The sequence below is a fragment of the Caballeronia eucalypticola genome (genome assembly GCF_047608185.1).
Lineage (GTDB): Bacteria > Pseudomonadota > Gammaproteobacteria > Burkholderiales > Burkholderiaceae > Caballeronia.
This window is the reverse complement of record NZ_JBLKRU010000008.1, coordinates 1-57,671: the sequence shown is the minus strand read 5'-3', so window position 1 is coordinate 57,671 and position 57,671 is coordinate 1. Positions and strand designations below refer to the sequence as shown.

Here is a 57,671-nt window from a genome sequence, read left to right as displayed (position 1 = left end):
TGCGCGCGCTCAATGATCTTGCGCACCAGCGAATACCCGTTCGAATGAATTCCCGAAGAAGCAAGTCCCAACACGACATCGCCCGGCTGAATGGTCGAGCCATCGATAATCTTGCTTTTCTCAACCGCGCCCACCGCAAACCCGGCCAGATCGTACTCACCGTCCGGATACATGCCCGGCATTTCGGCGGTTTCACCGCCAATCAACGCACATCCGGCCAGCTCGCAACCCTGCGCAATGCCCTGCACCACGGTCGCAGCCGTATCCACGTCCAGCTTGCCGCACGCGAAATAATCGAGGAAAAACAACGGCTCGGCACCCTGCACCAGGATGTCGTTGACGCTCATGGCGACCAGATCCTGGCCGACCGTGTCATGCTTGTTCAGTTGAAAAGCCAGCCGCAGCTTCGTACCCACGCCGTCGGTGCCGGAGACCAGCACCGGCTCTTTGTATCGTTTAGGTACTTCAAACAGCGCGCCGAACCCGCCAATTCCCCCCAACACGCCATCGCGCATGGTTTTCTTGGCAAATGGCTTGATCCGGTCGACAAGCGCGTCGCCGGCATCGATGTCCACGCCCGCGTCGCGATAGGACAAACCTTGGGCGTCTGGGGCGGATTTCGGTTGATTCATGGGGGATCGGCGAGAAGGTCGGTAAAATGAGATTTTAACCGATGCCAGCCGCCCGGCCGCATTTCTCGCAGTTCGCGGCCCTGCCTCCGAAAGACCGCACCAAACCCTTTTCGAGACACGCGCCCATCCGGCTGGAAACTCGACCCCGCGCTCAACGCCTTTCGCCACGGTTTAAACCCGGCATTGGCCCGCTGAGCGCGCCGCTTTTCAAGATACGCCCTGACGGAACCGATTGCCCGTGCAACGCCAACTGACGCTCGATCTCGGCACGCCGCCGCTCGCCACCTTCGATAATTTTTTCGCCGCCGGCAACCACGAACTGGTGACCCGCCTGCGCGAACTCGACGGTGCGCTCGCTGCCGGCCCCGTGGCCGACCGGACCTTCTATGTATGGGGGGAAGCCGGCAGCGGCCGCAGCCATCTGCTGCAGGCGCTGGTGCACGAAGCGAACGGCCGGGCGCGCTTTCTGAGCCCGCAAGCGCCGCTGGCCGCGTTCACGTTCGACCCCAAGGCGAGCATCTACGCCATCGACGATTGCGAACGGCTGTCAGGCGCGCAGCAAATCGCGCTCTTCAACCTGTTCAACGAGGTGCGCGCGCATCCGGCCAGCGCGCTGGTGGCAACGGGCAATGTGGCGCCGCTGGGGTTATCGGTGAGAGAAGATTTGCGCACGCGCCTCGGCTGGGGACTTGTATTCCAGCTCACGCCCCTCTCCGACGAAAGCAAAGCCAGCGCGCTGAAACACGCGGCGCGCGAGCGCGGCATTGCGCTGGCTGACGACGTCCCGGCTTACTTGCTCACGCATTTTCGCCGCGACATGCCCAGCCTGATGACCTTGCTCGACGAACTCGACCGCTTTTCGCTGGAACAAAAGCGCGCCGTGACGCTGCCGTTATTACGCACGATGCTCGCCGCAAAAGAAGACGATGCACCGCGTCCGCAAACTGAGCTTTTTTAGCCCTTTTTCAAGGCCATCATCCCCGCCGCGAGCACCCAGCGAACGCTTCCACCCGCTTCAAGTAAAATGCGCTCCCATGAACCTAGCCCTATTTGATCTCGATCACACGCTCATCCCAACAGACAGCGACCACGAATGGGGTCGCTTCATGGCGAAGCTCGGCATTGTCGACGCTGAGAAGTTCGCCAAGCAAAACGACGCGTTCTACGAAGATTACAAAGCTGGCACGCTCGATATCCACGCCTACCTGACCGCCCAGCTTTCACCGCTCGCCCAACATCCGCGGGCGCAACTGGACGACTGGCACGCGCAATTCATGCGCGAGATCATCACGCCGGCCATCGCTCCAGCCGCACTGGAACTCGTGCGCAAGCACCAGGAAGCCGGCGATTTGTGCTGCCTCGTCACCGCCACGAACGCGTTCATTACGGCACCGATCGGCCGGGCGTTCGGAATTGAAGCACTGATCGCGTGCGAGGTCGAAACGGTCGACAATATCCCCAACGGCGAGCTGACCGGCCGCGCCACGGGTACGCCGAGCTATCGCGAGGGCAAGATCGTGCGCACCGAAGCGTGGCTCGCGTCCATGGGAAAAAACCTGAACGACTTCGAACACAGCTACTTCTACAGCGACTCGCACAACGACATTCCTCTTCTCGAGAAAGTCACCGACCCGATCGCGACCAATCCCGACGACACCTTGCGCGCGCATGCGCAATCCCGCGGCTGGCGCATCCTGGAAATCTTCTCCTCACGTGATTAAAAAACTCATCCGCAAGCTGTTCGGCCAGGAAAGCGCCAAAGAAGAAGCTCCGGCAACCGCCCCGCTCTCCGACGATGTAAAACCCGCCCGCAAGAGCACGCGCAAAAAGGCTGCGCCAGCAACGACGAAGCGCGATCCCAACGTGCCGGTGATCCTGTCGGCGGACGTCCACGGCATCGACCCGGCGCTGATCTCGAAGAACGCGATTCGCGTGACCGATGGGCTGCAGCAAGGCGGGCATCGCGCGTTTATCGTCGGCGGCGCCGTGCGCGACTTGCTGCTGAACGTGGCGCCAAAAGACTTCGACGTTGCAACAGACGCCACGCCGGACCAGGTGCAGAAGCTGTTCCGCCGCGCGCGCATCATTGGCCGTCGGTTCCAGATCGTGCACGTGCAGTTCGGCCAGGACATCATCGAGACATCGACGTTTCGCGCGCTCGTCGATACCCCCGCTGACGCCCCGCCTTCACCGCCGCCGCCACGCTTGCGACGCGGGGAGATGGACACGCGCACGCATGCAGTCGATGCCAGCGGCCGCGTGCTGCGCGACAACGTGTGGGGCGAGCAGCACGAAGACGCCACGCGCCGCGACTTCACGATCAACGCCATGTATTACGATCCGGCCACGCAAACCGTGCTGGATTATCACGACGGCATGGCCGACATCCGCGCGCGTTTGCTGCGCATGATTGGCGACCCGGCTACGCGGTATCGCGAAGATCCGGTGCGCATGCTGCGCGTCGTGCGGTTTGCAGCGAAGCTTGGCTTCGAGATCGAGCCAGCGACGCGTGCGCCGATCGCGGAACTGGCCGGCCTGATCAGTAACGTGCCGGCCGCGCGTCTCTTCGATGAAATGCTCAAGCTCCTGCTCTCAGGCCACGCGCTCGCGTGCCTGACGCGGCTGCGTGCGGAAGGTTTGCATCACGGCGTATTACCGCTGCTCGACGTGATCTTCGAGTCCCCGCACGGCGAGAAATTCATCACGCTCGCGCTGACCAATACCGATGAACGCGTGCGCGCCGGCAAGGGTGTATCGCCGGGATTCCTGTTCGCCACGCTGCTCTGGAACGACATGCAAACGCGCTGGGAACAGTTCATCGCAGCCGGTGAATTTCCCGTGCCCGCGCTGCATCGCGCGATGGACGACGTGCTCGACATGCAGACGGAAAAACTCGCTATCCATAAGCGCTTTTCATCGGATATGCGCGAGATATGGGGTCTGCAACTTCGGCTCGAAAAACGCTCGGGCAGAAGCGCGATGAAGCTGCTGGAACACCAAAGGTTTAGGGCGGGTTATGATTTCCTCCTGCTGCGATGCGAATCGGGCGAACTGGATGCATCGGTTGGCCAGTGGTGGACAGATTTCATCGAAGGGGACGCTGCTGCACGAGAGTCACTGCTCTCGGAAGGCGGGAAGGACCGGGCACCCAAGAAACGACGGCGGCGTAGCAGCAACGCCAAAAGCCGCAGGCCGGGTGACGGAATGGAGGGCGGCGCGAGCACGGAAGGGTCAGCTCGCGACAATCGCGAAGAGCGTGACGTGCGGGATGTACGTGATGTGCGTTATGGCGACGAAAGCGGTGGCCAGCGCGACGATTGACACAGACCGTACGCGTTTTTACGTTTTGATTAACGCGTGTGAGTCGTGTTTCGCCGAATGACAGTCGTAGGATTCATGCCATGACGGTAGCTTATCTGGGCCTGGGCGCAAACCTTGGTGACGCGCGCCAGACCCTGAAAGACACAGTGGTGTGTCTTGCTCAGCAACACACGATCACCGTGCTCGCGAAGTCGAGCCTCTATCGCACCGCGCCCATTGACGCCGGTGGCGACGACTACTTCAATTGCGTCGTGAAGATCGATACCACGCTGCCCGCACGCCAGTTGCTGCGGCTGTGCCACGGCGTGGAAAGCCATTTCGGACGCGAGCGGCCGTATAGAAACGCGCCGCGCACACTTGATATCGACATCTTGCTGTACGGCGATTCCTGTATCGAGGAAGCCGATCTCGTCGTGCCCCACCCTCGTCTCACCGAGCGCGCGTTTACACTCGTGCCGCTGATCGAACTCGACCGCGATGTGGTCATCGCCCAACGCGGCCGCGCCGATGCCTTTCTCGCCTCGGTTCAGGATCAGCGCATTGAAAAAGTGGCGACACATCAGTGCCCGCTATTCGCTTCCCGCTGCACTTCGCGTCGCGAAGCCTAAAAATTTGCGACGCGAAGCCTGGAACCAGGCGACGTGAAGCCTGAAAGGTGAATAGCCCATGACCATGTCGCCCCTCACCGTCACCGCGCCGCAATTGCGGCCGCCGCATGGGTATATCGCGATAGAAGGGCCTATTGGCGTCGGCAAGACCACGCTGGCGCGCTTGCTTGCCGAACGCTGGTCAATGCGCACGTTGTTCGAACGCCCGCAGGAGAACGTGTTTCTCGAGCGGTTTTATCGCGACAACACGCGTTACGCGCTGCCCACGCAATTGCAGTTTGCATTGCAGCGCACGCAGCAAACGCAGGAGATCGCAACGGCGCTGGCGGGCGCGCCGACACCAGGACACTTGGGGCAAAACACCAACGCGCCGCTGATCACCGACTTCATCACCGATAAAACCGCGCTGTTCGCGCGTCTCACGCTGCCCGACGACGAGTTGGAGTTGTTCCGGGAAATCACCAGGCGGATTGATACTTCCGCGCCCGCACCGGATCTGGTCGTGTACTTGCAGGCCAGTCCCGAAGTCTTGTTCGCGCGCATTCAAAAGCGCGCGGTGCCAATGGAACTGCAGATTCCCGACGCCTACCTGCGCGCCCTTTGCGACGCCTACAATGACTTCTTCTATCACTACGACGCCACACCGCTCTTGACGGTGAACGCCGAGCATTTGAATCCGCTGGAATCGGACGCCGATCTGGCGCTGCTGGTAGACCGCATTGAAACCATGCGTGGGCGCAAGGAATTCTTTGTCAAGGGCACGTCACTTTAAGTCCGTCCGGCTTGCGCGCAGGCGCGCCGTCTCATATCTAGTCGATGTGGAAATTCTCATGGCTTATTTGCAGGAAACCAGCCGCTCCGCGATTACCGTCCCGAAGCTTCGGACCATGCGCGACGCCGGCGAAAAAATATCGATGCTCACATGCTACGACGCGAGTTTCTCCGCGCTGCTGGATCGTGCCGGCGTCGACGTATTGCTGATCGGTGATTCGCTTGGAAACGTGCTGCAAGGGCATGGCACGACGCTGCCCGTGACGCTGGCCGATATCGCGTATCACACCGCTTCGGTCGCACGCGGCAACAAGAACGCACTGGTTGTCGCCGATATGCCGTTCGGTACGGTCGGCTCGCGCGAGGAAACTTACGCGAACGCCGTGCAGTTGATGCGCGCGGGTGCGCAGATGGTGAAGATTGAAGGCGGTGAATGGGTCGCCGATACCGTCAAGTTTCTCGTAGACCGGTCAATTCCGGTTTGCGGTCATGTCGGGTTGACGCCGCAATCGGTGCACGCGTTTGGTGGGTTCAAGGTGCAAGGAAAAACCGATGCCGGCGCCGAACAAATGCGCCGCGATGCTCTGGCGTTTCAGAATGCCGGCGCACAATTGCTGGTGATCGAAGCAGTGCCTACGCTGCTGGCCAGCGAAGTGACGCAACAGTTGGTCATCCCGACGATCGGCATTGGCGCGGGGATCGAATGTTCGGGCCAAGTGCTCGTGCTGCACGACATGCTCGGTATTTTCCCCGGCAAACGGCCGCGCTTCGTCAAAGACTTCATGCAAGGGCAGCCGAGTATTCTTGCGGCAGTCGAGGCGTATGTTCGCGCTGTCAGGGAAAAGACTTTCCCCGGGCCGGAGCATACGTTTTAAGAGGGTTTATGCCGAGGCGGCGTGGTTGTGTGCCACGCCGCCTAGCTCAACAACTTCAATCGCGCCGGCACCGCGCCACGCAGCGCGTTACAAATCATCAACGATTCCGCGCGGTCCAGGTCCTCCCGCGTCAGGGTGCGTTCCTCTGCACCCAGTTCCTCGATCAACACGCCACGCATCACGCCGGGCAATAATCCTGCGTCGAGCGGCGGCGTGATCCAACGGCCATCGAGTTTCACGAAGACGTTCGACCGCCCGCCTTCCGTCAACTCTCCACGCTCGTTGAAAAACAGCATGTCGAAGGCGCCTAGCGATTCGGCCTCACGCCACGCGCGGTCGTACTCTTCACGCGACGTTGTCTTGTGCCTGAGCAACGGATCATCCGCCGATCGAGCTGCGAAGCCGTGCTCCGATGCCTGCAACACGTCGACGGTGGGTGCCGCCAACGGCACGAGCCGCGCACTTGTTACGGTAATCTCGCCGCTTTTGCCCAACGCAATCCGCAACCGATAACCCGCTTCCGCTTCGAAGCCCGCGCAGGTTTCATCAACACGCTTTTGCAACAACTCCAGGTCAAGCGGAAAGCCACACCACTTCGCACTCGTCTCAAGCCGGGAACGATGGCGATCCCAATGGCGTATCCCCTGCTCCTTGGTCGCGAACGTGGTCTCGAACAGATCGAAACCCGGATCGGAGCCGGTCAGGAATCGAGCCTTCAATTGGCACTCCTCGAATTCATCGGCGGCAACGCTATCAAGCACAATACCTCCGCCAACACCCATCTTGCCTCTGCCCTGCTGAATTTCCAGCGTCCGGATCGGCACGGACAAGCAGAAGTCCCGGCTCGTTTCTATCCAACCGATCGCGCCCGTATAAATGCCGCGCGGCGTGCTTTCCAGCGCGTCAATCAATTGCATCGTCTTGTGCTTCGGCGCGCCCGTAATTGAGCCACAAGGCAAAAGTGCCCGGAGGATATCGGCGAACGTGGTGTTGAGAAGCAAGCGCGCTTCAACCGTCGATGTCATCTGCCAAACCGACTTGTATGGCTCAACCGAAAACAAGCGCGGCACCTGGACACTTCCTGTGACCGCGACACGCGACATGTCGTTACGCAGCAAGTCCACGATCATCACGTTTTCCGCGCGATTTTTTGGATCGAGCCGCAACCATTCCGGGTCCGCGCTGCGGGGCGCGGTGCCTTTCATGGGACGGGCGCGGAGCACGTCGCCCTGGCGCTGGATGAACAACTCGGGTGAACACGAGAGCACATCGCGTCCATCGGGCAGCGCGATCAGCGCGCCATAACGCACCGGTTGGCGTTCCCGCAGCCGCCGATATAACCCGACGATCGAGCCGAATACATCGAAGGCGAGACGGAACGTGTAGTTGATCTGATATGAATCGCCGGCGTGCAACGCTTCCTGGACAGCCGCAATCGCCTGCTCGTACGCGTCCCGCGACACACTTGCTTCGATATTCGCCACACCCGCCACAGAAGGCTGATCGGCCAGGCCGTTATCACGCGTGGCAAGCCATTGATTCGCCTCACCGCGCGATAACAGCGTGCACTCGCGGAACAATAAAAAGCGCAGCGCGGCTTCGCCGGGCTGCGCTAACTGGAGGTTGCGGCCGAATTCATAGTCCGCGAGCACGACGGCGTGCAATCCGTCGTGGAGGTCCGCTCCAACACTCGCGCACACTTCATCGAGTTGCGCGGCGTCGTGACACGAGCGTTCGTGCAAGAAGCTGGCGTAAAGGCGACTCGACCGCCTTTCGGCGGTCGAGTCGCAATCGTCGAGCAGCGCGAAAACCTCGCTGCGTTGCTGCATGATCATTACCTTAGTCGACGGAATCTTAATCGAAGAAACTCTTCACCCGATCGAACCAGCTCTTGCTTTGCGGACTGTGACGCGCGCCGCCTTCGGTTAGTGAGCGCTCGAACTGCTTGAGCAGATCGCGTTGCTGGTCAGTAAGCTTGACCGGCGTTTCGACCTGTACGTGCACATAGAGGTCACCGGCAATGCTCGAGCGCAATCCCTTGATACCTTTGCTACGCAACCGGAACGTCTTGCCCGACTGCGTGCCTTCCGGCACGGTGAAACTCGCGCGGCCAGCAAGCGTAGGCACTTCGATCTCACCGCCCAGCGCCGCCGTGGTAAACGGAATTGGCATCTGGCAATGCAGGTCGTCGCCGTCGCGTTCGAACACCGAATGCTGCTTGATGTGAATCTCGACGTACAAATCGCCGCTCGGACCGCCGTTGATGCCCGGCTCGCCGTTACCCGACGAGCGAATCCGCATACCGTCGTCGATGCCCGCCGGAATCTTGACTTCCAGCGTCTTCGTTTCCTTCACCTTGCCCGCCCCGTGGCAATGACCGCACGGCTCAGGAATGAAGGTGCCGGTGCCGTGACATTTCGGGCAAGTCTGCTGAATGCTGAAAAAGCCCTGCGACATACGCACGGTGCCTTGCCCCTGACACGTCGGACAGGTTTCCGGCTTGGTTCCGGCCTTCGCGCCCGAGCCCTTGCAAATCTCGCAATTCACCCAGCTCGGCACGCGAATTTGCGTGTCGTAGCCGTGCGCTGCCTGCTCCAGCGAGATTTCCATGCTGTAGCGCAAATCCGCACCGCGATAAACCTGCGGGCCCGCGCGCCCACGGCTGGCTCCCGCGCCACCACCGGCCGCCTGACCGAAGATATCGCCGAAGATATCGCCGAATGCATCAGCGAATCCGCCAAAACCTTGCTGGCCTGCACCAGCCATGTTCGGATCGACGCCGGCGTGCCCGTACTGATCGTAGGCCGCGCGCTTTTGCGGATCCGAAAGCATTTCGTAGGCCTCTTTGACCTCCTTGAAACGCGCTTCCGAATCCTTGTTATCCGGATTGCGGTCGGGGTGATGCTTCATCGCCAGCTTGCGATAAGCCTTCTTGATTTCGTCGTCGCTCGCATTCTTCGCGACGCCCATAACCTCGTAGTAATCCCGTTTCGCCATATCGGTTCAGCGCCACCGCGCCTGATCAGAAATCAGGTCCGGCGGCTCCCTCTTGGATGCCTGGAGTCTCGCGACTCATGTGGTTCGTCGACGCCTGGCCTTCGTGCGGGACTCGCGCGATCAAACGATGATCAGCGCGCTTGAGTCAACTCACCTGAATCAACCCGCACAAAACGCAGCGCCCTCTAAAAAACAACGTGCCCGGGAAGCCATTAGGCTCGCCAGGCGCGCTCTTCGTCTGTACGCTCAGTCGCGCACGAGACATTTTCCGTCGCGGTCTCGCGCAAAGCCGAAGCCGCACGAGACCGGTTCCTTCATCGACGAACTGCTGACGCGGTTCAATCGACTTAGTCCTTCTTCACTTCCTTGAAGTCGGCATCGACAACGTCGTCGTGCTGCTCCGGCGCCGCTTGCGCACCCGGGCCGCCTGCTGCGCCCGCCGCACCTGCCGCCGCGCCCGCCGCACCTTGCGCTGCAGCCATGTCGGCGTACATCTTTTCGCCGAGTTTCTGCGACGCCGTTGACAGCGTTTCGATCTTCGCGTCGATCGCGGCCTTGTCGCTCGCCGTGCTCTTCAGCGCTTCTTCAAGATCCTTCAACGCCGCTTCGATCTTTTCCTTCTCTTCCGCTTCAACCTTGTCGCCGTATTCAGCCACGGCCTTCTTCGTGCTGTGCACCAGCGCGTCGCCCTGATTGCGCGAGTCGGCCAGTTCACGCAGACGGTGATCTTCGTCGGCGTTCGCTTCGGCGTCCTTCACCATCTTGTCGATCTCAGCGTCCGACAGGCCCGAGTTCGCCTTGATGACGATGCGGTTTTCCTTGCCCGTTGCCTTGTCCTTCGCGCCGACGTGCAAAATCCCGTTCGCGTCGATGTCAAAGCTCACTTCGATCTGCGGCGTGCCACGCGATGCCGGAGGAATGCCTTCGAGGTTGAACTCGCCCAGCAGCTTGTTGCCCGCTGCCATTTCGCGCTCACCCTGGAACACCTTGATCGTCACGGCGCTCTGGTTGTCATCAGCGGTCGAATAAACCTGTGCGTGCTTGGTCGGGATGGTCGTGTTTTTGTTGATCATCTTGGTCATCACGCCGCCGAGGGTTTCAATACCCAGCGACAACGGCGTCACGTCCAGCAGCAACACGTCCTTGCGATCACCCGACAGAACCTGGCCTTGAATCGCAGCGCCAACGGCCACGGCTTCGTCCGGATTCACGTCACGGCGCGGTTCCTTGCCGAAGAATTCCTTGACCTTTTCCTGCACCTTCGGCATGCGCGTCATACCGCCGACCAGGATGATGTCGTCGATTTCGCCGACCTTCACGCCTGCATCTTTAATAGCGATACGGCACGGTTCCATCGTGCGTTCGATCAGGTCTTCAACCAGCGACTCCAGCTTCGCACGCGTAATTTTCAGGTTCAAATGCTTCGGACCCGACGCGTCGGCCGTGATGTACGGCAGGTTGATTTCGGTCTGAGCGGCCGACGACAACTCGATCTTCGCCTTTTCAGCGGCTTCTTTCAGGCGTTGCAGTGCGAGCACGTCCTTCGACAGATCGACGCCTTGATCCTTCTTGAACTCGCCGATGATGTATTCAATGATGCGCTGGTCGAAATCTTCGCCGCCGAGGAACGTGTCGCCGTTCGTCGAGAGCACTTCGAACTGCTTCTCGCCGTCAACATCCGCGATCTCGATGATCGATACGTCGAACGTGCCGCCGCCCAAGTCGTACACGGCAATCTTGCGATCGCCCTTTTCGTTCTTGTCCAGGCCGAACGCGAGCGCGGCTGCGGTCGGTTCGTTGATGATGCGCTTCACGTCCAGACCGGCAATACGGCCCGCGTCTTTCGTAGCCTGACGCTGGCTGTCATTAAAGTAGGCAGGAACCGTAATGACGGCTTCCGTCACTTCTTCGCCGAGATAGTCTTCAGCGGTCTTCTTCATTTTGCGCAGCACTTCTGCCGAAATTTGCGGCGGTGCCAGTTTTTGATCGCGGGCTTCGACCCAGGCGTCGCCGTTATCGGCGCGCACGATCTTATACGGCATCAATGCGATGTCTTTTTGCACTTCTTTTTCGTCGAAACGGCGACCGATCAACCGTTTGACTGCGTACAACGTGTTCTTCGGGTTCGTGACCGACTGACGCTTCGCCGGCGCACCGACGAGGATTTCGTTGTCGTCCACATAAGCGATGATCGACGGCGTGGTGCGCGTGCCTTCCGCGTTCTCAATCACCTTGACCGTGTTGCCTTCCATGATCGCGACGCACGAGTTCGTCGTGCCCAGATCGATACCAATGATTCTGCCCATTTTTATCACTCTCCTGACTTTGATTGCAGCGAGTCCGTTTTTGCGTTTCCGACGTGGTTCATAGTCGAATCGGCTAGCTGGACGCCCAAAATTTAACCCTGTACGCCAAATAAGAGCGTTCGCATCGATTTCAAGACCAAAAACCGATGCTTTTCCGCTTTTTTTCAGGCGATCTGAAACTTTCCCTGGAGAACCTGGCTCAAGCCTTCGCTTCGAGCGCCCGGATTTTCTCGCGAGCGGCGGCGACAGCGGCTTCGAACTGGCCAAGCCCATGCCATCCGGTGGCTCTTCCCAGGCGCTTGCCCCGGAAAAAAAAGAACCACGTTGGCACGCCATGCAACATGAAACGGCGACCGAGATCGCGATGCTCGTAAACGTTGCTGTGAAACCACTTCAACCCGAGCGCCCGGATCTCGTCCGGTTTTGCGAGCATTGCCTTTTTCGCGATTTCGCAATTGAAGCACTCGAAACCCCAGAAAAACACGATGGCCAACTCGTCCGCCGCCGACTCAAGGCCGGCATCGAACGTCTCGGCACTCAGTTCCTGCATGTCGAAAACGGCAAACGCGGTGGCGTCGACAGGGATATTGGCCATGACGGCGACGTCTTTTGCCGAAACGCTTATTTCGGTGCGGCGACGGTGACCAGTGCCGGACGCAGAACGCGGTCAGCAATCACATAGCCCTTTTGCAGCACCGACACCACCGTGTTCGCATCTTGGTCGGCCGGCACCATGGAAATAGCCTGATGGCGATGCGGATCGAACTTCTCGCCAACCGGATTCACCTCGACGACACGGCCCTTTTCAAGCGCGGCAGTCAGTTGGCGCAGCGTCAGTTCAACACCTTCGCGGACTTTCGCCAGGTCGGTGGATGAATGCGTCAGCGCGGCTTCCAGGCTGTCGAGCACCGGCAGCAGATTCTCCGCGAAGTTTTCGATCGCGAATTTATGCGCCTTCTGCACATCTTCTTGTGCACGGCGCCGGACATTCTCGGTCTCGGCCTTCGCGCGCAAGAACTCTTCTTGCAACGACGCGGCACGCGCTTGCGCTTCAGCGAGCAATGCCGCGGTTTCGTTTGCGTCGACGTTATCCGGGGAGGACGTCCCGTCCGGCGCGCCGGCTTGATGGATAGTTTGAGCCGCCGCGGTATCGTCGGCAGGCGTGGGGTTTTGGCTCGCGGTATTGTCTTGCGTGTTTTCCATGTCGCTTGAGATTTTGCAATGGGTGAAAACGGATGAAATCGGACCCGACGTTGCGGTTTCGATTCATCAAAAGGCTGCCGATGATAACCGCCAACTCAACGTTGCAAAAACACAACGGGGTCAATCGACGGTCAGTGCGCTTGAAGCGGGGACATCCTGCGCTCGTCCCAAGCCGTTCATCTGAGGCTCAATCAAGCGTTTTCAAGGGGTTGCACGTGCTTTCCGGGGCTATTTCTAGTCTGCAGAAATGACCGGTTACAACCATTTTGAGCCCGTCATCAGATTCAGATTGAGCCGGTTGATTTGCTCGCCTACACTTCGAACATGCCTTCGGGAGCCCTAGTTAACCCTAACCTTACGAACGCCCGAATCCAAGTTTTTTTATCGCTAAAGCTCGTATCAAGCCCGCTCTAGCGCCCGTTTTTCAGAGCTGTTGCGTTACAGGGGGTGCCCAATGAAACTGACCTTTGCTATTGCGATCGTCGCGTTGGTACTCGTTGGTGGCACCACGACCATTTGTATGTCCGGTGCGGTCAACGACCACACTACGGAGTACGGCGGCGTCTCGGCCACCATGGAACACTTTTTCAGTCCGAACCTGAAAGTTTGTCGATAATGCGGCGGTCGCGCTTCGTCGGGCGACCCTGCAATGCCGCTGCCGGCTCACGATACGTCTTCCTCCGCTCGCTTTCCGCCACACGTTTTTCACGTCCAGGGTCCGTTTCCGCGTAAAGCGTCTGCGCAATGGGCGCCGGACCGCGCACTTCACAAATTCCCAGCACGTTCACTTGCCAAAGCACGTGTTCAATCTCGATCTCTACAAGATCGCCAACTCGCACGTCCTTCGACGGCTTCACGTTCGCACCGCCAATGCGCACTCGGCCCTTCTCGACGGCGTCGCTGGCAAGGGAGCGTGTTTTGAAAAAACGCGCTGCCCACAGCCATTTGTCGATACGAAGGCGCGCGCCCGGGTCGGTGGAGATCTGGTAGTTCATTAGCTCGTTCTATGCGGCTGCGCTAAGCGTTTGCGGCGCCTGCACCGGCCATCCCTGCAAGTGCTGCGCGACAATTTCGCCCAGCGCCTTGATCCACGCCGGCGATGCATTCAGACACGGAATCCGGTGAAATTCCTTGCCGCCAGCGTGCAGGAATTCGTCGCGCACTTCAATGCCAATTTCCTCGATGGTTTCCAGACAATCCGACGTAAAACCTGGACAGAACACGTCCACTCGCTTCACGCCCGCCGCACCGAGTTCGGCGAGCGACGGCGCGGTATAAGGCTGCAGCCATTCCGCGCGGCCAAAACGCGACTGGAATGTCACCCGGCATTCGACCGGCGACAACCCGAGCGCCGCCATCAGCAACGAACCGGTCTGTTGACACTGATCGTGATATGGGTCGCCGAGATCCATGGTGCGTTTGGGAACGCCGTGGAAACTGAGCACCAGCCGGTCGCCGGCCGCAAAGTCCGGCTGGCCGTGCTGCCGCCAATAATCCCTAACTTGCTCGGCCAGCGCGCCAATGTAGGCCGGATGGTCGGCGTATTGGCGAATGGTGCGAATTTCCGGCTGATTGCGCACGCGCCGTAGGGCGTTGAATGCGTCATCGAACGCGGTGGCCGTGGTCGACGACGAATATTGCGGATACATGGGAACAAGCAGCACGCGCTCGGCGCCTTCCAGCTTGAGTTGATTCATCATGGCCGGAATGCCGGGCGTCCCGTAGCGCATGGCGTAGTCAACGATCACGTGATAGTCGTTCACCATGAACAACCGCCGCAATCCCTCCACCTGCTTTTCTGTGTTGACCCTCAGCGGCGAGCCTTCGGGCAGCCAGACCTGGGCATATTTTCTCGCTGACGCCCGGCTGCGAAACGGCAGAATGGCCAGCCGCAGGATCACTTGCCAGGCGAGCGCCGGAATCTCCACCACGCGCGGGTCCGACAAGAACTGCGCGAGGTACTTGCGCACGGCCTTGGCCGTGGGCGCGTCCGGCGTGCCGAGGTTGATCAGCAGCACCGCAACGCGATGCGAAGCGGAAGGCTGCGAAGGCAACTCGAGGTCGTAGCGCATAACGGAAAGAGGCCGTGAAGCCCGTGTAAGTAAGTGAAACCCATTATAGCGGCGGGTTTCGGAACGCAACATCGGCCGATCGGCCGAGTGGTGCACGGGGCTGTGGCAAGGCAAGATGGGTTGTCTGCCAGAGGGATCCACAGCATTTTGCGGGCCGCATCGGCAGACAACTTGTTGGCGCTTATTGCACTACTGCTGGCTACTGAGCGAGAGGGACAACAGGCGCGCGGTGATATCAACAATGGGAATGACGCGGTTGTACGCCATCCGCGTGGGTCCGATCACGCCCAGCGTGCCCACGATTTTCCCGTTCACTTCATAGGGCGCGGTCACCACGCTCATTTCCTCGATGGGCACGAGATTCGACTCGCCGCCTATAAATATCTGCACGCCTTGCGCGTGGCTCGAGACATCGAGTAATTGAAGGAGACTCGTCTTTTGGTCGAACACGTCAAAAAGCTTGCGCAGCCGCGCCATGTCGGAGGAAAGATCCGCGACTTCCAGCAGGTTGCGTTCGCCGGAAATCAGCAAGGTGTCGCCCTGATCCGTTTCGTCGACGCTCGCGGCCACCGCTGCCTGCATCAGCGAGGTCATGTCGCCGCGCAACGCGTCGATTTCCTCGCGCAGTCGGCGGCGTACTTCGTCGAAGGACAAGCCGGCGAAATTCGCGTTGATATAGTTCGACGCCTCGGTGAGCTGCGACGGCGAGTAGTCACGCTGGGTCGCCATGATGCGGTTCTGCACATCACCTTCCGGCGTCACGATGATCAGCAGGATGCGCTTGTCGGACAGCCGCATGAACTCGATCTGCTTGAACATGTGACTGCGGCGCGGCGTGAGAATGACGCCGGCGAAGGTGGACAGGTTCGACAGCACGCTCGCGGCGGCGGCCACGATCTTCGCCGGTTCGCCGCCCTGCAGCTTGATCTTGACAGCGGAGGTCATGGCTTCGTCGTCGGTCGTTTCGACGGTGAGCATGGTGTCCACGAAGAGCCGGTAGCCGCGCGGCGTGGGAATCCGCCCCGCCGACGTATGCGGACTCACTACCAGCCCAAGGTCTTCCAGGTCCGACATGACGTTGCGGATGGTGGCCGGGCTGAGCTCGAGTCCGGAATAACGCGACAGCGTGCGGGAACCGACCGGCTGACCTTCGGCGATATAGCGCTCGATTAGCGTCTTGAGGAGGGTCTGGGCACGTGGGTCTAGCATGGGAAATTTTAGCTCAACGTGTAAGGAAGCAGCGAGCACACCAAATAGGCGATGCCGGTGGACGTCATTTTGTCATTCACCCGTCATCAATTCATGATCCACACCATTCTAGCGACAATTGCCCGTCACGCCCGGCGCTTAGCGTATACACAACCCGTAGCCGCGTCGGACGTGGCACGCGGTTCTTTTCGACACTTACCTATGGTGTAATGCCGGCATGGAAATAGGTACCCAATTCAAGACTGTCGCGCTCGTGGGGCGCAACAATACACCCGGCATCAGGGAGCCGCTGACGGCGCTCGCCGCGTGTATTGTGAAACGCGGCTTTGACGTCGTGTTCGAAGCAGAAACGGCGCATGACGTTGGCGTGACCGACTACCCCGCGTTGACCGCGCAGGAAATTGGCGCGCGTGCAGATGTGGCGGTCGTGCTCGGCGGCGACGGCACCATGCTCGGCATTGGGCGGCAGCTCGCGCCGTATCGCACGCCGTTGATCGGCGTCAATCACGGGCGGCTTGGGTTCATTACAGACATCTCGCTGGCCGAAATGCACGAGCTCGTGCCGCAGATGCTTGCCGGCAGTTTCGAGCGTGAAGAGCGGACCTTGCTCGAAGCGCGCATTGTCCGCGACGGCCGGCCGATCTATCACGCTCTGGCGTTCAATGACGTCGTGGTGAATCGAAGCGGCTTCTCGGGCATGGCGGAACTGCGCGTGTCGGTGGATGGGCGCTTCATGTACAACCAGCGCTCAGACGGACTTATTGTTGCCACGCCGACGGGTTCGACTGCCTACGCGCTCTCCTCTTCCGGACCAATCCTGCATCCGCAATTGCAGGGTTTTGTACTCGTCCCCATCGCGCCGCATTCGCTGTCGAATCGTCCCATTGTTTTGCCCGATGACTCGCAGGTCGATATCCAGATTATTGGCGGACGCGACGTGAACGTGAATTTCGACATGCAGTCATTTACTGCTGTCGAATTGAACGACACCATTGAAGTGCGGCGTTCGCGCCATACCGTGCCGGTGTTACATCCGGTCGGCTATAGCCATTACGCCACGCTGCGCAAGAAGCTGCACTGGAACGAATATCCCTCGCACGACGACGCCACGAAACTTTAAGACGCCCATGCTCCGTCATCTCTCGATTCGCGACTTCGTCATTGTCGCCGCGCTCGACCTCGAGTTCGAGCGCGGCTTCACCGTATTTTCGGGCGAAACCGGCGCCGGCAAGTCGATTCTTATCGACGCGCTCGCGCTCACGCTCGGCGCGCGCGCCGACGCCAGCATTGTGCGGGCCGGAGAAGCGCGCGCGGACATTACCGCTGAGTTTTCCATTCACGCGCAAGTCTCGCGCTGGCTGGACGAGCACGCGCTGGCTATTGGCGACGCCGATACGGTCATGCTTCGCCGTGTCGTCGATTCGACCGGACGTTCGCGGGCGTTCATCAACGGTACGCCGGCCACGCTCGTGCAATTGCGTGAACTGAGCGAAATGCTTGTCGACATCCACGGCCAGCACGCTCACCAATTGCTGATGCGCCCGGACGCCCAGCGTGAACTCTTCGATACCCACGCGGGTCTTCTCGACTCTGCACAGAAAGTAGCTCGTGCGCACAGAGTCTGGCGCGACGCGACGCATGCGGTGGAACTCGCGCAGAACCGCGATCGCGAGTTGCAACTGGAACGCGAGCGTCTTGCATGGCAGTTGAGCGAACTCGACAAGCTTGCGCCGCAACTGGGTGAGTGGGAAGACGTGAGTGCCGAGCATCATCGGCTGTCGCATTCGGCTAGTCTGATCGACGGTGTGCAGGGCGCGCTGAACGCGTTGTCCGAGTCAGATGAAGCCATGATCACGCAGCTCTCGGCGATCGTGTCGAAGTTGCGCGGTCTCGTCGATATCGACCCAGCGCTTGCCGACGTGCTGGCTTCGCTCGAACCCGCCGAAATTCAATTGCAGGAAGCCTCGTATTCGCTCTCGCACTACGCGCAGCGGCTCGAACTCGATCCAAACCGCCTGGCGCAAGTCGAGCATCGGATGGAGCAACTGCATTCGGCCGCGCGCAAGTTCCGCATGCAACCCGAGGCGTTGCCCGAGGAGCATGCTGAGCGCCGCCGGCAACTGGCAGCGCTCGATGCCGCCGCTGATCTCGATGCGCTGCGTGCGGCGGTAGCCAAGGCGAAAGAGGTTTATCTGGCGGAAGCCACGGTATTGTCGAAGGCGCGCGCGAAGGCTGCGAAGTCGCTTGGCAAGGCGGTCACCAAAGGTATGCAGGAGTTGTCGATGGTCGGCGGCAGCTTTGAAGTCGCGCTCGTGCCGCTTGCAGAGGGTGGTGCGAACGGGCTTGAGCAGATCGAGTTCCGCGTGGCCGGCCATGCCGGGGTCATATTGCGTCCGCTGGCGAAGGTCGCGTCGGGAGGCGAACTCGCGCGGATCAGTCTGGCGCTCGCGGTGATTGCGAGCACGGCAAGCCCGACCCCCACATTGATTTTCGATGAGGTGGATACGGGGATTGGCGGCGGCGTCGCGGAAGTCGTAGGACGTTTGCTGCATCAACTCGGCCGCGACCGGCAAGTGCTATGCGTCACGCATTTGCCGCAAGTGGCGGCTCGTGGCGATCACCACTTCCAAGTGGCGAAAGCCGGAGATTCGACGGGCGGAACGGTCAGTACGGTGACGCCGCTGGATAAATCGAAGCGTGTCGAGGAAGTCGCGCGCATGCTGGGCGGCCTTGAGATTACGGCCACCACGCGCAAACATGCGAAGGAAATGCTGGCGGCTTGAGCGGGGGATCAGCGGGGAGCACGGCTGTTTGCGGCCGTCGTCCGTTGATGCACGCGCCCCCGAGGTCGAGCACACTCCGGAATGCCGCTCAGGCTTCTCTCACGAGTCTCACCCCCTAAATAATCAACGCGGCCATACGCGCTTTTTCGGCCCCATGATAGACTAAGCTAACTTAGCTAAGTCAAAGAGAGTGCTATGCCTACGATCACTGTCAACATGCATGAGGCCAAAACCAACCTGTCACGGCTGGTCGAGAAAGCGGTCCAGGGTGAATCGGTTGTAATCGCCAAAGCGGGCAAGCCAATGGTGCGGATCATCGCTATAGACGCTGAGGTACCGAAAAAGAAAAAGCGCATCGGTTTCCTCGCCGGCCAGGTCACCGTGCCCGATGCGCAGAAGTTCAACGATCTGGGCCGTGACGAAATCGCTGCGATGTTTGGCGGTGACGAATGAAGCTGCTGCTCGATACGCATTTGCTGTTGTGGACGGCAGTTGCAAGCGCGGATGTTCGTTCGAATAGCTCGCTTTCCAACGAAGCACGGGCGCTGATCGAAGATGAGGAAAACGACCTGCTGTTCAGCGCGGCCAGCGTATGGGAAGTGGCAATCAAGAATGGGCTCGGCAGACCGGACTTCAAAGTCGATGCGCACTTGTTCCGCCGGTCGTTGCTGGACAACGGCTATATCGAACTGGCCATCAGCAGCGCGCACACCGCGGCCGTCGGCAACTTGCCCGATCATCACAAAGACCCGTTCGACCGGCTGTTGATCGCGCAAGCGACATTCGAGGGCATCACCTTGCTGACCAATGACGAAACCGTCGCTGCGTACAAAGCGAGTCCGATCCGCCTGGTGAAGTAACAAGCGCGCCCGACGCCGAGGCCACATTCCAGTCATCAGCGCCGCGGCGGGGATCAAACAAAGCGGCTACTTCCCAAACACCCGATTCCAAAGCCCCGTCACCGCTTCCCTCTCCGCCACCACAACGTCCGGCTCAACCCGCGCCTTCTCCATCCCGTCGAGTCTCAGCGTGTGCTGCAATTTCCGGTACCGCCGATACGCAGCCGCCACCGTTTCCGCCTCCTCGGCGCTCATCAGTCCGAACCCGGCAGCCTGTCGCAGCAGCGAAATATTCCCAATATTGCGCACGAATTCAGCGTCTTCGCGCGCGTGCAGCAGCACCCAGTACTGCACGATAAACTCGATATCCACCATCCCGCCGCGATCGTGCTTCAGGTCAAACAACTTGCTCCGGTTCGGATGTCCGGCGTCCACCCGCTCGCGCATTACGACAATCTCCTGCGCCAACGCTGCGGCATCACGTGGCATCGTGAGAACCTGGGCGCGAATCTCCTCGAAGCGCTCGCCAATCTCCGCGTCACCGGCGCAATAACGCGCCCGCGATAACGCCTGATGTTCCCAGACCCAAGCCGTATTCGCGGCATCGCCTTCACGAATCTGATAACGCCGGAACGACTCCAGGCTCGTCACCAGCAAGCCCGACTCGCCATTCGGACGCAGCCGCAAGTCAACATCGAATAATGTGCCCGCGCCCGTTGCTGTAGTGAGCCATGTGATCAGCCGGCGCGCGAAGGTGGCGTAGATATCGGCGGCAGATTCGTCGGGGTCATCGTGGAGGAAGATCAGATCCAGGTCGGACGCATAGCCCAACTCCTTCCCGCCCAGCTTTCCGTAAGCGATCACAGAAAAGCGCGGCACCTCGCGGTGACGCTTCGGGAACTGCGACCACACCGTTTCGATAGTGACATCGAGCACCGCATCGGCCAGCGCCGACAACAAATCACTCACGTGTTCAACGGTGAGTTTGCCGCTTAAATCGATCAGCAGAATGCGGAACACTTCAGCCTGGTGCGCGTGCCGCAGCAAGTTCATCTGCTGCTCGGCGCCATCGGCAGCGGCAATCTGCGCGCGCAAGGATTCTCGAAATTGCGCCCAGTCAAAGGGGCTCGCGATCACTTCATCGTCGAGCAATTCATCAAGAAGCTGCGGATGGCGAATCAAATATCCCGCCGCCCAACGTGACGCGCCAAGCACCGACAACACCCGTTCGAGCGCCGCCGGATATTCGGTGAGCAACGCAAGATAAGCGCCGCGGCGGCTGACCGCTTCGAGCAGGTCGAACAGCCGGGCGATGGTGTCGCCGCGCCGCTCGGGCGGCTGAATCGCCTGCGCGGCTTCGAGCGCACGTTGCGCGACGATGTCGAATCGTTCCCGGCTGCGCTCGGGCAAACCTTCGTATCGCGTCGATTTCCACACGCTGCGCAGACGCGTAAGCACGGCGGCGGCATCGGTGAAACCCAGTTCGGTCATGCGCTCGACCAACTGTTCCTCGGCGCTGTCGTCGGCGAGCGCGCTGCTCCAGACCCACGACGCCGCCGAATCTTCCGCCACCGCACAGCCGCCGTCGCCCTTCACTTTATCGGCGAAGATCTGGTCGAACTGATGCTCAACGCGCGCCCGATGCGCTTCCAGCTCGTCGGTCAGCGCCGGGTAATCGGCAAAACCCATTGCGTCTGCAAGCACCGCGCGGTCGTCGGGCGCGACCGGCATGGCGTGCGTCTGCGCATCGTTTCTATATTGCAGCCGGTGTTCAAGCTTGCGCAGGAACACGTACGCTTCGGTCAATTCACTACATACATTCGCCGATATCAACCCATGCGCCGCCGCGCGTTCCAGCACGGACAAGGTCGGACGAATCCGCAGATCGGCAATCTGGCCACCACGGATCAACTGAAACACCTGCGCGCTGAACTCGATCTCCCGAATGCCGCCACGGCCGAGCTTGATGTCGTCGGCTTTGTCCGGGCGCATTGACGCGCGCCGCTGCGCTTCCTGCCGGATCTGCACATGCAGCGCACGAATCGCGCTGATCACGCCGTAGTCGAGATACCGCCGATAAATAAACGGCTTGGCGAGCGCGTCGAGCAGCTTGGCCAAGCGTTGCGCCGGTTCACTCTTGTTCTCGGAGACGAGCCGCCCCTTGATCCACGCGTACCGCTCCCACTCGCGGCCCTGCACGTAGAAATACTCTTCGAGCATGCCGAGTCCGCACGCGATGGGACCGGCATCGCCGTTCGGCCGCAACCGCATATCGACTCTAAAGACATAACCGTCTTCCGTCACCTCGGCCAATGCGCCTATGAGCTTGCGGCCGAGCCGCGTGAAATATTCCTGCGTCGATAACGCCGCGCGTTCGCCGCCTGTCGTCTCACCGTCTTCTTCATAGACGAAGATCAGGTCGATATCCGACGACACGTTCAACTCACGTCCACCGAGCTTTCCCATTCCCACCACACCCAGCGTCAAACGCTGTCCGTCAGGCCCGCGTGGCTCGCCGAACGTGACTTCCAGATCCGCCGATAACACCGCGAGCGCGCGCTGGATTGTCAGCTCGGCCAGATCGGTCATCGCGCCCGTGACTTCGGCAACGGGCGCGAGGCCGGCAAGATCGCGTTCCATCACCGTGCAGAAGACCTCGATGCGCAAGCGCCTCAGCGCAGTCTTGAGCGCGGCTTCATCGAGCCGCCCATGCGTCGATCCCGCCGAACAGACCGCGCACAAGGCGTCCAGCCGCGCTTCTATCCACGCGCGGCGGATCGGCGCTTGCGACCATTCGGCCACCTGCGCCGGCAATTCGGGACGCGCGGCATACACGCGCGCGGCATAGTTGGAAGCGCTGGCACTCAGCAAAACGGCGTCGGTCATGAAAGGTCGGGCTCGGTCATTGCTCTGAATCAAGTCCGGCAGTGTGCCGGGGCTTTTGCGACAAGCGTGCCATAAAGGCGTAAACGCCATCCGGCGCGGCTTAGCGGCCGCATCGTAGCGTGTTCCCGCAGTTTTTTGCACCGCGCGCTGTGTTACATTTCAACGTCAAATCTCGAAAACCTACCATATCGCCGACCCGCCGCAGCATGTCCGACCGAAAGGAACTAGCCGACCCACCCGTAGCTGTACCCGTGAAGCTAGGTGGTCGCGCCGAGCTCGCATTGTCGCGGGCGCTCAAAGTCCTTCTGGTGCTCGTCGCCGTGATCTATTTCGCGGTCGCCGGGATCTATCTCGCACTGCGTTACGCGGTGCTTCCCCAGATCGATGTATTCAGGCCGCGCATCGAACAAATGGTGTCGGCGAAGATCCACGCGCAGTTGCACATCGGGCGAATCACGGCGAGGTGGTACGGCCTCCAGCCCTCATTCGATATCGACAACCTGAGGATTGACGCCGCCGACGGCACGCCGGGTCTCGCCGTGCCGCATGCCAGTGCGACCGTCGCGTGGCGCTCGCTGCTGGGTCCCATTCCGGTGCTCTCGAATCTCACCGTCGACGGCCCCGACGTAGTCATCTCGCGCGCCGCCGACGGCACCTTCAGCGTGGCCGGCGTGCCGATCCAGGCGAAACATACGGGCAACGACGCGTTCATGACCTGGCTGCTGCGCCAGCAAGCTATCGTGCTGCGCAACGGCACGCTGCGCTGGCACGACGGCGAGCGTGAGGCGCCGCAACTCGCGCTCAAGCGCATCAAGCTCGCCATTCTTAACGACGGCACAAGTCATCGGCTGGCGCTGCAGGCGCCGCCCGACGGCGACCTGTTGCACGGGCCGCTCGATTTTCGCGCGGACTTCACCACGCCGCACTTCAGCGTGCCCGGCCGGCCGGCGAACTGGACGGGGCAGGCGTATCTGTCGACTGGTCCTGTCGATCTGCCCATGCTCGCCAAGTACGTGACGATGCCGTTCGCGACCTACAGCGGACGTTTCGATAACCGCATCTGGCTTGACTTCGCGAGCGGCAAACTGCAAACCGCGGGCGGCGACCTGACCGGCTCCGACATCGCGTTGCGCGTGCGTCCAACGCAGCCGCGTCTCGATGTGCCCATCGCGAGCTTCCGCTGGGACCTCGCGCAAAACGACGACGAATACACGCTGCATCTTGGCAACCTGCACGCGGAACTTGGCCAGCCGCCGCTCGCCGACGGCACGCCGGTGTCTCGCCTCCTCGCGTTGCATACGCTGACCGGCAATTACCGAGCGGCTTCGTTGCAGCGCGGGCAGCTGTTCGGCGTGACGGGCGATGTCGTCGATCTCGGCATTCTTGGTGAATTTGCGCGCGCGTTGCCGTTGCCATCGAAGGCGCAAAACGATCTGCTCCGCTTCAACCCGCGTGGCCAGATTACCAACTACACGCTGCAAACCGAGCGGCCCAGACCGGCGACTCACGCTCAAATGCTGGCGCAGCGGCAGACGGGCGCCGAGCCGCCAATACGCTACACGGTCAAGGGCGACTTGCACGGCGTCAGCGTGCAGGCGCAGGAACCGCCGCCGGGATTGACGATCAACAACCATCCGCGAGCCGGGATTCCGGGCGTGGAGAACCTGTGGGGCAGCATTGACGCCAACCAGGATCGCGGCAGCGCGGTCATCGATACGAAAAATACCGCGATCACCCTGCCCGGCGTCTTCGATAACCCGCGTCTCGTGCTCGATCAGATCAACGGCCGCGTGACGTGGACCCTCGCTGACGCGCCCGGTAAAGCGCACAAGGCAATCACCGCGCACGTGGAGACGCTGCACGTCAAGAACGCGGACGCCGAAGCCAGTGCAACAGCGGATTACCACAACGAAGGCGAAGGCCGCGGTTCCCTCGATCTCAAGGCAAAAGCAGCGCACCTGAACGTGACGAGCCTCGTCAACTATCTGCCGACGAGCATCAGCGAAAAATTGCGGCTGTATCTGGGCCACGCGTTGCAGGCCGGTGTTTCGCGCAATGCCACCATCGAGATTCATGGCGACCTGACGAAATTCCCCTATTCGCGTTTCCCCGATGCCGGCCAGTTCCGCATTGTCGCGCCGTTCTCCGGCGGCAAGTTCGAGCCAACGCCCTATCCGCTCAGGACCATGGCAAACGGCACGCCGAACGTGTGGCCGGCGTTTGATGGTATCGACGGGACGTTTCATCTCGCCGAAAACAAGCTGGGCTTCGATATTTCGCGCGGCCACTACCTCGGCGTGAGCGTGGTCAAGACGACGGGGCGGATCGAAGACCTGGGAAATCGTGAATCGAAACTGCTGATCGACGCCGACGCGCACGGCCCGATCACCGACATGCTTCACTACGTGGAAGACAGTTCGCTTGGCGCGCTTTCACATCATGTGTCGACGAAAATCCGTGCAACCGGCAACGCCGCGCTCGCGCTGCAACTGGAAATTCCGCGGGTCGCGCCGCCGCCGGGCGTACGGCCGCACGTGGGTTATAAAGGCGCGCTCACGTTCAACGGCAATGAGCTTGCGTACGGTGCGTTGCCCCCGCTGTCGAATCTCAAGGGGCGGACGCGGTTCGGCGAGAAAACCGCATCGCTCGATGGCCTCACGGCGAAGTTCCTTGGCGGCGATGTGCGCGGCTCCGGCGGCGTGAAACCCGACGGAAGTTACGCCTTCAATGTAGATGGCCGCATTGGCGGTGACGCTGCCAAGAGCCTGAACGCCCGCGAACAGGAGCAGGCCGCGCAGATTCTCAAGCACATCAGCGGCACCGCACCCTACGCCGTGCGTGTGCGTGGCGTGAAAAACGCGTTGCCGCAAGTCGAGCTGAACTCCGATTTGACCGGCCTCGGCCTGGACTTCCCGGCTCCGTTCAACAAGAGCGAAGGCATGCCGATGCCCGTCTCGTTCACCTTCACGCCCATCGCCGGATCGCCTCAGGAGCACGACGCGAAGCTGACGTTCGGGCCGGTGAACGCGCATTACCTGCTTAAGCAAACCGGTAAGGAAATGCCGATTGTGGAACGAGGGGCTATCGGCGTGAACAAACCGGCCGATCTGCCGGCGCAGGGCGTGACGGCGACGGTGGATATCGACGAACTCGACGCCGATGCGTGGCGCAAGCTGATCGCCGATTTGGGCCCAATGCCGCAACCGGATCCGAAGGCGCAAACAACGGCGCAAACGCAGGTGGTGAAGCAGTTCATCCCCAAGCAGTTCGCGCTGCATTTCGCCACGATCAAGCTGCTCAACCGGCGCTGGGAAGATGTCGCGATAGGCGCAAATCTCGGCGATGACCGCAAGTGGCAGGCGAACATTGCGTCGGATCAGGTCACGGGCAACGCTGAATGGACGCCGGGTGCGACGAAAAGCAGCCCGGGTGCGTTGCAGGCGCGGTTCACGAAGGTTGTGATTCCGGGGAAACAGGAAACCGACCTGGTCGGACAGATGATCCGCAAGCCGCCGGCCAACATGCCGTCCATCGATTTGATCGTGAACGAACTCGTGGTGCGCGGGCGCACGCTCGGGCGCCTGGAAGTCGATGCGCACAACTACATGAAAGACAAGGTGCCCGTCTGGTACCTGGACAAGCTGGATCTCAGCAACCCGGACGCGACGTTATCTGCCACGGCCAACTGGCGCACGATCAGCGGTCCCGTTGGTTTTCCGGTCAATGCCGACGACAACGCCCCTCGTCACACCGCGCTCGATTTCAAGCTGGACATCACCGACGCCGGCGCACTGGTCGAACGGATGGGCTTGCCTCGCACGGTGAAGAACGGCAAAGGCACGGTAACGGGCCAGCTTGGCTGGGACGGCAGCCCGGCCGCGGTCGATCTGCCCACGCTCAATGGCAATCTAAATGTCGACTTGCAGCACGGCCAGATTCTCAAGGTCAATCCGGGCGCGGCCAAGCTGCTCGGCGTGCTCAGCCTGCAGAGCCTCGCGCGTTTTCTCACGCTGAATTTCCAGGACGTTGTCGGCAAGGGCCTGCCATTCGAAAAGATCACCGGTTCGGGCACGGTTCAGAATGGCATTGGCCGCACCAATGATTTCACGATGATCACGGCGCCGGCGCGCGTCGAGCTGAAGGGGCTGGTCAATCTGCCGAAGGAAACCCAGGACCTGCACGCCAAGATCATCCCGACCATCAGCGCGGGCGCCGTGGCGCTGGGCGCCGCCGTGATTAATCCTTTGCTCGGGCTCGGCACGCTGGTGGCCGATCTGGTGCTGTCGAAGTCGATTGGAAAAGCGTTCACGATTGACTATTCCATTACCGGTTCGTGGTCGAAACCCGTCATTCAGCGGGTGAAAGGCGATCAGGGTAAGATCGAAATTCCCGCTGAAGCCGCGCCCAATTGAGGGTTTGATCGTGTTTCAGCGCAGGTCCCACTGGCTGGCGGCAGTCGATACTGATCACGAATTCTGATTATCATCGCGCCCTTTTTAGCAGGCTGACATGAGCGACAAATCAAGCGAAGGCACCTCCGGGACGTTCCGCGTAGCCGCGCTGCAAATGGTAAGCGCGCCGGATCGTGAACGTAATATCGCGGAGGCTGGGCGGCTGATTGCCGAAGCCGCGCGCGGCGGCGCGCAACTCGTGCTGCTGCCGGAATATTTCTGCTACATGGGTTTCAAGGACACGGACAAGCTCGCGATCCGCGAGACGCCCGGCCACGGTCCGATCCAGCAATTCCTATCGGACGCGGCGCGCGAACATCGCGTCTGGGTGATCGGCGGGACCTTGCCGCTGGAGTCGCCTGAACCGGATCGCGTGCTCAACACCACCCTCGTCTTCAATCCCACCGGCAAGCAGGTTGCCCGCTACGACAAGATTCATTTATTCAACTTCGAGAAAGGCACGGAATCCTTCGATGAAGCCCGCACGATCCGTCCGGGAACCGATGTGCGTACGTTTAATGCGCCATTCGGACGCGTGGGATTGTCGGTGTGTTACGACCTGCGTTTTCCCGAGCTTTACAGAAAGATGGGCGATTGCGCGTTGATGGTCGTGCCGTCGGCGTTCACCTACACGACCGGCGAGGCGCATTGGGAAACGCTGTTGAAAGCGCGTGCAGTCGAAAACCAATGTTACGTGCTGGCCGCCGCGCAAGGCGGCAAACACGAAAACGGGCGCCGCACCTGGGGCCACAGCATGCTGATCGACCCGTGGGGCGAGATCGTGGCCGTGGTGGAAGAAGGGGCGGGCGTGGCAGTCGGAGCGATTGATGCTGCGCGCATTGCATCCGTCCGCCAAAGCCTTCCGGCGCTGCGGCATCGCGTTTTGGGCTAGCTTGTTTTTTCGGCGCCCCCCTCCATCTGGTCAGGGTGTGGCATAAACACTCCAACGTTAGAATGCGTTTAATCCCCACAGACTTCGCCACAGGCAACGAATGAACATCATCGAACCCGGCATCCGAAATCTCGCCACTGCGAAAGAGATCCTGTTGACGCCCTACGGCCTCGACGAATCCACAATTACGCGCACGCTGGCCGAGATCTTCACGCACCGCGTGGACTACGCGGATCTCTATTTCCAGTCCACGCGCAGCGAAGCGTGGAGCCTGGAAGAAGGCATCGTCAAATCGGGAAGCTTCAGCATCGATCAAGGTGTGGGCGTGCGCGCCGTGTCGGGTGACCGGACGGCGTTCGCGTATTCGGACGACTTGTCGGCGGAATCCATCCGTCAGGCGGCGGTCGCCACGCGCGCGATTGCAAAAGCCGGCGGCGGCAAGCACAAGATCAAGTCGGCCAGTTCGCTGACCGGCGTGTTCGGCCGCGATCTTTACCTGCCGTCTGATCCGCTCACGTCGCTCGAGGCCACCGCTAAGGTGAAGCTGCTCGAACGCGTCGAGAAAATGGCGCGTGGGCGCGATCCGCGCATCGTCCAAGTCATGGCAGGCTTGGCGGGTGAATACGACGTTGTACTGGTCGCACGAAGCGACGGCGCACTGGCCGCGGACATCCGGCCGCTGGTTCGCGTGTCGGTAACGGTGATCGCCGAAAAGGACGGACGTCGTGAAATGGGCAGCGGCGGTGGCGGCGGTCGTTATGACTACGGCTATTTCACCGACGAAATCCTGTCCCATTACGTCGATCAGGCCGTGCACGCAGCGCTTGTTAATCTCGATGCGCGTCCGGCGCCCGCCGGTGCAATGACCGTCGTGCTCGGACCGGGCTGGCCCGGCGTGTTGCTGCACGAAGCGATTGGCCATGGGCTGGAAGGTGACTTCAACCGCAAGGGCTCATCGGCGTTTGCGGGCCGGATCGGTGAACGGGTCGCGGCGAAGGGTGTGACCGTTGTCGACGACGGCACGCTGCCGAACCGGCGTGGTTCGCTGAACATCGACGACGAAGGCAATCCTACGCAATGCACGACCTTGATCGAGGACGGCATTCTGAAGGGCTACATCCAGGATTCGCTGAATGCGCGTTTGATGAAGATGCCGGTAACCGGCAACGCGCGGCGCGAATCGTACGCCGCCCTGCCCATGCCGCGCATGACCAACACCTACATGCTTAACGGCGATAAAGATCCGGGCGAGATCCTGGCATCGGTGAAAAACGGCTTGTATGCGGTGAATTTCGGCGGTGGCCAAGTCGACATCACCAACGGCAAGTTCGTGTTTTCCGCGTCCGAGGCGTACATGATCGAGAACGGCAAGATCACGTATCCGGTGAAGGGTGCAACGCTGATCGGCAGCGGCCCGGAATCGCTTAAGTACGTAACCATGATCGGCAACGACATGGCGCTCGACGGCGGTGTAGGTGTGTGTGGCAAGGAAGGCCAGAGCGTGCCGGTAGGCGTGGGGCAGCCGACCTTGCGGATCGAAAAGATGACGGTGGGCGGGACGGTTTGAATGTGTACTCCGCCGTTTGACCGATGATTTTCCCGCGCCGCGCTTGATGCACCTTTCAAGCGCGTCACGCGGGAAATCCGCATGAAATGCTCACGTTTGCTACGGGATTCGGTGTTACGGTGCGGAATGTCCGCTTTTAGCGGCTGACAACTTGCCAACCGCGCGTGTTTAAGGTTATAAAGCCAGACGTTCAATATTTATCGAAGCGACCGAAACCATCATGTCCGCCAAGTTTTATTTTTACTTTTTTTGGCATCTCAAGCCGCTGGCGGATCGAGAGGGGTGAGTCGTTTGTGTAGAACCCAAGTTTCCCGAAAAACCGCCAGCGCAGTCTGGCGGTTTTTTTATGCCCACTTTTTTTGATGACTTTTTGCCCTGTCCCTGATCTGTCGGATGTAACGACCGAACGAATACAGCACGAAAAACGAGTTCCTGGAGAACCAGCATGCCCCCGCACAACACCGACGATGTCCGTATTCGCGAATTGAAAGAACTCACGCCGCCCGCTCACCTGATCCGCGAGTTCGCCTGCGCCGAGCCGGTGTCGAACCTGATCTACAACTCGCGCCAGTCGATGCATCGAATCCTGCACGGCATGGAAGACCGTTTGATCGTGATCGTCGGACCGTGCTCGATTCACGACACTAAAGCGGCTTTGGAATACGCAGGCCGCCTCGTCGAGCAGCGCAAGCGCTTTGCCGGGGAACTGGAAATCGTGATGCGGGTGTATTTCGAAAAACCGCGTACGACGGTCGGCTGGAAGGGGCTGATCAACGACCCGTACATGGACAACAGCTTCAAGATCAACGACGGACTGCGGACCGCGCGCGAATTGCTGCTGCGAATCAACGAACTGGGTCTGCCGGCCGGCACCGAATACCTCGACATGATCAGCCCGCAGTACATAGCCGACCTGATTTCCTGGGGCGCGATTGGTGCGCGGACGACGGAATCGCAAGTGCATCGGGAGTTGGCGTCGGGGTTGTCGTGTCCGGTCGGCTTCAAAAACGGCACGGACGGCAACGTGAAGATTGCGGTGGACGCCATCAAGGCAGCGTCGCAGCCGCACCATTTCCTGTCGGTGACGAAGGGCGGCCATTCGGCCATCGTATCGACAGCCGGCAACGAGGATTGCCACATCATCCTGCGCGGCGGCAAAGCGCCGAATTACGACGCAGAAAGCGTGAACGCCGCGTGCAACGACATCAGCAAGGCCGGACTGGCCGCGCGTCTGATGATCGATGCAAGCCATGCGAATAGTTCGAAGAAACATGAGAACCAGATCCCGGTTTGCGCCGATATCGGCCGGCAGATTGCGGGCGGTGACGAGCGGATTATCGGCGTGATGGTGGAGTCGAATCTGGTCGCCGGACGGCAAGATCTGAAGGAAGGTTGCGAGTTGACGTACGGGCAGAGCGTCACCGATGCATGCATCGGTTGGGAAGAAAGCCTGGGCGTGCTGGAAGGGTTGGCGGATGCCGTGAAGCAGCGGCGCGTGGCGCGTGGGAATGGGAACTGATTGGTCTGAAGCGCGGTTTGAAAAAAGCCGCCCTCCGGCGGCCTTCTCTTCAAAACTCAAACGCCCTACGCCATCTCGCCCGACCCGTAAATCTCGGTACGCACCCGCGCCTTCGGTACCCCCGCCGCCATCAACGCGTCTTGCTGCGCGCGCATGAAGGGCACGGGGCCGCATAGATAATAGTCAGCGTCGGGCAGCACGGTTTTATCGGCGATGCGGGCGAAATCCATCCGCCCGCTGAAATCGAAATCCGTTCCTGGGCGATCATCGGCGTGAGTCTGTTCGTAGAACACCGTGCGCGACACGTTCGGATGTTTTGCAACAATCGTATCCAGCCATCGGCCAAACGCATGCGTGCGGCCATTCCGGCAAGCGTGGACAAACGATATCTGCCGCGCGCTGTTCTGTGCGGTCAAAGACGCGAGCATCGATACCATCGGCGTAATGCCAACGCCGCCGCTGATCAGAACAACAGGCGTCGTCTTGTTCCGGTCCAGGGTGAACTCGCCCATCGGCGCGCTGACTTCAACAATCCCGCCGACTTCCATGACGTCGTGCATGAGATTGGACACAAACCCGGCCGGGCTATCCTGCGGCTTCTCACGCTTCACCGAAATGCGTAACCACTCGCCATTCGGGGCATCGGAGAGCGTGTATTGACGCGGCTGGACCACGCCAATCTCCTTCACAAACCGCTTCACACTGATGTACTGACCCGGTTCGAAATGACAGACCGGACCACCATCGGATGGCTTCAGATAAAACGATGTGATCTCGTCGCTTTCCTGTTCTCGCCGAAACACCACGAATGGCCGGAAACCGCTCCACGCCGCTTGGGCATAAAGCTGCTTTTCCGCCCCGATGAAAATCTCCGCGAGTTGCGCATAAGCGGCGCGCCAAGCTTCGAGCGTGGGTTCATCGATAGCATCGCCCAGAACGTCCACGACAGCCGCCAGCAGATTTTCACCGACGATCGGATATTGCTCCGGCCGGATATTCAGGCTCGCGTGCTTGTGCGCGATGTGCGTGACAGCCGAACCCAGCGCACCGAGGTTATCGATATTCGCGGCATACGCGTACACGGCTCGCGCCAACGCCTGCGGCTGACTGGCGCTTTGTTGATGCGCCTGGTTAAACACGTTTTTCAGCTCGGGATGGGTGATAAACAACCGCTTGTAGAAATGCGTGGTGATGGGCGCGCCATGTTCGGCGAGTACGGGGGCAGTGGCTTTTACTCGGGCAATCTGGTCGGCGGTCAAGGCTGTCATTCGTCGAGCTCCTTTAAAGATGTATTTATAATACATCTTTAAAGGAGCTGCACATTTGGGCGTTTTGTCGCAGGAAAATAAGACGATGCTAAAAGTGGTGTCCGGCAGCGCAATCGTGCCGAACACGCCCTACTTTGTTAGACCTTCCGCTCGTGATTCCACAACACGTCGGTTCCGCCATCGGCACGATTCAACACGCGTGCCACCACGAACAGCAAATCGGATAACCGATTCACATACTGCCGCGGCGCCGCGTTGATCTTGTCCACACGGCCGAGCGCAACAATCGACCGCTCCGCGCGCCGGCAGACCGTCCGCCCGACATGTGCCAGCGAGGCCGCGCGCGATCCACCGGGCAAGATGAACTCCTTGAGCGGCGGCAAATTTGCGTTGTACTCCGCAATCCATTCATCGATACGAGCAAGATGCGACTTCTCGATCATCGAATGGCCAGGAATGCACAGCTCGCCGCCAAGATCGAAGAGATCGTGCTGGATCGCGGACAACGCAGCGCGCACGTCGTCCGGAAGCGCCTCGCACAGCAGCACGCCAAGCTGCGAATTCAGTTCATCGACATCGCCAATTGCCGCAATCCGCGCGTCGTCCTTCTGTACGCGGCTGCCATCGCCGAGGCCGGTCGTGCCGTCGTCGCCGGTGCGCGTCGATATCTTGCTCAGGCGATTGCCCATGATGTTCTCCAGGTAGCGCAGGACGCCGGTCAGCATCCGCGCTCATTATAGGCAACGCGCGGGCTCGGGCTCGATGCAGGCTCAATACGGGCTATCGGCGTAAAATGAATGCATAAAACGCGCGATTCCCGCATTCCGATGCGAGATTTAGCGCACCCAACATCCCATTGCACCGATGTCCGGAGACATGCCGTGAACCACCCCGTCCCGCCGCTCGCCGTCCGCCGCACTTTTCCCGCTACCTTGCTCGACGCGCTGAAATCCGCGTTCCCCGATCGTGTTTCGACGACCACTGCAGTGCGCGAACATCACGGCCGCGATGAATCGCCGTTCGATCCGCAACTGCCCGACGCCGTCGTTTTCGTGACCAGCACGGAAGAGGTCCAGACCGTCGTCCGGCTCTGTGCCGAACATAATGTGCCGGTGATTCCGTACGGTAATGGGTCGTCGCTGGAAGGTCATTTGCTGGCGGTTCAAGGCGGTGTATCCATCGATATGTCGGGACTCAACCAGGTGTTGTCCATCGACGCCGAAGACTTGACGGTCACCGTGCAGCCGGGCATTTCGCGCAAGCAGTTGAACGAAGCGCTGAAGGACACAGGACTATTCTTCCCCATCGATCCGGGCGCGGACGCGAGCATTGGCGGGATGTCGGCAACGCGTGCGTCGGGGACCAACGCCGTGCGCTACGGCACGATGCGCGAGAATGTGCTCGGCCTCGCCGTCGTGTTAGCCGATGGCCGCGTCATCAAGACCGGCACAAGGGCGCGTAAGTCGTCGGCCGGATACGACCTCACGCGCTTGTTCGTGGGTTCCGAAGGCACGCTCGGCGTGATCGTTGAAATCACCGTGCGGCTTTATCCGCAACCGGAAGCGGTATCGGCGGCAGTGTGCGCATTTCCATCAATGGGCGACGCCGTGCGGGCCACCATCGAAACGATCCAGATGGGCGTGCCCGTGGCGCGTGTCGAGTTCCTGGATTCGCTGGCGGTGCGCGCGATCAACCGCCATTCGAATCTCACCTTCCGCGAATCTCCCATGCTGTTCTTCGAATTTCACGGCACGGAAAGCAGCGTGAAGGAGCAGGCGGAAACGGTGCAGGAAATCGTCGCCCAAAACAACGGCACTGATTTCGAATGGGCCACCCGGCCGGAAGACCGCAGCCGTCTTTGGAACGCGCGTCACAACGCCTATTTCGCGATGCTGCAACTCAAGCCCGGCTGCCGCGCCGTGACCACGGACGTCTGCGTGCCAATCTCGCGGCTGGCCGAATGCGTGATGGAAACCGAGCAGGATTTGTTGGCCAGCACGCTGCCCTGCCCGATCGTCGGCCATGTCGGCGATGGCAATTTTCACGTCGCCATGCTCCTCGATCCGGCCAAGCCCGAAGAGTTCGAGGAAGCCGAGCGGATCAATCACCGCATCGTGGCGCGCGCGCTGCGCATGGGCGGGACGTGTACCGGCGAGCACGGTGTCGGGCTGCACAAGATGGGTTTCATGATCGAGGAACACGGCGAGGACGCAATTGGCGTCATGCGCTCGATCAAACATGCGCTCGACCCGAAAAATCTGATGAACCCGGGCAAGATTTTCTCGTACGACGCCTGATCGAACGAGGCCGATTACTTTGGGATAGCGGAGAGGCAAACAGCAAGCGCCCGGCGCGAACCACTCGCCGGCGTAAAAATATGCTCCGTCCCCGTAATTAGCCCGATCGACGGCAGACACGCGCAGGTGCAAGATCAACGATCTGCTTTTTGGAAATACTCCAGAGCACAAACACCGCCGGGAGGAGACATGAACGCACCCGCCGAGCTTTCGCCGGAAGTGTTGGCGCAACGCCAGCGTGAAGTGGTCCAGGCGCTGATGGCCGTGCTGCCAACACACTGCCTGCTGTATCGCGAGGAAGACACGGCCGCTTATGAATGCGACGGGCTTGCGGCGTACAGGCGGCTGCCGCTTGCGGTCGCGCTGCCTGAAACCGAAGCGCAGGTTCAGCGCGTCGTGCAGATCTGTGCGCGGCTCGACGTGCCGATTGTCCCGCGTGGAGCGGGCACGGGCTTGTCAGGCGGCGCCATGCCGATCCGGCATGGGATCGTGGTGTCGCTTGCGCGCTTTCGCAAGATCCTGGAAGTCGATCCGTATGCGCGAACCGCAACGGTCCAGCCGGGCGTGCGCAATCTCGCCATATCGGAAGCCGCGGCTCCCTACGGGCTCTATTACGCGCCCGATCCGTCATCGCAGATCGCCTGCACGATCGGCGGCAATGTCAGCGAGAATTCCGGCGGCGTCCACTGCCTCAAGTACGGCCTGACGTGTCACAACGTGATGCGCGTGCGCGCGGTATCGATGGAAGGCGACATCCTCGAGTTCGGTTCGCTCGGCTTGGACGCGCCCGGGCTCGACCTGCTGGCGGTGTTTATCGGCAGTGAAGGCATGTTCGGCATCGTCACCGAGATCACCGTCAAGCTGATCCCGAAGCCGCAAACAGCCCAGGTGATCATGGCGAGCTTCGACGACGTCGTTAAAGGCGGCAACGCGGTCGCAGCGATCATCGCGGCCGGCATCATCCCCGCCGGGCTCGAAATGATGGACAAACCCGCCACGCGCGCCGTGGAAGAGTTCGTGAAAGCGGGCTACGACCTCGACGCCAAGGCCATCCTGCTATGCGAATCAGACGGCACGCAGGACGAAGTCATGGAAGAAATCGTGCGGATGACGGCCGTGCTGCGCGAATTCGGCGCGAACCGCATCCAGATTTCGCGCTCGGAAGCCGAACGGCTGAAGTTCTGGTCCGGCCGCAAGAACGCATTTCCGGCTGCCGGCCGTATCTCTCCTGACTATTACTGCATGGACGGCACAGTGCCGCGCCGCCAGATCGGGCCACTGCTGGCGCGTATTGAAGAGATGGAAAAAAAGTACGCACTGCGTTGCATGAACGTTTTCCACGCCGGCGACGGCAACATGCATCCGCTGATTCTCTTCAATGGCAACGATCTCGACGAATGGCATCGCGCCGAAGCGTTTGGTTCGGACATCCTGGAATCGTGCGTGGAACTGGGCGGCACGGTGACGGGCGAGCATGGCGTGGGTATCGAAAAGATCAACTCGATGTGCGTCCAGTTTTCGCCCGAAGAACGCGATACGTTTCACGCGATAAAACGTGCCTTCGATCCCCCCGGCCTGCTGAATCCCGATAAAGGCATCCCGACGCGCGCGCGTTGCGCCGAGTACGGGAAAATGCATATCCGCGGCGGTTTACTGCCGCATCCTGAAATTCCGCGCTTTTAAGCAACCTGTTTAGGCAGCGCTTCTAAACGCTGCCTGAATATAACGTCCCATTAATGTCCCTTTGACGCATCGGCGGTGACTCCAGGCGTTCAAGCCCGCACAGGTATCCACGTTTATACGAGTGGCCGTACGGGAACACGCCGATACACTGAACCAAGAGCCATAAAAACGCGGGACACCATGACAGAGGAAGACATTGTCGCGAGCTGGTCCGAGCGTGTACGCGCTGCGACGGCGAGCAAAACCCCGCTACGGATTCGCGGCGGCGGCACGAAGGACTGGTACGGACAATCGCTGCAAGGCGAGATAGTCGATACGCGGGCACATCGTGGGATTATCGAACATGACCCGGCCGAACTCGTGATCACCGCGAAGGCCGGCACGCTGCTCAGCGAGATCGAAGCGCGGCTGGACGAATGCGGCCAGATGCTGCCGTTCGAGCCGCCGCACTTTGGGCCAAACGCCACCATCGGTGGCTGTATTGCAGCCGGACTCGCCGGCCCGCGGCGCGCCGCGGCCGGCGCGCCGCGCGACTTCGTGCTCGGCGCCGTGGTGATGAACGGCCAGGGACACGTGCTGCATTTCGGTGGTCAGGTCGTGAAGAACGTGGCGGGCTACGACGTCTCGCGGCTGCTGGCGGGTTCGCTCGGCACGCTGGGAATGATCCTGGAGGTATCGGTGAAAGTGTTGCCGAAACCCGTCGCCGAAGCCACGCTCAAGTTCGAGATGAACGACACCGACGCCGTGCGCAAGCTCAACGAGTGGAGCGGCCATCCGTTGCCGCTGACCGGCAGCGCGTGGCGCGACCATACGCTCGCGTTGCGTCTGGGCGGCGCGGAAGCCGCGGTGAAAGCGGCGCGGACATCGCTGGGCGGCGAAGTGGTGGACGCCGTGGAAGCGGAGCGTTTCTGGTGCGGCGTGCGCGAGCAATCCGATCCGTTCTTCGCCGTGCTGCCGCCGAAGTCCGCGCTGTGGCGATTGTCGCTGCCATCGATTGCCGAGCCGATGCATCTTCCCGGCCCGCACATGATCGAATGGGGCGGCGCGCAACGCTGGTGGATCACCGACGCCGATCCGCAAACCGTGCGCATCAGCGCCAAGCAGGCCGGTGGCCACGCGACCATTTTCCGATCGAGCGCCGCGTATGACCGCAACGCGGGCGTCTTCACGCCCTTGCCCGCCCCGCTGATGAAGATTCATCGCGGCCTGAAAGCTGCATTCGATCCCGCGAGCATTTTCAATCGCGGCCGCCTGTACCCCGACTTCTGAACTGACGACACACGCAATGCAAACCAACCTCGCCGATTTCATGCGCGATACCGCCGATGGCGAAGAGGCCGAGGCCATCCTGCGCAAGTGCGTGCATTGCGGATTCTGCACGGCGACGTGCCCGACCTATCAGATACTGGGCGATGAACTCGATGGCCCCCGCGGCCGGATCTATCTGATCAAGCAAATGCTGGAAGGCGCGCCCGTGACACGCAGCACGCAACTGCATCTGGACCGTTGCCTCACGTGCCGTAATTGCGAGACCACGTGTCCATCGGGCGTGCAGTATGGGCGGCTGGTGGAAATCGGCCGGAAGGTGGTCGAAGAGAAAGTGGAACGGCCGTTCGGCCAGCGAGTACAACGCAAATTGCTCGCCAACTTCCTGCCGAACAGCAAGCTTTTCACGCCCGCGATGAAACTCGGCCAGCAGTTCCGGCCGCTCTTGCCCAAAACCTTGCGCAACAAGATTCCAGCCGCGCAACGGCCTCTCGAATGGCCCACCAGCACGCACGAGCGCACGATGCTGATGCTCGCCGGTTGCGTTCAGCCCGCCATGATGCCGAACGTGAACATAGCGACGGCACGCGTATTCGATGCATTGGGCATCCAGATCCTGACTGCGCCCGACGCCGGTTGCTGCGGTGCGATCCGCCTGCACCTCGGCTACAACGACGACGCGCTGGACGACGTGCGCAACAATATCGACGCATGGTGGCCGTATGTGGAAAACGGCGTCGAGGCAATTGTGATGAACGCGTCCGGTTGCGGCGCGACGGTCAAGGAATATGCGCACTTGCTGCGCAACGATCCGATCTATGCAGAGAAGGCCGCGCGGATCGTGGACCTGACCCGTGACCTGTCGGAGATCCTGCCGCAATACGAAGATGAATTGACCGCGATGACAAGGCGGCGCGCGGTCCACACCGTCGCGTTCCATCCACCGTGCACGCTGCAGCACGGCCAGCAGATTCGCGGTCACGTGGAGAATTTGCTCACCGCGCTGGGCATAGAAGTGCATCTTCCCGCCGATAGCCACTTGTGCTGCGGCTCGGCCGGAACATACTCGGTGCTGCAGCCGAAACTCTCGTACGCATTGCGCGACCAGAAACTCGATACGCTTGAAAAGCTCGAACCGCAGATGATCGTATCGGCGAATGTGGGTTGTATCGCGCATTTGCAGAGCGGTACGTCGACGCCCGTCGTGCACTGGATCCAGCTTGTCGAACATCTGCTGTATGGCTAACGCTGGCGAGCGCGTGCTGTCTTTCAGTAGCGCGTCCGTATAATCGGGTCTCTGCTTCTTTCTCTGCGGCGTCCGATTCCATGTCCTCCTCTCATGTAGCGCGTCACCTCGACGAAGTCCGCCAGCGCATTGCAAAAGCGGCGGCGGACGCTTCGCGCGATGTCTCGTCGGTCACGTTGCTCGCGGTATCGAAGACCTTTCCTGCAGAAGATGTTCGCGCCGCCTTCGACGCCGGGCAACGCGCGTTCGGCGAGAACTACGTGCAGGAAGCGGTCGCGAAGATTGCTGAACTGGCTGATCTGCGCAGCGAGATCGAGTGGCATTTCATCGGACCGTTGCAATCGAACAAAACGAAGCTTGTGGCCGAGAATTTCGATTGGGTGCATTCCGTCGACAGGCTCAAGATTGCCGAGCGTTTGTCGGCTCAACGTCCTGAAAACATGGCCGCGCTCAATGTGTGTTTGCAAGTGAACGTCAGCGGCGAGGATTCGAAAAGCGGCGTGGCGCCTGAAGAGGCGTTGGCGCTTGCGCACGCCATTGCCGCGTTGCCCAATCTCAAGCTGCGCGGTTTGATGGCGATTCCCGAACCAGAAGGCACGCTCGATGAGCAACGCGCGCCGCATCGGCGTCTGCGTGAAATCATGGACACGTTACGAGCGGACGGCCTTGATCTCGATACGTTGTCCATGGGGATGTCGGCGGATCTTGAAGCGGCGGTTCTGGAAGGCGCGACCATGGTTCGCATTGGCACGGCCATCTTCGGTGCACGTGATTACTCTCATTGATTCGCCTCTAATTTTTTCTCGACGACTTCATCATGAAAATTGCATTTATCGGCGGCGGAAATATGGCTTCCGCGCTCATCGGCGGCTTGATCAAGCGCGGCGTCGCGCCGGCGGATCTTTATGTCGTTGATCTTGGAGAAGAAGCACGTGCTCGCGTAGCGAAAGATTTTGGCGTGGCGACGGGTGCAGTCGTCGATTCGAAGCTCGCGGACTATGACGCCATCCTGCTCGCGGTCAAACCACAGGTATTAAAAGACGTAGCAGGCGTGCTTCAGCCGATATTGTCAAAGCAGCTGGTGATCAGCATTGCTGCCGGCATTCGCGCCGCCGATCTGTCGCGCTGGCTCGGCGGATACACGCAGATCGTGCGCACGATGCCAAATACACCGGCGCTCATCGGCATGGGTGTGACGGGATTAGCGGCGCTGCCCGGAGTTGACGACGTAGCGAAAGCGCTGGCATCGAAGGTACTGGAAGCGGTCGGTGAAATTGTATGGTTCGACGACGAAGCGAAGATCGACGCCGTCACCGCTATTTCAGGCAGCGGTCCGGCGTACGTGTTTTATTTCATCGAAGCGATGCAGGAAGCGGCGCGTCAACTCGGGATGGACGAAGAACAGGGTCGTGCGCTGGCTGTGGCTACGTTCACCGGCGCGGCTCAGCTCGCGGCGCAATCGGGCGAACCGGCGAGCGTGTTGCGTGAGCGAGTGACATCGAAGGGAGGTACGACCGCTGCGGCCTTGGCTTTCTTCGATGCCCAAGGCGTAAAGGACGCAATCGTGCGCGGTGCGTTGGCGGCAGATGCACGGGCTAAACAAATGGGCGAAGAACTGGGCAAAGCCTGACGTCCGCGCGCGCTTCGCGCTTCCAATTGGCATCGCATTGCGCTCAATCAAAAAACGGCGTGCCGCCTGACGCGTGAAGCGTCCGGAGAGGCGAACGCGTTACCGCATGAACGCGTAATGCGCCGCAATCCCCGCGAACAGGACGCCGCCAAGCCAGTTGTTATGTTTGAACGCGGCGAAGCACGGCATGCGCTCGCGGTTCTTGATCAGCGTGTAGTGATAGACGGCACATGCCACCGCTGCCGCCCAGCCGATCCAGTACAGCGCGCCGAATGCCAGCGTCATGCCGATCCAGATGTAAATCCCTAGCGTCACGGCGTAGCACAGCATGATCGCCGCTACGTCGAAGCGGCCGAATGTCAGCGCCGATGTCCGGATGCCGATCTTGATGTCATCGTCGCGATCGACCATTGCGTATTCGGTGTCGTAGGCGACTGACCAGAAGACGTTCGCCGCGAGCATGATCCAGGCAAGCGGCGGTACGTGATCCTGCACAGCGGCGAAGGCCATTGGAATGCCGAAGCCGAAGGCGATACCCAGATACGCCTGCGGAATCGCAAAAAACCGTTTGGTGAACGGATAACTCCCTGCCACGAATAACGCAAAGACCGAGAGTTCCTTGGTCAGCGTGTTCAGCGGGAGGATCAGCAGGAATGCTACGAGCGATAACGCCGCCGCCAACGCCACAGCTTCCCAGGCAGCGATCTTGCCTGACGTAATCGGCCGATTTTCGGTGCGCTTGACGTGTTTATCGAAGTCGCGGTCGGCGTAGTCGTTGATCGCGCAACCCGCCGAGCGCATCAGCAGCGTACCGAGCACGAAGATCAGCAACAGCATGGGTGACGGATGCCCGCTCGATGCAATCCACAACGCGTTGAGCGTTGGCCACAGCAACAGCAGGCTGCCGATAGGTTTATCCATGCGGACGAGGCGGAGATAAAGCGGAAGACGAGCGAGCATGGCGGTTGGACGAGGGCAAATGGCGGTAACCGCATTTTAAAGCAGTGGCGATCCGCAGTTTGCCTGCGTCAAGCAACCCACCCCAAAAGCAAAGAAGCCCCGCGTTCTTCCGAACGTGGGGCTTCATCAATTCCAATTCGCCACGCGCAATCCACGTTCAACCCGTAGCGATCAAATCAAACCTTACTGTCCCAGCATCGCGCGCAACATCCACGCGGTCTTCTCGTGAATCTGCATGCGCTGCGTCAGCAGGTCGGCCGTCGGTTCGTCGTTGGCGCTATCGGTCAGCGGGAAAATCGCGCGCGCTGTGCGCACAACCGCTTCCTGCCCTTCGACCAACTGACGAATCATCTCTTCCGCGACGGGAATTCCATCGGCTTCAGGAATGGTCGACAGCTTCGCAAACTCACGATAGCTACCCGGCGCATAAACGCCCAGCGCGCGAATCCGTTCAGCGATGGAATCCACCGCCAGCGCCAATTCCGTGTATTGCCCTTCGAACATCAGATGGAGCGTGTTGAACATCGGCCCCGTGACGTTCCAGTGAAAGTTGTGCGTCTTCAAATACAGCGTGTACGTATCGGCCAATAGATGCGACAAACCATCGGCGATCTTCTTGCGGTCTTTGTCGCTGATACCGATGTTCACAGCCGGTGATGCGATTTTCTTCGCCATAGTGACTCCGTGAGAGTGATACGAACAATGCGGGCGGCCCGGCCGATACTGCTGCCGGGGCTGCCGGGCGTTCGTGAGTTTATCTTAGAAACGCGAGGCGACCCGCCATGGAGGCGGGCCGCAAAGGTTATCGGGGTGCGTCAGGACGACGCGCGGCAACGGCAATCAGACGATGCCCGCACCATGCAATCCTTCGATAATCACCACCGCGTAACTCGCCGCGACGATGCCAAAACCGATCGCGATCCGTACGCCGCGCGACGCATTGAGGCTCTTCGCCTCGATACCGCTTACCGCCCGTTCGAGAGTCATGATCGCTTGTGTCATCGTCGTTCTCCTTGAGTCCTGCATGTCGAATCAAAGGGAGCGCGCATTCTGAAATGCGCGTCCCGCTCTGCTTACTTCATTGCGGCTTCGGCGTCCGCGTCAATCGTTTCAACCTTTTGTCCCAACGCTGCGAGCGCCGCGACCACACCCGCCGCGTACGCCGGATCGGCACGACGGAAGTGCTCGATCTGCACCGCGACGATCTCGTTCGGCACGCCGAAAATATGCCGTGCGATGTTGCCGAAGAAGCGCTGCTTTTGCGCGTCGTCGAAGAGGCGGAACAGCGCGCCCGGCTGGCTGTAGTAATCGCCATCTTCACGATGATCATAACGTTCCACCGCGCCCGCCGCCAACGCCGGCTCGTTCACGCTCGGATCCTGCGCGAAGTCGCCGAAGCGGTTCGGCTCGTAGTTCACGCGGCCGCCGCTGTTGCCATCGGTACGCATGCCGCCATCGCGATGAAACGAGTTCTGCACGGCGGCCTTCGGCGCGTTCACCGGAATCTGATGGTGATTGATGCCAAGACGATACCGATGTGCATCGCCATACGAGAACAAACGCCCTTGCAACAAGCGATCCGGCGAGAAACCAATCCCGGGCACCACGTTCGCCGGTGTGAAAGCGGCCTGCTCGACATCGGCGAAATAGTTGCCGGCGTTACGGTTCAATTCGATCGTGCCCACGTCGATCAGCGGAAAATCCTTGTGCGGCCACACCTTGGTGACATCGAACGGATTCATGCGGTACGTCGCCGCTTCGGCTTCCGTCATCACCTGGATACGGAAATTCCACTTCGGGAAACTGCCGCGATCGATGTTGTCCACCAGATCACGCTGCGCGCTTTCACGATCACTACCGACGACTGCTGACGCTTCGGCATCGGTGAAATTCTCGAGCGGCTGCTGCGACTTGAAGTGGAACTTCACATAGAAGCGCTCGTTGTTCGCGTTGATGAACGAATACGTGTGCGAGCCGAAACCATGCATTTGCCTGTAGCTTTTCGGAATGCCGCGATCGCTCATCAGGATGGTGACCTGATGCAACGACTCCGGATGCCGCGACCAGAAGTCCCACGCCGCCACGTTGCTGCGCATGTTGGTGTACGGATCGCGCTTTTGCGTATGGATGAAGTCAGGAAACTTCAGCGGATCGCGGATGAAGAACACCGGCGTGTTATTGCCGACAACGTCCCAATTGCCCTCTTCCGTGTAGAACTTGATCGAGAAACCGCGGACATCGCGTTCGGCGTCAGCCGCGCCGCGTTCGCCTGCGACCGTCGAAAAGCGCATGAACAGCGGCGTTTGCTTGCCGACCTCCGCGAACACCTTGGCTTTCGTGAAACGGGAGATATCGTGCGTGATCTTGAGCGTACCGAACGCGCCTGACCCCTTGGCGTGCACCCGGCGCTCGGGAATCACTTCGCGGTCGAAATGCGCGAGCTTTTCGAGCAGCCAAAAATCCTGCAGCGCGATTGGACCACGCGGACCGGCGGTCACCGAATTCTGGTTATCGCCGACTGGCGCGCCTGCTGCAGTGGTAAGGATGCGATTGGTCATCGAATACTCCGTGGAAATGTCTGGGAACGAAACGTTGTGTCGGGGAAGCTCAGCAAGTGCGAGCGAAACTCGCCAGCACTTCAACCACCACTCCCTTGGCTTCGCGAAATGCCGAATTGAGTTGCGTGGCCTGGCGGGCGATCAGCGTCATGGCTTCCTCCGGTGTTGTTCTGGTGAATCAGGTTCGATCCATGGAGATGAGAATAGCAAAGACTATCTGATTATCGAATTCAATTAATTTAATCTATGCGATAGGCCAAGCGAATGTGAGACATGCGCGGCTTGGGGAAAAGCGGGGAAATAGTGCCGGAATCCGCGCCCATGCTGGACGCGGTCTAGGCTAAATCCAGCTAAGGCGGGATCAGTTGACGGCGGCCGGCAATTCTAGCCGCGTGACACCCGGGATATTGCAGGCGGCGATAGCGTCGCAGATGGCTTCAATAGCCGGCATCCGCGTGAAACTCTTGCGCCACGCCAGCACGACGCGACGATCAGGAATGGGATCCTCGAAAGGAACGTAGCTGAGCAAGCCGGCGTCCACGCCACCTGCGTGCGGTTTCACTTCCATCACCGACATCCGCGGCAGCACGGTAATGCCTACGCCGCTCGCAACCATATGCCGGATGGTTTCCAGCGATGACCCCTCGAAGGTCTTCTGGATTCCGTCTGCGTTCTGGGAAAAGCGCATCAGCTCGGGACACACGCCGAGCACGTGATCGCGGAAACAATGGCCACTGCCCAGCAGCAGCATGGTTTCCAGCTTCAAGTCGTCGGCATTGATTTTCGCGCGGTTTTCCCACGGATGGCCTGCCGGCATCGCGACTACGAAGGGTTCATCGAATAGCGCGCGCACCATCAGGCCCGTTTCCGGGAACGGCAGCGCCATGATGGCGACATCGATTTCACCCTGCTTCAGCAATTCGATCAGCTTGAGCGTGTAGTTTTCCTGCAGCATCAGCGGCATCTGCGGGACGCGCTTGATCATCTGCTTGACGAGCGTGGGCAACAAATACGGCCCAATGGTGTAGATCACGCCCAAACGTAGTGGTCCAACCAGCGGATCCTTGCCCTGCTTCGCGATCTCCTTGATGGCGAGGGTTTGTTCGAGCACGCGTTGCGCTTGCGTGACGATCTGTTCACCGATCGGGGTAACGCTGACTTCACTCGTGCCGCGCTCGAAAATCTGCACGTTTAATTCATCTTCCAGCTTTTTAATTGCTACCGACAAGGTCGGCTGACTCACGAAACACGCCTCGGCCGCACGGCCAAAATGCCGCTCGCGCGCCACCGCAACGATGTACTTCAATTCGGTTAAGGTCATTAGGGGCCAATCAGAGTCGTTGAATCGATAGGATTTGACTTATACACCCGTCGGGGGGATTCGCCAACCCACGGTGGCTCTTGGAGTTGAACGGGGGGATTTCGTTCGCACCGGTGGACGGGATGTTATTGGTTTTTGAAGGTTGGCGGTCGGAGGTTGGGCTGGGTTGCTGCTTTCCAGGTTTTTGCGCGTTCCGTTCTGGCTAATCTTTTTCGCTCTTTTAGCCACTGCGCGTGGCAGCGCGTCATTTCTTTTTCCAAAGCGAAAAAGAAACGAAGCAAAGAAAACGCTTTCACCGCTCTACCCTAAGTGTCCACAGCGTGCAGTTTTCATTCATTGGTGCCCCAAAAGCACGGTGCTCGCCAGAGCCACCGATGTGTGAAACCCTCCTTCTCCGAACACCGATACCCACAGGCTTCGCCACCAGTGATTGAACCTGCCTTTGGTCCACCCCGCGCTATCCGCGGAAAACCATCCACCGAATTTGTACGGCGCCAACCTCACGCCTTCAAATATTGCTCTCGTGCACCCAACCACCGCGCCAGATGGTCCGTGACCGCCTCCGGGAACCGAGCCAGCATCTGATCTGCCGCCGCTCGCGCCGGTTCAATCAGCCAACCATCGTTTTCCAGGCTCGCAAAACGCAGCATTGCCGCACCCGACTGGCGTGCGCCCAGGAACTCGCCAGGTCCGCGAATCTCCAAGTCGCGACGAGCGATTTCGAAGCCATCGGTCGTTTCGCGCATCGTCTGCAAACGAGCACGCGCCGTCTGCGATAAAGGCCCTGCATACATCAGCACACACACCGAAGCCGCCGTGCCCCGGCCCACGCGGCCACGCAACTGGTGAAGCTGCGCCAGGCCAAAACGCTCCGCATGCTCAATCACCATCAACGATGCATTCGGCACGTCCACACCCACTTCGATCACTGTCGTCGCGACCAGCAACTGGACCTCCGCGCGCGTGAATGCATCCATGACCGCGGCCTTCTCCGCCGGCGGCAAACGGCCATGCACAAGGCCAATGCGCAACTCGGGCAACGCGGCAACGAGCGTCTCGTAGGTTTCTACGGCTGTCTGCAACTGCAACGTCTCGCTTTCCTCGATCAGCGGACACACCCAATACACTTGCCGCCCCGTCAGCGCCGCCTCGCGCACGCGAGCAATCACCTCTTCCCGGCGGTTATCGGCGACCAGCTTGGTCAGGATTGGCGTGCGCCCCGGCGGCAACTCATCAATAGTCGATACATCCAGATCCGCGTAATACGTCATGGCAAGCGTGCGCGGAATCGGCGTGGCCGACATCATCAATTGATGCGGCTGGAAGTTATGCACGCCATCGGCGGCATTGTGCGCCTTGGCCCGCAACGCCAGCCGTTGCGCCACGCCAAACCGATGCTGCTCATCGACGATCACAAATCCAAGACGCGCAAACTCCACGGCTTCCTGAATGATCGCGTGCGTGCCAATCACCAAGTGCGCCGCGCCCGATGCCGCCGCCTCCAGCGCCGCACGTTTTTCCTTCGCCTTCAGACTGCCGGCAAGCCATGCCACCGTGACGCCAAGCGGCTCGAGCCACGCTCGCAGCTTGCGCGCGTGCTGCTCGGCGAGGATTTCTGTCGGCGCCATCAAGGCGGCCTGATAACCGGCATCAATTGCTTGTGCAGCTGCGAGCGCCGCCACGATCGTCTTGCCGCTACCTACATCGCCTTGTAACAGACGCTGCATTGGATGCGGCAACATGAGTTCGCCCGATATCTCCGCGTACACGCGTTCCTGTGCGCCGGTCAGCTTGAATGGCAACGTCGCCAGGAACCGCGCGACGAGCGATTCGGGCACATCCTGTAACCGCGGCATCATCGGCGCGGCGCGCGTGCGGCGCTCCTCGTGCGCGCGCTTGAGCGACAGTTGCTGCGCAAGCAGCTCCTCGAACTTGATGCGCGTCCACGCCGGATGCGTGCCGTCGATCAACGCGTTTTCATCGGAATCAGCGTGCGGGTGATGCAGCGTTTTCACGGCATCGAACAACGCGGGTGCGTTTAGCGGCTTTAAATGAGCGCGGGCAATCTTCTCCGGCAGCAACTCCGGCAGATGAACGCGTGACAACGCGCTGTCGATCGCCTTGCGCAAATACGCCTGCGATACCCCCGCCGTGCTCGGATACACCGGCGTCAACGCTTGGGGCAGCGGCGTGTCTTCATCCACCGGACGCACCACCGGATGCACCATCTCCATGCCGAAAAAACCGCCGCGCACATCGCCACGGACGCGCAAACGCACTCCGATCGCCATCTGCTTGACCTGCGAGCCGTAGAAATTGAGAAAGCGCAGCGTGAGTTCGTCGCCGGCGTCGTCATGGATCTTGACCAACAATTGGCGACGCGGCCGGTACGCAATCTCGTTGTCGAACACCACGCCCTCGGTCTGCGTGTTGTCGCCGGGAATCAGATGGCCAATCGGCGTGATGCTGGTTTCGTCCTCGTAGCGCATCGGCAGATGCAGCACGAGATCGATATCGGATTTCAGACCGAGTTTGGCGAGTTTATCGACCGGTTTCGGCGGGGCAGCAGCCGGTTTTAGTGGCTGGACTTTGTCCGCGGCAATTTCCAGGTTCGCAAGCGTCGTCACGCCGCCCGAGCGCGTGCGCTTGCGCTTTTGAACAGGCGCGTCGGGTTCACCGGCTGCATCGGCAGCGTCTTCTGCGTCGGGATCAACGAGCAAACGGCGGTCGGACAAGGGCATCTAATCTCTTCAAAGTACAATATCGGCTTCGTTCGGCACGGCGTTGCAAGCATCATCCGCTCGCCGTGCGGCATGCCTGGGTTCGTTATAGCGCCTGAACACGTGGCCGGCGACGGGTTTGTCCATCGGCCGGCATGGACTTAGCCAGGAAACAATGGCTTCCGGAAACCCGGGCTGATGGACGCGAAAGGCCGTTATTTGAACCCGTCGCAACGGTCAATCAGCGTAGCCGTCCGCGAAACCCGAATTAACGCACCGAACCTGCGCCCACCCGCGCCGCCTTGCCAAGCGCCTGGCCAAAATAACGCGCGTTTCATCGCGCATCGACTTGCTTTCCCCATGTTCACGCTTTCTGACTTCGATTTTAATCTGCCGCCCGAGCTGATCGCGCAAACGGCGCTCACCGAGCGTAGCGCGAGCCGTTTGCTCGACGTGGATAACCAAACTGCCACAGCCGCTTTCACCGATCGCCATTTCACCGAGTTGCCCAACCTGCTCGAACCCGGCGACCTGCTGGTGTTCAACGATACCAAAGTCTTGAAGGCGCGGTTCCTCGGCCAAAAGGCCAGCGGTGGCCGTATCGAGGTGCTGATCGAGCGCCTGACCGGCGCAACCACGGCGCTGGCGCAGATCCGGGCGAGCAAAACTCCGTTGCCCGGCACAAAACTCTTTCTCGCCGATGCCTTCGAAGTCACGGTCGGCGAGCGTCTGGAACCGTTCTACACGCTGCATTTCCCCGCCGATTGCCTGACGCTGATCGAGCAATACGGCCGCTTGCCGTTGCCGCCCTACATAGAGCACGATCCCGATTCCTTCGATGAAACCCGCTACCAGACCGTCTACGCCGCAAACCCCGGCGCGGTCGCGGCGCCCACGGCGGGCCTGCACTTCGACCCGGCGCTTTTCGCGGCGCTTGACGCACGCGGCGTGGAGCGCGCGACGCTGACGCTGCACGTGGGCGCGGGCACGTTCCAGCCCGTGCGCGTGGAGAATCTCGCGGAACACAAGATGCATAGCGAATGGTATCGGCTGCCGCAGGAACTGGCGGACAAGATCACGGCGACGAAGGCGCGGGGGAACCGCGTGATTGCAGTCGGCACGACTTCGCTGCGTGCGCTCGAAGCCGCCGCTCGCGATGCTGCCGAAGCGGGCAAACCGCTCGCTGAAACGAGTACCGAGACGGATATTTTCATCACGCCGGGATACCAGTTTCGCGTGGTCGACCGGCTCGTGACGAACTTCCATTTACCGAAATCGACGTTGATGATGCTGGTCTCCGCATTCGCCGGCATGGACGCGATTCGGGCGGCGTATGCGCATGCGATTGAGGAGCGGTATCGATTTTTCAGTTACGGCGACGCCATGCTGCTCACGCGGCAAACGGCGGCCTGAAGCACGCCGTGGGATTAAACGCGCCTCGCATGAGCATGATCTTGGCGCCCACGAACACCTTACCCATTTGCGCCGGACTGTTTTCCGGTGGCACAGGAGCTTTTGAATGACCGAATCAAGCAACATCGCCGATACCATTAACGCGCCGGCTCGACCGGAAAACGGCCTCAAATTCGAACTGATCACAACCGACGGCCAAGCACGGCGCGGCCGCGTCACGTTGAACCACGGCGTCGTCGAAACCCCGATCTTCATGCCAGTCGGCACGTACGGAACGGTCAAGGCAGTCGCGCCGCGCGAACTCGAGGAAATGCACGCGCAGATCATCCTCGGCAACACGTTCCACCTGTGGTTGCGCCCGGGCCTGGAAACCATCGCCGCGCATGGCGGGTTGCATCGATTCATGAACTGGCATCGCCCGATCCTCACCGACTCCGGCGGTTTCCAGGTCTTTTCGCTCGGCGATCTGCGCAAGATCACCGAGGATGGCGTCACGTTCGCGTCGCCCATCAATGGCGACAAGCTGTTTTTATCGCCGGAAATCTCGATGCAGATCCAGAAGGTGCTGAACTCGGACATCGTGATGCAGTTCGACGAATGCACGCCGTACGCCACCAACGACGTGCCCACGCCGCACCAGGACGCAGCGGATTCCATGCGCATGTCGATGCGCTGGGCCAAGCGTTCCGTCGATGAATTCGCCAAGGGTGAAAATCCGAACGCGCTGTTCGGCATCGTGCAAGGCGGCATGTTCGAGGACTTGCGCGATGAATCGCTGGCAGGCCTCGCGGACATCGGTTTCCACGGCTTCGCGATCGGCGGCTTGTCCGTCGGCGAACCGAAGGAAGACATGATGCGCGTGCTGGAACACATCGGCCCGAAGCTCCCCGCCGACAAACCGCATTACCTGATGGGCGTCGGCACGCCGGAAGACTTGGTGGCCGGCGTGGCGTCGGGTGTCGACATGTTCGACTGCGTGATGCCGACCCGCAACGCACGCAACGGCTGGCTGTTCACGCGTTTCGGCGACGTCAAGATCCGCAACGCGGCGCACAAGAACTCGCTCAAGCCACTCGATGAAACCTGCGGCTGCTACACCTGCCGCAATTTCACCCGCGGTTACCTTCATCACTTGCACCGCGTGGGCGAAATTCTCGGCTCGCAACTCAACACGATCCACAACCTGCACTACTACCTGCAACTCATGCAGGAGATCCGCGATTCGATCGAAAATCACGCATTTGACGCATTCGTGAAGCAGTTTAAAGAGGATCGGGCGCGTGGAATTGACTGACCGGATGGCTAACGTCCAACCATTGAATCGGGCATCCGCCGAAGAAACATTACAATTGATTTACGCAACGCTTTAACAGCTTGATCACAAAGCGCATTCCGCGCTTAGGCTTGCGTGGCCCGGTGATAGAATAGCGGGCTAATTTTCTGATCGTTACAACGGAGAGACCGACGTGGATTTCATTTCAAAAGCATTCGGCGGCGGCGCAGATGGCGCCCAGTCGAGCATCATGAGCTTTTTGCCGCTCATTTTGATGTTTGCAGTGCTGTATTTCATCATGATTCGTCCGCAAATGAAGCGTCAGAAGGAACATCGCAATATGCTGTCCGCCATGGCGAAGGGCGATGAAGTAGTCACGAACGGCGGTATTGTCGGTAAGGTAACGAAGGTGACGGACGCGTACGTTGGCGTCGAAATTTCGGAAGGTACGGAAATTACCATCCAGAAGGCTGCTGTCACGACTATCCTCCCGAAAGGCACGATCAAGTCGCTCTAAGGCCAATTTCCCGCGTCCGGCGCGGCCAGCGTGAGCCGGCCTGCGTGGCCCAGCCTCAGCGGCGTGGCTCCCGTGGTCCCCACGGCCAGTTGCCCGCTCATCGCCGGACGCATCGCGTACCCCTCCTCGCCAACTCTCCTGTTCGGCCATCCCCATGAATCGCTACCCACTTTGGAAATATGCCGTGATGCTGGTGGCGCTAGTCATCGGTCTCGTCTATACACTGCCCAATTTTTTCGGCGAAGCGCCGGCGGTGCAGGTATCGAGCGGCAAGGCAACGGTCAAGCTGGATTCAACGACGCTTGCCAATATCGAAAGCGCGCTGGCCGCCGACAAGGTGACGCCAGATGAAGTGACGTTCGACAATTCGTCGTTGAACGCCAACATCCGTGTGCGCCTGAAAGACACCGACACGCAATTGCGCGTGAAGGATCTGTTGCAGAAAACGCTCAACAGCGACCCGACTGATCCGCAATACGTGGTCGCGCTGAATCTTCAGGCAGCCTCGCCGCGCTGGCTGAGTGCGTTGCACGCGCTGCCCATGTATCTCGGCCTCGACTTGCGCGGCGGTGTCCACTTCCTGTTGCAAGTCGACATGGCGGGCGCGCTGAACAAGAAGCTCGACTCGAACGCCACGGACGCCCGCGCGCTGTTACGCGATAAAAACATCCGCGACGGCGGTGTGAATCGCGTGAATCAGTCAGTCGTGGTGAATTTCGCAGACAAGGCAGCCGCCGATGCCGCGCTCACCATGCTCTCCTCTGGCCTGAACGAACTGCAATGGGCAACGAGTCCGGGCGGCGATGGTTATCAGGTGATCGGCACGTTCACGCCAGCGGCGCAAAAGGCAGCGGAAGACGGCGCGCTCAAGCAGAACATTGTCACGCTGCATAACCGCGTGAACGAACTCGGCGTGGCCGAGCCCGTGATCCAGCAACAAGGCTCTGACCGCATCGTAGTCGAATTGCCGGGCGTGCAGGACACGGCGAAGGCGAAGGACATCATCGGCCGGACGGCGACGCTTGAAGCCCGTCTCGCTGACCCGACCAACACCCATCCCGGCCCGAACGACCCGGTTCCTGCTGGCGACGAACTCTTCACGCAGGGCAATAATGGCCCGACGCTCGTGAGAAAGCAGGTGATCTTTACGGGCGACCGGATTATCGACGCATCGGCGGGCTTCGACGAACATCAGCGTCCGTCGGTAAATATTCGCCTGGACGCAGCCGGTGGCCGTGCGGTGAGCAGCGTGTCGCGCGACAACATCGGCAAGCCGATGGCCATGATCCTGTTCGAAAAGGGCAAGGGCGAAGTGCTGACGGTCGCGACCATTCAGTCAGAACTCGGCGACCGCTTCCAGATCACCGGCCAGCCTTCACCGCAAGCCGCCGCCGACCTGGCGCTGCTGCTGCGCGCCGGTTCGCTCGCAGCGCCCATGGACATCATCGAAGAACGCACGATTGGTCCGAGCCTCGGCGCGGACAACATCCGGAAGGGCTTCGACTCGGTGCAATACGGTTTCGCCGCAATCGCGGTCTTCATGATCGCGTATTACATGCTGTTCGGCCTGATCTCCATGTTGTCGCTTTCGGTGAACCTGTTGCTGCTGGTCGCCATTCTATCGATGCTGCAAGCCACTTTGACGCTGCCGGGTATTGCAGCTATTGCACTTGCACTCGGTATGGCGATCGACGCCAACGTGCTGATCAACGAACGGATCCGCGAGGAACTGCGTAACGGCGCGCCGCCGCAGCTTGCTATCCAGAACGGTTTCGCGCATGCGTGGGCCACGATTGTTGACTCGAACGTGACCACGCTTATCGCAGGTCTGGCGCTGCTGGCGTTCGGCTCGGGCCCGGTGCGCGGCTTCGCGGTTGTGCACGTTATCGGCATCCTGACTTCCATGTTCTCGGCCGTGTTCTTCTCACGCGGTCTCGTGAACCTTTGGTACGGCGGCAAGAAGAAACTGCAATCGCTGGCTATCGGTCAGGTCTGGCGTCCGGCAGGCAGCGATACGGCTGCGGCCACCGCCGCTTACCTCGCTAACGAGCGTGGTGACGAAGAACCCGCTGTCGATCAAGTCGTCATGCCCGCCACACGCCCCAAAGCACCGGTTCCTGCCCGTTCGCAAAAGCAGGCCGCGCCTCCCGTGCGCACTGGCAAGCCGGTTGTGCGTCGTCGCTCGGGCCCCGGTACTGAACCGAAAAAACCCGGCTCGTCCAACTGAGTCCCGGAGAATAAATCATGGAATTCTTTCGTATTCGCCGCGACTTACCGCTGATGCAGCGCGCGTTGATCTTTAACGCGATCTCGCTCATCACGTTCCTCGCCGCTGTGTTTTTCCTCGTGCACCGTGGGCTGCATCTGTCGGTTGAGTTCACCGGCGGGACGGTGGTGGAAGTGCAATATCCGCAAGCCGTGCCGCTTGAACCGGTACGTGGCACGCTGGGCGCGCTCGGTTATCCCGATGCTCAGGTGCAGAACTTCGGCACGTCACGTGACGTACTGATTCGCCTGCCGTTGAAGGAGGGTTTGACGTCGGCACAGCAGAGCGATCAGGTGATGGCCGCGTTGAAGAACCAGGACGCACAAGTGCAGTTGCAGCGCGTTGAGTTCGTGGGTCCGCAGGTCGGTAAGGAGCTCGTGACCAACGGCTTGCTTGCGCTGGCCTGCGTGGTGATCGGTATCGTGATCTACCTGTCGTTCCGCTTCGAATGGAAATATGCGGTGGCCGGCGTGATCGCCAACTTGCACGACGTGGTGATCATTCTTGGCTTCTTCGCATTCTTCCAGTGGGAGTTTTCACTCTCCGTGCTGGCGGCTATTCTCGCGGTGCTCGGGTATTCGGTGAATGAGTCGGTCGTTATCTTCGACCGGATTCGTGAAACCTTCCGCAAGCAACGCAAGATGACGGTGATCGAGGTGATCAACCACGCCATTACCAGCACGATGTCGCGAACCATCATCACTCACGGTTGTACGGAAATGATGGTGCTGTCCATGTTCCTGTTCGGCGGAGCGACGCTGCATTACTTCGCGCTGGCGCTGACGGTCGGGATCTTGTTCGGTATCTACTCGTCGGTGTTTGTCGCCGCCGCGCTGGCTATGTGGCTGGGCGTGAAGCGCGAAGACCTGATGAAGGACAAGAAGCCGAAGTACGACCCCACCGATCCGAACGCAGGCGCAGAGGTTTGATAGAAAGCTTAAGGATGTGACGTTCGAACGCTGAAATTCAGCGTTCAACAGGTTGAAAGGCCGATTCTTGCGAATCGGCCTTTTTTGCTTTTGAGTTGGCAATTGCAACATTTCGCGGATGAAGTCGTCGCGCTTCGCTTCAACTGCATGCCGGCCGCAAATTAGTGCCTTAGCTCCGTACATTGTATGTACAATCGTACATACAGGTGGTTGCATGAAATTCGAGTGGGACGAAGCGAAGAATCGAAGCAACATCCGCAAACACGGCATCGACTTCACTGACGCAGTCGAAATTTTCAGACATACGGTGTTGACCGCGGCGGACGGCAGGGAAGACTTTGGCGAGGATCGCTGGATTGCACTCGGATGGATGCAGTTGATCGTAGCCGTGGTCGGTATACGTCGAGCGCAGCGGCGACACCATCCGGATCATTTCGGCGCGCAAAGCAACCAGGCCCGAAATAAAACGCTACGGGCAAGCGCTTGTATCTTGAACCGCTTTACCGCCGCCTCGCGGCAAAAGGTAGGAGCACACATCATGAGCAAAGCCACGAAGACAGATTGGAAACGCCTGGAGGCAATGCCGGATTCCAGTATCGACACCAGCGAGATGCCCGAACTGGGCGACGACTTCTTCCAGCGCGCCGAACTGCACACGCCACCCAAGCAAGCGGTAACCATGCGCCTGGACGCCGACGTCCTCGCCTGGTTCAAGGAACAAGGTCAGGGGTACCAGACGCGGATCAACAAGCTTCTGCGTGCCTACATGCTCGCGCAGCAAAAGCAGCACTCTTAAAACTATGGCGCCACGGCTACGCGCGTATAAACCGCGCAAATTCCTCACGTGAATCCCAGCCGTTTGCGCGCCGCCATCAATGCGACCAGGCTTATCACGGCGGCAAAAATCAAATAAAAGCTGGGCGCGGCTTTCGATCCCGTCGATGCAATCAGCCACGTAATGATGAACGGCCCGAATCCGCCGAACACCGTGACCGCGATGTTATAAGCCAGCGACATCCCGGTTGTGCGCGTCGCAACCGGAAACATCTCCGATAACAACCCCGGCAACGCCGCGAAATACCCCGTCATCAACACGCCGAGCACCGCTTGAACAATCAGCAGCGTGCCGAAGGTCGGATGGCCAACGAGCCACGTGAAGAGCGGATAAATCAATAAGAGCAGCAGCACCGCCGAGATCAGCATGATGCGGGTGCGGCCGTGGGTATCGGAGAGATGACCTACGAACGGGGAAAGCACCATCTGGATTATGCCCGTGAGCAGGATGGCCGTGAACGCCACCGATGGCGCGAGCCCTAACTGCCGGATTGCGTACGTCGGCATGAAGAGCACGAGATAAGTCGCCACCGTGCCCAGCACTACCGTTCCAATGGCGATCAGCAGGCGTTCCTTGTTCGACGCGAAGGTGTCGCGCAACGGGGTAGTCGTAGTAACCGCGGCGAGGAATTCCGGCGTTTCATCGAGGTGCGTCCGGATGTAGTACGCCACCGGTCCGATCAGCAAACCGAAGAAGAACGGCACGCGCCAGCCCCATGAACTCATCTGTTCTGGCGAGAGATTGCCGGTCAGCACGATGCCAAAGATAGCCGCGAGCAACGTGGTCAACCCTTGGCTTGCGACCTGCCAACTTGCGAAGAAACCACGGCGGCCGGGAACGTGCTCAGCGAGAAACGCCGTCGCACTGCCAAACTCCCCGCCGGCCGAAAAGCCCTGCATCAGGCGCGCGAGCACCAGGATCAACGGCGCGGCAACGCCAATCGAGGAGTACGTAGGCAACACGGCAATGATGAGCGTGCCCATCATCATCAACAGGATAGACAGTGTGAGCGCGGCCTTGCGCCCTGCCCGGTCGGCATACGCGCCAAGCACGATGGCCCCCAGCGGCCGCATGAAAAACGATACGCCGAACGTACCGAGCGTCAGCAGGATGGACACGGAGTCGTCGCCTGACGGGAAAAACAACTTCGAGATAACGACCGCGAAGAACCCATAGACAACGAGGTCGAACCATTCGAGCGCGTTGCCTATGGACGCTGCCACCACCGCGCGCCACGCGGCCGGGCGGATGATCGGACCTGCTGCAGGCGTACTGCTCATGCATTTCTCCATGTCTTGTCGGTATGACGGGCTGTCGGCCAAAGCGCAAACGCTGCGGACTGTGCCACACCGAAATCCGGATCGTAATGCTCGCAATACCGGGGGCGAAAAAAATGCCGCTTCGGTCAGAAGCGGCTTTCTTATTCAGCGAGAAGGGCTCGCGGGGAAGAATCCGCGCTTATTGCCGAACACCTTCGGCTTGAATATGCAGCGTCGTCTTCATCTTGAAGCCGTATGTCTTGCCATAATCCACGCCGAAGTCGCCGCGATCAAACGTGGCCGTCGATTCCGTGCCGCACACTTCTTTCTTCAGCATCGGGTTCGTGAAGCACTTGAACGATTCGATCTTCAGGTTCAGCGGCTTCGTCACGCCGTGCAGCGTCAGTTCGCCGATCACTTCAACCGGCACATCGCCCTTGTACTTCATCGACGTGCCCTTGTAGGTCGCTGTCGGGAACTTGTCGGCATCGAAGAATTGCGCGCTCTTCAGTTCACCGTTCAGCTTGTCATTGCCGATATCAATCGACGTCATGTCGATAGTCGCGTCCAGCGTGCCCTTCTGTTTTGCGCGATCGAGCGTCACGGTGCCGCTGCTCTTCGTGAACTTGCCGCGCCAGATCGAGATGCCGCCAAAGTGATCGGTTTCAAAGCTCGGGTACGTGTGGTTCGGGTCGAGTTGATACGTGACTTCTTCAGCCATCGCGTTGAACGAAACGGCCGCGAAAAGCGCGCCGGCGGCTGCAATCAGAAGGTTCTTTTTCATGAGTTTTCCAGAATGAATTTGTGAAGACCTAGGATCAAGGTTCGGTGAGCGCTTATTTCTTCGTTGCGACGAGGTGGAACTTGATGACGACTTCGTCGGCGACGACCGAGGTGTCTTTCCATTCGCCCGAGCCGACATCGAACTGCGTGCGTTTGATGGGCAATGATCCGTCGAAGGTTTGCGTCGCGCCCTGGCTCGTCACGGTGACCGGTACGGTGACGTTTTGCGACTTGCCCTTGATCGTGAGCTTGCCGCTGACGTTGAACTTCGTGCCGCCTGCCGGCGCGATGCCCGTCGAAACGAAAGTCGCCGTCGGGAAATGGGCTGTGTCGAACCAGTCCTTGTCAGTGGCCTGCTTGTTGTAGCTCTCGTCGCCGAGATCGTAGCTGCTCGTGTCGATGCTGAGATTCGCACTGCCGGCCGCTGGCTTGGCCGGATCGAAGTCGAGTTGCGCGGTGAACTTCTTGAACTTGCCTTCGACCGGCACGTTCATTTGCTTCGATGTCGCCGTCACC

Annotated in this window: 49 protein-coding genes (1 of these 49 running past the window's edge); 28 read left to right on the top strand and 21 right to left on the bottom strand. The window is 60.2% G+C overall.

Annotated features, from left to right (window positions below; translation table 11 throughout):
- On the bottom strand, window positions 1-632 hold the 5' portion of the coding sequence (gene purM / locus ACMX25_RS11800) for a phosphoribosylformylglycinamidine cyclo-ligase (RefSeq protein WP_414950048.1). The gene continues 424 nt to the left of window position 1, outside the view; the window shows 632 of its 1,056 coding nt (coding positions 1-632); its start codon is at window positions 630-632; the stop codon falls past the left edge of the window.
- Between the two features lie 232 nt (window positions 633-864).
- Between purM and hda the strand changes: the two genes are divergently transcribed.
- The 6 genes from hda to panB all read left to right on the top strand — a co-directional run bounded on the left by hda (window position 865) and on the right by panB (window position 6,207).
- Window positions 865-1,590, top strand: coding sequence for a DnaA regulatory inactivator Hda (gene hda, locus ACMX25_RS11795; protein ID WP_414950046.1), 726 nt, complete (start codon window positions 865-867; stop codon window positions 1,588-1,590).
- Window positions 1,591-1,666: 76 nt separating this feature from the next.
- Window positions 1,667-2,353, top strand: coding sequence for a histidinol-phosphatase (locus ACMX25_RS11790; RefSeq protein WP_414950042.1), 687 nt, complete (start codon window positions 1,667-1,669; stop codon window positions 2,351-2,353).
- Window positions 2,346-3,953 (top strand): polynucleotide adenylyltransferase PcnB, encoded by a 1,608-nt coding sequence (gene pcnB, locus ACMX25_RS11785; RefSeq protein WP_414950038.1) that lies wholly within the window; start codon window positions 2,346-2,348, stop codon window positions 3,951-3,953. The genes ACMX25_RS11790 and pcnB overlap by 8 nt, the downstream gene beginning before the upstream one ends.
- 80 nt (window positions 3,954-4,033) lie before the next feature.
- Window positions 4,034-4,561 carry a 2-amino-4-hydroxy-6-hydroxymethyldihydropteridine diphosphokinase gene (gene folK, locus ACMX25_RS11780; RefSeq protein ID WP_414950037.1) on the top strand — a complete coding sequence of 176 codons (528 nt, stop codon included), beginning with the start codon at window positions 4,034-4,036 and terminating at the stop codon, window positions 4,559-4,561.
- 58 nt (window positions 4,562-4,619) lie between these two features.
- Window positions 4,620-5,333: a deoxynucleoside kinase gene (locus tag ACMX25_RS11775; RefSeq protein ID WP_414950036.1), complete on the top strand. Its 714-nt coding sequence runs from the start codon at window positions 4,620-4,622 to the stop codon at window positions 5,331-5,333.
- A gap of 58 nt (window positions 5,334-5,391) precedes the next feature.
- Window positions 5,392-6,207 carry a 3-methyl-2-oxobutanoate hydroxymethyltransferase gene (gene panB, locus ACMX25_RS11770; protein ID WP_414950035.1) on the top strand — a complete coding sequence of 272 codons (816 nt, stop codon included), beginning with the start codon at window positions 5,392-5,394 and terminating at the stop codon, window positions 6,205-6,207.
- 41 nt (window positions 6,208-6,248) lie between these two features.
- Here the strand turns inward: panB and pabB are convergent, their stop codons facing one another.
- The 5 genes from pabB to grpE form a co-directional block, all read right to left on the bottom strand.
- Window positions 6,249-8,042, bottom strand: coding sequence for an aminodeoxychorismate synthase component I (pabB, locus tag ACMX25_RS11765; RefSeq protein ID WP_414950034.1), 1,794 nt, complete (start codon window positions 8,040-8,042; stop codon window positions 6,249-6,251).
- A gap of 19 nt (window positions 8,043-8,061) precedes the next feature.
- The gene (dnaJ, locus tag ACMX25_RS11760) at window positions 8,062-9,204 is read right to left on the bottom strand and encodes a molecular chaperone DnaJ (protein ID WP_299707129.1); all 1,143 of its coding nucleotides are present in this window, start codon (window positions 9,202-9,204) and stop codon (window positions 8,062-8,064) included.
- 347 nt (window positions 9,205-9,551) lie between these two features.
- Complete coding sequence (dnaK, locus tag ACMX25_RS11755) at window positions 9,552-11,510, bottom strand: molecular chaperone DnaK (RefSeq protein WP_414950032.1); 1,959 nt, start codon at window positions 11,508-11,510, stop codon at window positions 9,552-9,554.
- A 199-nt stretch (window positions 11,511-11,709) separates the two neighbouring features.
- On the bottom strand, window positions 11,710-12,105 hold the full coding sequence (locus tag ACMX25_RS11750) for a thioredoxin family protein (protein WP_414950030.1): 396 nt from the start codon (window positions 12,103-12,105) through the stop codon (window positions 11,710-11,712).
- A 26-nt stretch (window positions 12,106-12,131) separates the two neighbouring features.
- Window positions 12,132-12,713 carry a nucleotide exchange factor GrpE gene (grpE, locus tag ACMX25_RS11745; protein WP_414950029.1) on the bottom strand — a complete coding sequence of 194 codons (582 nt, stop codon included), beginning with the start codon at window positions 12,711-12,713 and terminating at the stop codon, window positions 12,132-12,134.
- On the opposite strand from grpE, the gene ACMX25_RS11740 reads away from it, so the two are divergent.
- On the top strand, window positions 12,712-12,897 hold the full coding sequence (locus ACMX25_RS11740) for a hypothetical protein (protein ID WP_414950028.1): 186 nt from the start codon (window positions 12,712-12,714) through the stop codon (window positions 12,895-12,897). The two genes, grpE and ACMX25_RS11740, sit on opposite strands and share 2 nt — an antisense overlap.
- A 270-nt stretch (window positions 12,898-13,167) precedes the next feature.
- Window positions 13,168-13,329 carry a hypothetical protein gene (locus tag ACMX25_RS11735; protein ID WP_166681130.1) on the top strand — a complete coding sequence of 54 codons (162 nt, stop codon included), beginning with the start codon at window positions 13,168-13,170 and terminating at the stop codon, window positions 13,327-13,329.
- Here ACMX25_RS11735 and ACMX25_RS11730 read toward each other — a convergent pair.
- The 3 genes from ACMX25_RS11730 to hrcA all read right to left on the bottom strand — a co-directional run bounded on the left by ACMX25_RS11730 (window position 13,301) and on the right by hrcA (window position 15,994).
- Window positions 13,301-13,708 carry an RNA-binding S4 domain-containing protein gene (locus ACMX25_RS11730; RefSeq protein WP_414950026.1) on the bottom strand — a complete coding sequence of 136 codons (408 nt, stop codon included), beginning with the start codon at window positions 13,706-13,708 and terminating at the stop codon, window positions 13,301-13,303. The two genes, ACMX25_RS11735 and ACMX25_RS11730, sit on opposite strands and share 29 nt — an antisense overlap.
- A 9-nt stretch (window positions 13,709-13,717) precedes the next feature.
- Window positions 13,718-14,785 carry a ferrochelatase gene (gene hemH, locus ACMX25_RS11725; RefSeq protein ID WP_414950025.1) on the bottom strand — a complete coding sequence of 356 codons (1,068 nt, stop codon included), beginning with the start codon at window positions 14,783-14,785 and terminating at the stop codon, window positions 13,718-13,720.
- Window positions 14,786-14,974: 189 nt separating this feature from the next.
- The gene (gene hrcA, locus ACMX25_RS11720) at window positions 14,975-15,994 is read right to left on the bottom strand and encodes a heat-inducible transcriptional repressor HrcA (protein ID WP_299713102.1); all 1,020 of its coding nucleotides are present in this window, start codon (window positions 15,992-15,994) and stop codon (window positions 14,975-14,977) included.
- 217 nt (window positions 15,995-16,211) lie between these two features.
- Here hrcA and ACMX25_RS11715 point away from each other — a divergent pair, with 217 nt between their 5' ends.
- The 4 genes from ACMX25_RS11715 (at window position 16,212) to ACMX25_RS11700 (ending at window position 19,637) form a co-directional block, all read left to right on the top strand.
- Complete coding sequence (locus ACMX25_RS11715; protein WP_414950023.1) at window positions 16,212-17,114, top strand: NAD kinase; 903 nt, start codon at window positions 16,212-16,214, stop codon at window positions 17,112-17,114.
- Between the two features lie 7 nt (window positions 17,115-17,121).
- Entirely contained in the window at window positions 17,122-18,777 is a 1,656-nt protein-coding gene (gene recN, locus ACMX25_RS11710; protein WP_414950022.1) for a DNA repair protein RecN, read from the top strand.
- A 195-nt stretch (window positions 18,778-18,972) separates the two neighbouring features.
- Complete coding sequence (locus ACMX25_RS11705; protein ID WP_414950020.1) at window positions 18,973-19,230, top strand: type II toxin-antitoxin system Phd/YefM family antitoxin; 258 nt, start codon at window positions 18,973-18,975, stop codon at window positions 19,228-19,230.
- Complete coding sequence (locus ACMX25_RS11700) at window positions 19,227-19,637, top strand: type II toxin-antitoxin system VapC family toxin (RefSeq protein ID WP_414950018.1); 411 nt, start codon at window positions 19,227-19,229, stop codon at window positions 19,635-19,637. The genes ACMX25_RS11705 and ACMX25_RS11700 overlap by 4 nt, the downstream gene beginning before the upstream one ends.
- 66 nt (window positions 19,638-19,703) lie before the next feature.
- Here ACMX25_RS11700 and glnE read toward each other — a convergent pair whose 3' ends face one another.
- Entirely contained in the window at window positions 19,704-22,502 is a 2,799-nt protein-coding gene (gene glnE / locus ACMX25_RS11695; protein ID WP_414950016.1) for a bifunctional [glutamate--ammonia ligase]-adenylyl-L-tyrosine phosphorylase/[glutamate--ammonia-ligase] adenylyltransferase, read from the bottom strand.
- Window positions 22,503-22,708: 206 nt separating this feature from the next.
- Here glnE and ACMX25_RS11690 point away from each other — a divergent pair, with 206 nt between their 5' ends.
- From ACMX25_RS11690 to aroG, 4 genes are all read left to right on the top strand, one after another.
- Window positions 22,709-26,914 carry a YhdP family phospholipid transporter gene (locus ACMX25_RS11690; RefSeq protein WP_414950015.1) on the top strand — a complete coding sequence of 1,402 codons (4,206 nt, stop codon included), beginning with the start codon at window positions 22,709-22,711 and terminating at the stop codon, window positions 26,912-26,914.
- 97 nt (window positions 26,915-27,011) lie between these two features.
- Entirely contained in the window at window positions 27,012-27,845 is an 834-nt protein-coding gene (locus ACMX25_RS11685; protein ID WP_414950014.1) for a carbon-nitrogen hydrolase family protein, read from the top strand.
- A gap of 100 nt (window positions 27,846-27,945) precedes the next feature.
- On the top strand, window positions 27,946-29,412 hold the full coding sequence (gene tldD, locus ACMX25_RS11680; RefSeq protein WP_414950013.1) for a metalloprotease TldD: 1,467 nt from the start codon (window positions 27,946-27,948) through the stop codon (window positions 29,410-29,412).
- 445 nt (window positions 29,413-29,857) lie between these two features.
- The gene (gene aroG / locus ACMX25_RS11675; RefSeq protein ID WP_414950011.1) at window positions 29,858-30,931 is read left to right on the top strand and encodes a 3-deoxy-7-phosphoheptulonate synthase AroG; all 1,074 of its coding nucleotides are present in this window, start codon (window positions 29,858-29,860) and stop codon (window positions 30,929-30,931) included.
- A gap of 65 nt (window positions 30,932-30,996) precedes the next feature.
- Here aroG and hmpA read toward each other — a convergent pair whose 3' ends face one another.
- Together hmpA and ACMX25_RS11665 are read right to left on the bottom strand one after the other, a co-directional pair.
- Window positions 30,997-32,235, bottom strand: a complete 1,239-nt coding sequence (hmpA, locus tag ACMX25_RS11670) for an NO-inducible flavohemoprotein (protein WP_414950010.1) — start codon at window positions 32,233-32,235, stop codon at window positions 30,997-30,999.
- 101 nt (window positions 32,236-32,336) lie between these two features.
- A complete protein-coding gene (locus tag ACMX25_RS11665; protein WP_414950289.1) occupies window positions 32,337-32,888 on the bottom strand; it encodes a cob(I)yrinic acid a,c-diamide adenosyltransferase in 552 nt (183 codons plus the stop codon).
- 192 nt (window positions 32,889-33,080) lie between these two features.
- Here ACMX25_RS11665 and ACMX25_RS11660 point away from each other — a divergent pair, with 192 nt between their 5' ends.
- The 6 genes from ACMX25_RS11660 to proC all read left to right on the top strand — a co-directional run bounded on the left by ACMX25_RS11660 (window position 33,081) and on the right by proC (window position 40,321).
- Entirely contained in the window at window positions 33,081-34,496 is a 1,416-nt protein-coding gene (locus ACMX25_RS11660) for an FAD-binding oxidoreductase (protein ID WP_414950009.1), read from the top strand.
- 189 nt (window positions 34,497-34,685) lie between these two features.
- The gene (locus ACMX25_RS11655) at window positions 34,686-36,179 is read left to right on the top strand and encodes an FAD-linked oxidase C-terminal domain-containing protein (protein ID WP_414950007.1); all 1,494 of its coding nucleotides are present in this window, start codon (window positions 34,686-34,688) and stop codon (window positions 36,177-36,179) included.
- A gap of 180 nt (window positions 36,180-36,359) precedes the next feature.
- On the top strand, window positions 36,360-37,448 hold the full coding sequence (glcE, locus tag ACMX25_RS11650; RefSeq protein WP_414950005.1) for a glycolate oxidase subunit GlcE: 1,089 nt from the start codon (window positions 36,360-36,362) through the stop codon (window positions 37,446-37,448).
- Between the two features lie 16 nt (window positions 37,449-37,464).
- Complete coding sequence (gene glcF, locus ACMX25_RS11645) at window positions 37,465-38,691, top strand: glycolate oxidase subunit GlcF (protein WP_414950004.1); 1,227 nt, start codon at window positions 37,465-37,467, stop codon at window positions 38,689-38,691.
- A gap of 80 nt (window positions 38,692-38,771) precedes the next feature.
- On the top strand, window positions 38,772-39,476 hold the full coding sequence (locus tag ACMX25_RS11640; RefSeq protein WP_414950003.1) for a YggS family pyridoxal phosphate-dependent enzyme: 705 nt from the start codon (window positions 38,772-38,774) through the stop codon (window positions 39,474-39,476).
- Window positions 39,477-39,508: 32 nt separating this feature from the next.
- Window positions 39,509-40,321 (top strand): pyrroline-5-carboxylate reductase, encoded by an 813-nt coding sequence (gene proC, locus ACMX25_RS11635; RefSeq protein WP_414950002.1) that lies wholly within the window; start codon window positions 39,509-39,511, stop codon window positions 40,319-40,321.
- 99 nt (window positions 40,322-40,420) lie between these two features.
- Here proC and ubiA read toward each other — a convergent pair whose 3' ends face one another.
- From ubiA to recG, 6 genes are all read right to left on the bottom strand, one after another.
- Complete coding sequence (ubiA, locus tag ACMX25_RS11630; protein ID WP_414950001.1) at window positions 40,421-41,281, bottom strand: 4-hydroxybenzoate octaprenyltransferase; 861 nt, start codon at window positions 41,279-41,281, stop codon at window positions 40,421-40,423.
- Between the two features lie 183 nt (window positions 41,282-41,464).
- Window positions 41,465-41,956 carry a Dps family protein gene (locus ACMX25_RS11625; protein ID WP_414949999.1) on the bottom strand — a complete coding sequence of 164 codons (492 nt, stop codon included), beginning with the start codon at window positions 41,954-41,956 and terminating at the stop codon, window positions 41,465-41,467.
- Between the two features lie 165 nt (window positions 41,957-42,121).
- Window positions 42,122-42,283 (bottom strand): hypothetical protein, encoded by a 162-nt coding sequence (locus ACMX25_RS11620; protein ID WP_414949998.1) that lies wholly within the window; start codon window positions 42,281-42,283, stop codon window positions 42,122-42,124.
- A 71-nt stretch (window positions 42,284-42,354) separates the two neighbouring features.
- Window positions 42,355-43,839, bottom strand: a complete 1,485-nt coding sequence (locus ACMX25_RS11615; RefSeq protein ID WP_414949990.1) for a catalase — start codon at window positions 43,837-43,839, stop codon at window positions 42,355-42,357.
- 361 nt (window positions 43,840-44,200) lie between these two features.
- Window positions 44,201-45,160, bottom strand: coding sequence for a hydrogen peroxide-inducible genes activator (locus ACMX25_RS11610; RefSeq protein ID WP_414949988.1), 960 nt, complete (start codon window positions 45,158-45,160; stop codon window positions 44,201-44,203).
- A gap of 500 nt (window positions 45,161-45,660) precedes the next feature.
- Window positions 45,661-47,901, bottom strand: a complete 2,241-nt coding sequence (gene recG, locus ACMX25_RS11605; RefSeq protein WP_414949987.1) for an ATP-dependent DNA helicase RecG — start codon at window positions 47,899-47,901, stop codon at window positions 45,661-45,663.
- A gap of 339 nt (window positions 47,902-48,240) precedes the next feature.
- Here recG and queA point away from each other — a divergent pair, with 339 nt between their 5' ends.
- From queA to ACMX25_RS11575, 6 genes are all read left to right on the top strand, one after another.
- On the top strand, window positions 48,241-49,293 hold the full coding sequence (gene queA / locus ACMX25_RS11600) for a tRNA preQ1(34) S-adenosylmethionine ribosyltransferase-isomerase QueA (protein ID WP_414949986.1): 1,053 nt from the start codon (window positions 48,241-48,243) through the stop codon (window positions 49,291-49,293).
- Window positions 49,294-49,399: 106 nt separating this feature from the next.
- Window positions 49,400-50,587 (top strand): tRNA guanosine(34) transglycosylase Tgt, encoded by a 1,188-nt coding sequence (gene tgt / locus ACMX25_RS11595; protein ID WP_414949985.1) that lies wholly within the window; start codon window positions 49,400-49,402, stop codon window positions 50,585-50,587.
- Window positions 50,588-50,759: 172 nt separating this feature from the next.
- Complete coding sequence (gene yajC / locus ACMX25_RS11590; RefSeq protein WP_062091715.1) at window positions 50,760-51,083, top strand: preprotein translocase subunit YajC; 324 nt, start codon at window positions 50,760-50,762, stop codon at window positions 51,081-51,083.
- 154 nt (window positions 51,084-51,237) lie between these two features.
- Window positions 51,238-53,310: a protein translocase subunit SecD gene (secD, locus tag ACMX25_RS11585; RefSeq protein ID WP_414949984.1), complete on the top strand. Its 2,073-nt coding sequence runs from the start codon at window positions 51,238-51,240 to the stop codon at window positions 53,308-53,310.
- A 17-nt stretch (window positions 53,311-53,327) separates the two neighbouring features.
- Window positions 53,328-54,278 (top strand): protein translocase subunit SecF, encoded by a 951-nt coding sequence (gene secF / locus ACMX25_RS11580; RefSeq protein ID WP_414949983.1) that lies wholly within the window; start codon window positions 53,328-53,330, stop codon window positions 54,276-54,278.
- Window positions 54,279-54,492: 214 nt separating this feature from the next.
- Window positions 54,493-55,074, top strand: coding sequence for a BrnA antitoxin family protein (locus ACMX25_RS11575; protein ID WP_414949982.1), 582 nt, complete (start codon window positions 54,493-54,495; stop codon window positions 55,072-55,074).
- Between the two features lie 44 nt (window positions 55,075-55,118).
- On the opposite strand, the gene ACMX25_RS11570 is transcribed toward ACMX25_RS11575, so the two are convergent.
- The 3 genes from ACMX25_RS11570 to ACMX25_RS11560 all read right to left on the bottom strand — a co-directional run.
- The gene (locus ACMX25_RS11570; protein ID WP_414949981.1) at window positions 55,119-56,393 is read right to left on the bottom strand and encodes an MFS transporter; all 1,275 of its coding nucleotides are present in this window, start codon (window positions 56,391-56,393) and stop codon (window positions 55,119-55,121) included.
- Between the two features lie 178 nt (window positions 56,394-56,571).
- On the bottom strand, window positions 56,572-57,156 hold the full coding sequence (locus ACMX25_RS11565; protein ID WP_414949980.1) for a YceI family protein: 585 nt from the start codon (window positions 57,154-57,156) through the stop codon (window positions 56,572-56,574).
- Window positions 57,157-57,208: 52 nt separating this feature from the next.
- The coding region (locus ACMX25_RS11560) for a YceI family protein (RefSeq protein WP_414949978.1) at window positions 57,209-57,671 on the bottom strand (463 nt) is incomplete at its 5' end.

Coding starts and splice junctions, on each gene's coding strand:
- recG (WP_414949987.1), bottom strand. CDS start 47,901: ATGCCCTTGTCCGACCGCCGTTTGCTCGTTGATCCCGACGCAGAAGAC.
- dnaK (WP_414950032.1), bottom strand. CDS start 11,510: ATGGGCAGAATCATTGGTATCGATCTGGGCACGACGAACTCGTGCGTC.
- ACMX25_RS11610 (WP_414949988.1), bottom strand. CDS start 45,160: ATGACCTTAACCGAATTGAAGTACATCGTTGCGGTGGCGCGCGAGCGG.
- ACMX25_RS11665 (WP_414950289.1), bottom strand. CDS start 32,888: ATGGGCAATCGCCTGAGCAAGATATCGACGCGCACCGGCGACGACGGC.
- dnaJ (WP_299707129.1), bottom strand. CDS start 9,204: ATGGCGAAACGGGATTACTACGAGGTTATGGGCGTCGCGAAGAATGCG.
- glcF (WP_414950004.1), top strand. CDS start 37,465: ATGCAAACCAACCTCGCCGATTTCATGCGCGATACCGCCGATGGCGAA.
- queA (WP_414949986.1), top strand. CDS start 48,241: ATGTTCACGCTTTCTGACTTCGATTTTAATCTGCCGCCCGAGCTGATC.
- ACMX25_RS11735 (WP_166681130.1), top strand. CDS start 13,168: ATGAAACTGACCTTTGCTATTGCGATCGTCGCGTTGGTACTCGTTGGT.
- ACMX25_RS11625 (WP_414949999.1), bottom strand. CDS start 41,956: ATGGCGAAGAAAATCGCATCACCGGCTGTGAACATCGGTATCAGCGAC.
- ACMX25_RS11685 (WP_414950014.1), top strand. CDS start 27,012: ATGAGCGACAAATCAAGCGAAGGCACCTCCGGGACGTTCCGCGTAGCC.
- ACMX25_RS11570 (WP_414949981.1), bottom strand. CDS start 56,393: ATGAGCAGTACGCCTGCAGCAGGTCCGATCATCCGCCCGGCCGCGTGG.
- ACMX25_RS11740 (WP_414950028.1), top strand. CDS start 12,712: ATGTCGCTTGAGATTTTGCAATGGGTGAAAACGGATGAAATCGGACCC.
- folK (WP_414950037.1), top strand. CDS start 4,034: ATGACGGTAGCTTATCTGGGCCTGGGCGCAAACCTTGGTGACGCGCGC.
- aroG (WP_414950011.1), top strand. CDS start 29,858: ATGCCCCCGCACAACACCGACGATGTCCGTATTCGCGAATTGAAAGAA.
- ACMX25_RS11775 (WP_414950036.1), top strand. CDS start 4,620: ATGACCATGTCGCCCCTCACCGTCACCGCGCCGCAATTGCGGCCGCCG.
- ubiA (WP_414950001.1), bottom strand. CDS start 41,281: ATGCTCGCTCGTCTTCCGCTTTATCTCCGCCTCGTCCGCATGGATAAA.
- ACMX25_RS11690 (WP_414950015.1), top strand. CDS start 22,709: ATGTCCGACCGAAAGGAACTAGCCGACCCACCCGTAGCTGTACCCGTG.
- panB (WP_414950035.1), top strand. CDS start 5,392: ATGGCTTATTTGCAGGAAACCAGCCGCTCCGCGATTACCGTCCCGAAG.
- hemH (WP_414950025.1), bottom strand. CDS start 14,785: ATGCGCTACGACCTCGAGTTGCCTTCGCAGCCTTCCGCTTCGCATCGC.
- proC (WP_414950002.1), top strand. CDS start 39,509: ATGAAAATTGCATTTATCGGCGGCGGAAATATGGCTTCCGCGCTCATC.
- ACMX25_RS11715 (WP_414950023.1), top strand. CDS start 16,212: ATGGAAATAGGTACCCAATTCAAGACTGTCGCGCTCGTGGGGCGCAAC.
- ACMX25_RS11575 (WP_414949982.1), top strand. CDS start 54,493: ATGAAATTCGAGTGGGACGAAGCGAAGAATCGAAGCAACATCCGCAAA.
- tgt (WP_414949985.1), top strand. CDS start 49,400: ATGACCGAATCAAGCAACATCGCCGATACCATTAACGCGCCGGCTCGA.
- ACMX25_RS11615 (WP_414949990.1), bottom strand. CDS start 43,839: ATGACCAATCGCATCCTTACCACTGCAGCAGGCGCGCCAGTCGGCGAT.
- ACMX25_RS11655 (WP_414950007.1), top strand. CDS start 34,686: ATGAACGCACCCGCCGAGCTTTCGCCGGAAGTGTTGGCGCAACGCCAG.
- ACMX25_RS11620 (WP_414949998.1), bottom strand. CDS start 42,283: ATGACACAAGCGATCATGACTCTCGAACGGGCGGTAAGCGGTATCGAG.
- secF (WP_414949983.1), top strand. CDS start 53,328: ATGGAATTCTTTCGTATTCGCCGCGACTTACCGCTGATGCAGCGCGCG.
- ACMX25_RS11700 (WP_414950018.1), top strand. CDS start 19,227: ATGAAGCTGCTGCTCGATACGCATTTGCTGTTGTGGACGGCAGTTGCA.
- pabB (WP_414950034.1), bottom strand. CDS start 8,042: ATGATCATGCAGCAACGCAGCGAGGTTTTCGCGCTGCTCGACGATTGC.
- secD (WP_414949984.1), top strand. CDS start 51,238: ATGAATCGCTACCCACTTTGGAAATATGCCGTGATGCTGGTGGCGCTA.
- glnE (WP_414950016.1), bottom strand. CDS start 22,502: ATGACCGACGCCGTTTTGCTGAGTGCCAGCGCTTCCAACTATGCCGCG.
- ACMX25_RS11730 (WP_414950026.1), bottom strand. CDS start 13,708: ATGAACTACCAGATCTCCACCGACCCGGGCGCGCGCCTTCGTATCGAC.
- tldD (WP_414950013.1), top strand. CDS start 27,946: ATGAACATCATCGAACCCGGCATCCGAAATCTCGCCACTGCGAAAGAG.
- ACMX25_RS11565 (WP_414949980.1), bottom strand. CDS start 57,156: ATGAAAAAGAACCTTCTGATTGCAGCCGCCGGCGCGCTTTTCGCGGCC.
- hrcA (WP_299713102.1), bottom strand. CDS start 15,994: ATGCTAGACCCACGTGCCCAGACCCTCCTCAAGACGCTAATCGAGCGC.
- hmpA (WP_414950010.1), bottom strand. CDS start 32,235: ATGTATTATAAATACATCTTTAAAGGAGCTCGACGAATGACAGCCTTG.
- grpE (WP_414950029.1), bottom strand. CDS start 12,713: ATGGAAAACACGCAAGACAATACCGCGAGCCAAAACCCCACGCCTGCC.
- ACMX25_RS11790 (WP_414950042.1), top strand. CDS start 1,667: ATGAACCTAGCCCTATTTGATCTCGATCACACGCTCATCCCAACAGAC.
- ACMX25_RS11705 (WP_414950020.1), top strand. CDS start 18,973: ATGCCTACGATCACTGTCAACATGCATGAGGCCAAAACCAACCTGTCA.
- ACMX25_RS11640 (WP_414950003.1), top strand. CDS start 38,772: ATGTCCTCCTCTCATGTAGCGCGTCACCTCGACGAAGTCCGCCAGCGC.
- glcE (WP_414950005.1), top strand. CDS start 36,360: ATGACAGAGGAAGACATTGTCGCGAGCTGGTCCGAGCGTGTACGCGCT.
- ACMX25_RS11750 (WP_414950030.1), bottom strand. CDS start 12,105: ATGGCCAATATCCCTGTCGACGCCACCGCGTTTGCCGTTTTCGACATG.
- recN (WP_414950022.1), top strand. CDS start 17,122: ATGCTCCGTCATCTCTCGATTCGCGACTTCGTCATTGTCGCCGCGCTC.